The 55,446-nt window shown below is 71.5% G+C and carries 61 protein-coding genes (2 of these 61 only partly in view); 17 read left to right on the forward strand and 44 right to left on the reverse strand.

Annotated features, from left to right (window positions below):
- The 4 genes in view from ACIOD2_RS18455 to ACIOD2_RS18470 are tightly spaced (at most 51 nt apart) and all read left to right on the forward strand, a layout consistent with a single transcriptional unit that may run on beyond the window.
- Window positions 1-748 carry the 3' portion of a 1,4-dihydroxy-2-naphthoyl-CoA synthase gene (locus tag ACIOD2_RS18455; RefSeq protein WP_400539264.1) on the forward strand. Its footprint begins 176 nt before the window's first position, so the window shows 748 of its 924 coding nt (coding positions 177-924); its start codon lies beyond the left edge, outside the window; it ends in the stop codon at window positions 746-748.
- A 1-nt stretch (window position 749) separates the two neighbouring features.
- Entirely contained in the window at window positions 750-1,883 is a 1,134-nt protein-coding gene (gene menE, locus ACIOD2_RS18460) for an o-succinylbenzoate--CoA ligase (protein WP_400540397.1), read from the forward strand.
- Between the two features lie 51 nt (window positions 1,884-1,934).
- Window positions 1,935-2,078, forward strand: coding sequence for a hypothetical protein (locus ACIOD2_RS18465; RefSeq protein ID WP_400539266.1), 144 nt, complete (start codon window positions 1,935-1,937; stop codon window positions 2,076-2,078).
- A 50-nt stretch (window positions 2,079-2,128) separates the two neighbouring features.
- Entirely contained in the window at window positions 2,129-3,001 is an 873-nt protein-coding gene (locus tag ACIOD2_RS18470) for a 1,4-dihydroxy-2-naphthoate polyprenyltransferase (protein ID WP_400539268.1), read from the forward strand.
- On the opposite strand, the gene ACIOD2_RS18475 is transcribed toward ACIOD2_RS18470, so the two are convergent.
- The 3 genes from ACIOD2_RS18475 to ACIOD2_RS18485 are packed head-to-tail and all read right to left on the reverse strand — an operon-like array spanning window position 2,998 to window position 4,837.
- Window positions 2,998-4,080 carry a PLP-dependent cysteine synthase family protein gene (locus ACIOD2_RS18475; protein WP_400539269.1) on the reverse strand — a complete coding sequence of 361 codons (1,083 nt, stop codon included), beginning with the start codon at window positions 4,078-4,080 and terminating at the stop codon, window positions 2,998-3,000. The two genes, ACIOD2_RS18470 and ACIOD2_RS18475, sit on opposite strands and share 4 nt — an antisense overlap.
- Entirely contained in the window at window positions 4,077-4,352 is a 276-nt protein-coding gene (locus ACIOD2_RS18480; RefSeq protein ID WP_400539271.1) for a DUF4229 domain-containing protein, read from the reverse strand. The genes ACIOD2_RS18475 and ACIOD2_RS18480 overlap by 4 nt, the downstream gene beginning before the upstream one ends.
- 11 nt (window positions 4,353-4,363) lie before the next feature.
- A complete protein-coding gene (locus ACIOD2_RS18485) occupies window positions 4,364-4,837 on the reverse strand; it encodes an Lrp/AsnC family transcriptional regulator (RefSeq protein WP_400539273.1) in 474 nt (157 codons plus the stop codon).
- 281 nt (window positions 4,838-5,118) lie between these two features.
- Between ACIOD2_RS18485 and ACIOD2_RS18490 the strand changes: the two genes are divergently transcribed.
- Together ACIOD2_RS18490 and ACIOD2_RS18495 are read left to right on the forward strand one after the other, a co-directional pair.
- A complete protein-coding gene (locus ACIOD2_RS18490) occupies window positions 5,119-5,331 on the forward strand; it encodes a BldC family transcriptional regulator (protein WP_072474890.1) in 213 nt (70 codons plus the stop codon).
- 156 nt (window positions 5,332-5,487) lie between these two features.
- Window positions 5,488-5,673, forward strand: a complete 186-nt coding sequence (locus ACIOD2_RS18495; protein WP_323329386.1) for a hypothetical protein — start codon at window positions 5,488-5,490, stop codon at window positions 5,671-5,673.
- A 109-nt stretch (window positions 5,674-5,782) separates the two neighbouring features.
- On the opposite strand, the gene ACIOD2_RS18500 is transcribed toward ACIOD2_RS18495, so the two are convergent.
- The 4 genes from ACIOD2_RS18500 to ACIOD2_RS18515 form a co-directional block, all read right to left on the reverse strand.
- Window positions 5,783-7,171, reverse strand: a complete 1,389-nt coding sequence (locus ACIOD2_RS18500; protein ID WP_400539276.1) for an AAA family ATPase — start codon at window positions 7,169-7,171, stop codon at window positions 5,783-5,785.
- 76 nt (window positions 7,172-7,247) lie between these two features.
- Window positions 7,248-8,216: a c-type cytochrome biogenesis protein CcsB gene (ccsB, locus tag ACIOD2_RS18505; RefSeq protein WP_400539278.1), complete on the reverse strand. Its 969-nt coding sequence runs from the start codon at window positions 8,214-8,216 to the stop codon at window positions 7,248-7,250.
- 4 nt (window positions 8,217-8,220) lie between these two features.
- Window positions 8,221-9,816: a cytochrome c biogenesis protein ResB gene (locus tag ACIOD2_RS18510; RefSeq protein ID WP_400539280.1), complete on the reverse strand. Its 1,596-nt coding sequence runs from the start codon at window positions 9,814-9,816 to the stop codon at window positions 8,221-8,223.
- Entirely contained in the window at window positions 9,813-10,586 is a 774-nt protein-coding gene (locus ACIOD2_RS18515) for a cytochrome c biogenesis CcdA family protein (protein WP_400539282.1), read from the reverse strand. The genes ACIOD2_RS18510 and ACIOD2_RS18515 overlap by 4 nt, the downstream gene beginning before the upstream one ends.
- A 161-nt stretch (window positions 10,587-10,747) precedes the next feature.
- On the opposite strand from ACIOD2_RS18515, the gene ACIOD2_RS18520 reads away from it, so the two are divergent.
- Complete coding sequence (locus ACIOD2_RS18520) at window positions 10,748-11,302, forward strand: TetR/AcrR family transcriptional regulator C-terminal domain-containing protein (protein WP_400539284.1); 555 nt, start codon at window positions 10,748-10,750, stop codon at window positions 11,300-11,302.
- On the opposite strand, the gene ACIOD2_RS18525 is transcribed toward ACIOD2_RS18520, so the two are convergent.
- The 3 genes from ACIOD2_RS18525 to hemL are packed head-to-tail and all read right to left on the reverse strand — an operon-like array spanning window position 11,271 to window position 13,764.
- The gene (locus ACIOD2_RS18525; RefSeq protein ID WP_400539285.1) at window positions 11,271-11,843 is read right to left on the reverse strand and encodes a TlpA family protein disulfide reductase; all 573 of its coding nucleotides are present in this window, start codon (window positions 11,841-11,843) and stop codon (window positions 11,271-11,273) included. The two genes, ACIOD2_RS18520 and ACIOD2_RS18525, sit on opposite strands and share 32 nt — an antisense overlap.
- Window positions 11,840-12,466 (reverse strand): histidine phosphatase family protein, encoded by a 627-nt coding sequence (locus tag ACIOD2_RS18530; protein ID WP_400539286.1) that lies wholly within the window; start codon window positions 12,464-12,466, stop codon window positions 11,840-11,842. The genes ACIOD2_RS18525 and ACIOD2_RS18530 overlap by 4 nt, the downstream gene beginning before the upstream one ends.
- Window positions 12,463-13,764, reverse strand: a complete 1,302-nt coding sequence (hemL, locus tag ACIOD2_RS18535) for a glutamate-1-semialdehyde 2,1-aminomutase (protein WP_400539288.1) — start codon at window positions 13,762-13,764, stop codon at window positions 12,463-12,465. Before hemL ends, ACIOD2_RS18530 begins: the two co-directional genes overlap by 4 nt.
- Before the next feature lie 98 nt (window positions 13,765-13,862).
- Between hemL and ACIOD2_RS18540 the strand changes: the two genes are divergently transcribed.
- The gene (locus ACIOD2_RS18540; protein WP_400539290.1) at window positions 13,863-14,339 is read left to right on the forward strand and encodes a TspO/MBR family protein; all 477 of its coding nucleotides are present in this window, start codon (window positions 13,863-13,865) and stop codon (window positions 14,337-14,339) included.
- Here ACIOD2_RS18540 and ACIOD2_RS18545 read toward each other — a convergent pair.
- From ACIOD2_RS18545 to ACIOD2_RS18615, 15 genes are all read right to left on the reverse strand, one after another.
- Complete coding sequence (locus ACIOD2_RS18545) at window positions 14,336-14,968, reverse strand: hypothetical protein (RefSeq protein WP_400539292.1); 633 nt, start codon at window positions 14,966-14,968, stop codon at window positions 14,336-14,338. The genes ACIOD2_RS18540 and ACIOD2_RS18545 overlap by 4 nt on opposite strands.
- A 10-nt stretch (window positions 14,969-14,978) precedes the next feature.
- A complete protein-coding gene (locus ACIOD2_RS18550) occupies window positions 14,979-16,184 on the reverse strand; it encodes an ABC transporter permease (RefSeq protein ID WP_400539294.1) in 1,206 nt (401 codons plus the stop codon).
- Window positions 16,181-16,894 carry an ABC transporter ATP-binding protein gene (locus ACIOD2_RS18555; RefSeq protein ID WP_400539296.1) on the reverse strand — a complete coding sequence of 238 codons (714 nt, stop codon included), beginning with the start codon at window positions 16,892-16,894 and terminating at the stop codon, window positions 16,181-16,183. The genes ACIOD2_RS18550 and ACIOD2_RS18555 overlap by 4 nt, the downstream gene beginning before the upstream one ends.
- Window positions 16,891-18,201, reverse strand: a complete 1,311-nt coding sequence (locus tag ACIOD2_RS18560; RefSeq protein WP_400539298.1) for an efflux RND transporter periplasmic adaptor subunit — start codon at window positions 18,199-18,201, stop codon at window positions 16,891-16,893. The genes ACIOD2_RS18555 and ACIOD2_RS18560 overlap by 4 nt, the downstream gene beginning before the upstream one ends.
- 62 nt (window positions 18,202-18,263) lie before the next feature.
- Complete coding sequence (locus ACIOD2_RS18565) at window positions 18,264-18,602, reverse strand: hypothetical protein (protein ID WP_400539300.1); 339 nt, start codon at window positions 18,600-18,602, stop codon at window positions 18,264-18,266.
- A gap of 13 nt (window positions 18,603-18,615) precedes the next feature.
- On the reverse strand, window positions 18,616-19,062 hold the full coding sequence (locus tag ACIOD2_RS18570) for a hypothetical protein (RefSeq protein WP_400539302.1): 447 nt from the start codon (window positions 19,060-19,062) through the stop codon (window positions 18,616-18,618).
- Window positions 19,059-19,601: a hypothetical protein gene (locus tag ACIOD2_RS18575; RefSeq protein ID WP_400539304.1), complete on the reverse strand. Its 543-nt coding sequence runs from the start codon at window positions 19,599-19,601 to the stop codon at window positions 19,059-19,061. Before ACIOD2_RS18575 ends, ACIOD2_RS18570 begins: the two co-directional genes overlap by 4 nt.
- A 17-nt stretch (window positions 19,602-19,618) precedes the next feature.
- Window positions 19,619-20,590 (reverse strand): porphobilinogen synthase, encoded by a 972-nt coding sequence (gene hemB / locus ACIOD2_RS18580; RefSeq protein ID WP_392758244.1) that lies wholly within the window; start codon window positions 20,588-20,590, stop codon window positions 19,619-19,621.
- A gap of 131 nt (window positions 20,591-20,721) precedes the next feature.
- Window positions 20,722-22,254: a uroporphyrinogen-III synthase gene (locus tag ACIOD2_RS18585; protein ID WP_400539306.1), complete on the reverse strand. Its 1,533-nt coding sequence runs from the start codon at window positions 22,252-22,254 to the stop codon at window positions 20,722-20,724.
- Window positions 22,255-22,337: 83 nt separating this feature from the next.
- Window positions 22,338-23,267 (reverse strand): hydroxymethylbilane synthase, encoded by a 930-nt coding sequence (gene hemC, locus ACIOD2_RS18590; protein WP_400539308.1) that lies wholly within the window; start codon window positions 23,265-23,267, stop codon window positions 22,338-22,340.
- Window positions 23,268-23,287: 20 nt separating this feature from the next.
- Entirely contained in the window at window positions 23,288-24,595 is a 1,308-nt protein-coding gene (locus tag ACIOD2_RS18595; protein ID WP_400539310.1) for a glutamyl-tRNA reductase, read from the reverse strand.
- A 73-nt stretch (window positions 24,596-24,668) separates the two neighbouring features.
- The gene (locus tag ACIOD2_RS18600; protein WP_400539312.1) at window positions 24,669-25,586 is read right to left on the reverse strand and encodes a redox-sensing transcriptional repressor Rex; all 918 of its coding nucleotides are present in this window, start codon (window positions 25,584-25,586) and stop codon (window positions 24,669-24,671) included.
- 240 nt (window positions 25,587-25,826) lie between these two features.
- The gene (locus tag ACIOD2_RS18605; RefSeq protein WP_400539314.1) at window positions 25,827-27,392 is read right to left on the reverse strand and encodes a molybdopterin-dependent oxidoreductase; all 1,566 of its coding nucleotides are present in this window, start codon (window positions 27,390-27,392) and stop codon (window positions 25,827-25,829) included.
- An 82-nt stretch (window positions 27,393-27,474) separates the two neighbouring features.
- Window positions 27,475-27,714 carry a glutaredoxin family protein gene (locus ACIOD2_RS18610; protein WP_400539316.1) on the reverse strand — a complete coding sequence of 80 codons (240 nt, stop codon included), beginning with the start codon at window positions 27,712-27,714 and terminating at the stop codon, window positions 27,475-27,477.
- A gap of 10 nt (window positions 27,715-27,724) precedes the next feature.
- The gene (locus ACIOD2_RS18615; RefSeq protein WP_400539318.1) at window positions 27,725-29,236 is read right to left on the reverse strand and encodes an AMP-binding protein; all 1,512 of its coding nucleotides are present in this window, start codon (window positions 29,234-29,236) and stop codon (window positions 27,725-27,727) included.
- Between the two features lie 315 nt (window positions 29,237-29,551).
- Between ACIOD2_RS18615 and ACIOD2_RS18620 the strand changes: the two genes are divergently transcribed.
- The 3 genes from ACIOD2_RS18620 to ACIOD2_RS18630 all read left to right on the forward strand — a co-directional run bounded on the left by ACIOD2_RS18620 (window position 29,552) and on the right by ACIOD2_RS18630 (window position 32,437).
- On the forward strand, window positions 29,552-30,268 hold the full coding sequence (locus ACIOD2_RS18620; RefSeq protein ID WP_400539321.1) for a sigma-70 family RNA polymerase sigma factor: 717 nt from the start codon (window positions 29,552-29,554) through the stop codon (window positions 30,266-30,268).
- A 114-nt stretch (window positions 30,269-30,382) separates the two neighbouring features.
- Entirely contained in the window at window positions 30,383-31,459 is a 1,077-nt protein-coding gene (locus ACIOD2_RS18625) for a DUF5667 domain-containing protein (protein ID WP_400539324.1), read from the forward strand.
- A 75-nt stretch (window positions 31,460-31,534) separates the two neighbouring features.
- Window positions 31,535-32,437, forward strand: a complete 903-nt coding sequence (locus ACIOD2_RS18630; protein ID WP_323329360.1) for an HAD-IB family hydrolase — start codon at window positions 31,535-31,537, stop codon at window positions 32,435-32,437.
- Window positions 32,438-32,687: 250 nt separating this feature from the next.
- On the opposite strand, the gene ACIOD2_RS18635 is transcribed toward ACIOD2_RS18630, so the two are convergent.
- The 12 genes from ACIOD2_RS18635 to ACIOD2_RS18690 all read right to left on the reverse strand — a co-directional run bounded on the left by ACIOD2_RS18635 (window position 32,688) and on the right by ACIOD2_RS18690 (window position 44,377).
- Complete coding sequence (locus ACIOD2_RS18635; RefSeq protein WP_400540399.1) at window positions 32,688-33,725, reverse strand: lysophospholipid acyltransferase family protein; 1,038 nt, start codon at window positions 33,723-33,725, stop codon at window positions 32,688-32,690.
- Window positions 33,726-33,742: 17 nt separating this feature from the next.
- Window positions 33,743-34,786 (reverse strand): NAD-dependent epimerase/dehydratase family protein, encoded by a 1,044-nt coding sequence (locus ACIOD2_RS18640; RefSeq protein WP_400539328.1) that lies wholly within the window; start codon window positions 34,784-34,786, stop codon window positions 33,743-33,745.
- 262 nt (window positions 34,787-35,048) lie between these two features.
- Window positions 35,049-35,150 carry a 30S ribosomal protein bS22 gene (locus ACIOD2_RS18645; RefSeq protein WP_007030867.1) on the reverse strand — a complete coding sequence of 34 codons (102 nt, stop codon included), beginning with the start codon at window positions 35,148-35,150 and terminating at the stop codon, window positions 35,049-35,051.
- A gap of 166 nt (window positions 35,151-35,316) precedes the next feature.
- Complete coding sequence (locus ACIOD2_RS18650) at window positions 35,317-35,532, reverse strand: helix-turn-helix domain-containing protein (protein WP_013222402.1); 216 nt, start codon at window positions 35,530-35,532, stop codon at window positions 35,317-35,319.
- A gap of 240 nt (window positions 35,533-35,772) precedes the next feature.
- A complete protein-coding gene (gene proC / locus ACIOD2_RS18655; protein ID WP_400539333.1) occupies window positions 35,773-36,582 on the reverse strand; it encodes a pyrroline-5-carboxylate reductase in 810 nt (269 codons plus the stop codon).
- 56 nt (window positions 36,583-36,638) lie between these two features.
- A complete protein-coding gene (locus tag ACIOD2_RS18660) occupies window positions 36,639-37,409 on the reverse strand; it encodes a thioesterase family protein (protein ID WP_400540401.1) in 771 nt (256 codons plus the stop codon).
- A gap of 210 nt (window positions 37,410-37,619) precedes the next feature.
- The gene (locus tag ACIOD2_RS18665; RefSeq protein WP_400539336.1) at window positions 37,620-38,432 is read right to left on the reverse strand and encodes a sugar phosphate isomerase/epimerase family protein; all 813 of its coding nucleotides are present in this window, start codon (window positions 38,430-38,432) and stop codon (window positions 37,620-37,622) included.
- Between the two features lie 74 nt (window positions 38,433-38,506).
- Window positions 38,507-40,156 (reverse strand): hypothetical protein, encoded by a 1,650-nt coding sequence (locus ACIOD2_RS18670; protein ID WP_400539339.1) that lies wholly within the window; start codon window positions 40,154-40,156, stop codon window positions 38,507-38,509.
- 178 nt (window positions 40,157-40,334) lie between these two features.
- Window positions 40,335-41,318, reverse strand: coding sequence for a Ppx/GppA phosphatase family protein (locus ACIOD2_RS18675; protein ID WP_400539342.1), 984 nt, complete (start codon window positions 41,316-41,318; stop codon window positions 40,335-40,337).
- Between the two features lie 116 nt (window positions 41,319-41,434).
- Window positions 41,435-42,124, reverse strand: a complete 690-nt coding sequence (locus ACIOD2_RS18680; RefSeq protein ID WP_285482158.1) for a response regulator transcription factor — start codon at window positions 42,122-42,124, stop codon at window positions 41,435-41,437.
- Window positions 42,121-43,362, reverse strand: coding sequence for a sensor histidine kinase (locus ACIOD2_RS18685; protein WP_400539345.1), 1,242 nt, complete (start codon window positions 43,360-43,362; stop codon window positions 42,121-42,123). Before ACIOD2_RS18685 ends, ACIOD2_RS18680 begins: the two co-directional genes overlap by 4 nt.
- A gap of 145 nt (window positions 43,363-43,507) precedes the next feature.
- Entirely contained in the window at window positions 43,508-44,377 is an 870-nt protein-coding gene (locus ACIOD2_RS18690; protein WP_400539348.1) for an oxidoreductase, read from the reverse strand.
- A 66-nt stretch (window positions 44,378-44,443) separates the two neighbouring features.
- On the opposite strand from ACIOD2_RS18690, the gene ACIOD2_RS18695 reads away from it, so the two are divergent.
- Entirely contained in the window at window positions 44,444-45,082 is a 639-nt protein-coding gene (locus tag ACIOD2_RS18695) for a DNA-binding response regulator (protein ID WP_400539351.1), read from the forward strand.
- On the forward strand, window positions 45,079-45,966 hold the full coding sequence (locus ACIOD2_RS18700; protein WP_400539353.1) for a hypothetical protein: 888 nt from the start codon (window positions 45,079-45,081) through the stop codon (window positions 45,964-45,966). The genes ACIOD2_RS18695 and ACIOD2_RS18700 overlap by 4 nt, the downstream gene beginning before the upstream one ends.
- A 64-nt stretch (window positions 45,967-46,030) precedes the next feature.
- On the opposite strand, the gene ACIOD2_RS18705 is transcribed toward ACIOD2_RS18700, so the two are convergent.
- The 7 genes from ACIOD2_RS18705 to ACIOD2_RS18735 form a co-directional block, all read right to left on the reverse strand.
- Window positions 46,031-46,780, reverse strand: a complete 750-nt coding sequence (locus ACIOD2_RS18705) for a phosphoglyceromutase (protein WP_400539356.1) — start codon at window positions 46,778-46,780, stop codon at window positions 46,031-46,033.
- Window positions 46,781-47,202: 422 nt separating this feature from the next.
- Complete coding sequence (locus ACIOD2_RS18710; RefSeq protein ID WP_400539358.1) at window positions 47,203-48,111, reverse strand: DUF4349 domain-containing protein; 909 nt, start codon at window positions 48,109-48,111, stop codon at window positions 47,203-47,205.
- Between the two features lie 69 nt (window positions 48,112-48,180).
- Complete coding sequence (locus ACIOD2_RS18715) at window positions 48,181-48,693, reverse strand: YbjN domain-containing protein (RefSeq protein WP_400539360.1); 513 nt, start codon at window positions 48,691-48,693, stop codon at window positions 48,181-48,183.
- Complete coding sequence (gene mshA / locus ACIOD2_RS18720) at window positions 48,690-50,024, reverse strand: D-inositol-3-phosphate glycosyltransferase (RefSeq protein WP_400539362.1); 1,335 nt, start codon at window positions 50,022-50,024, stop codon at window positions 48,690-48,692. The genes ACIOD2_RS18715 and mshA overlap by 4 nt, the downstream gene beginning before the upstream one ends.
- The gene (locus tag ACIOD2_RS18725) at window positions 50,018-50,833 is read right to left on the reverse strand and encodes an alpha/beta fold hydrolase (protein ID WP_400539365.1); all 816 of its coding nucleotides are present in this window, start codon (window positions 50,831-50,833) and stop codon (window positions 50,018-50,020) included. The genes mshA and ACIOD2_RS18725 overlap by 7 nt, the downstream gene beginning before the upstream one ends.
- 3 nt (window positions 50,834-50,836) lie before the next feature.
- Entirely contained in the window at window positions 50,837-52,018 is a 1,182-nt protein-coding gene (locus tag ACIOD2_RS18730) for an Ig-like domain-containing protein (RefSeq protein ID WP_400539367.1), read from the reverse strand.
- A gap of 160 nt (window positions 52,019-52,178) precedes the next feature.
- Complete coding sequence (locus ACIOD2_RS18735) at window positions 52,179-53,234, reverse strand: UDP-N-acetylmuramate dehydrogenase (RefSeq protein ID WP_400539370.1); 1,056 nt, start codon at window positions 53,232-53,234, stop codon at window positions 52,179-52,181.
- Window positions 53,235-53,258: 24 nt separating this feature from the next.
- Between ACIOD2_RS18735 and ACIOD2_RS18740 the strand changes: the two genes are divergently transcribed.
- The 4 genes from ACIOD2_RS18740 to ACIOD2_RS18755 form a co-directional block, all read left to right on the forward strand.
- Complete coding sequence (locus ACIOD2_RS18740; RefSeq protein WP_400539373.1) at window positions 53,259-53,759, forward strand: DUF2505 domain-containing protein; 501 nt, start codon at window positions 53,259-53,261, stop codon at window positions 53,757-53,759.
- The gene (locus ACIOD2_RS18745; protein WP_400539375.1) at window positions 53,738-54,544 is read left to right on the forward strand and encodes a class I SAM-dependent methyltransferase; all 807 of its coding nucleotides are present in this window, start codon (window positions 53,738-53,740) and stop codon (window positions 54,542-54,544) included. Before ACIOD2_RS18740 ends, ACIOD2_RS18745 begins: the two co-directional genes overlap by 22 nt.
- 68 nt (window positions 54,545-54,612) lie before the next feature.
- Window positions 54,613-55,314 carry a DedA family protein gene (locus tag ACIOD2_RS18750; RefSeq protein ID WP_400539377.1) on the forward strand — a complete coding sequence of 234 codons (702 nt, stop codon included), beginning with the start codon at window positions 54,613-54,615 and terminating at the stop codon, window positions 55,312-55,314.
- Window positions 55,259-55,446, forward strand: the beginning of a protein-coding gene (locus ACIOD2_RS18755; RefSeq protein WP_400539380.1) for a maleylpyruvate isomerase family mycothiol-dependent enzyme. Its footprint extends 334 nt past the window's final position; 188 of the gene's 522 nt are visible here — the first part of the coding sequence; it begins with the start codon at window positions 55,259-55,261; the stop codon falls past the right edge of the window. Before ACIOD2_RS18750 ends, ACIOD2_RS18755 begins: the two co-directional genes overlap by 56 nt.

The following is a 55,446-nucleotide window of genomic DNA, read 5'->3' on the forward strand; positions in this document are numbered from 1 at the left end:
CGACGAGCTCTACCGGGCCCTCGACCACGCCCGGATGAGCTCCGACGTCGGCTGTGTCCTGCTCACCGGGAACGGCCCGTCGCCCAAGGACGGCGGGTGGGCGTTCTGCTCCGGTGGTGACCAGCGTATTCGCGGACGCTCCGGGTATCAGTACGCGAGCGGCGAGACCTCCGACACGGTGGACCCCGCGCGGGCCGGCCGGCTGCACATCCTCGAGGTCCAGCGGCTGATCCGGTTCCTGCCGAAACCGGTCATCGCGGTCGTGCCGGGCTGGGCCGCGGGCGGCGGGCACTCCCTGCACGTCGTGTGCGATCTCACGCTCGCCTCGGCCGAGCACGCGAAGTTCAAGCAGACCGACGCCGACGTCGGCTCGTTCGACGGCGGGTACGGCTCGGCCTACCTGGCGAAAATGGTCGGCCAGAAGTTCGCCCGCGAGATCTTCTTCCTCGGCCGCGAGTACTCCGCCGAGCAGATGCACCAGATGGGCGCCGTGAACGCCGTCGTGCCGCACGCCGACCTCGAAAAAGAGGCCCTGGACTGGGCGTGGACGATCGCCGGAAAGTCGCCGACGGCCCAGCGAATGCTGAAGTACGCGTTCAACCTCACCGACGACGGCATGGTCGGCCAGCAGCTGTTCGCCGGCGAGACCACCCGGCTGGCGTACATGCAGGACGAGGCCGTCGAAGGCCGTGACGCGTTCCTGCAGAAGCGCGACCCCGACTTCAAGGACGTCCCCTATTACTACTGAGCTGCGCCCCCTCGAGCTCGACGGCTCCCCCGAGGCGCTCGACGCGCTGAAGGCGGCCGTCGCGGACGCGCTGGGCGGTGGCCCGGCCGTGCTGCCGTTCACCGACCCCGCGCTGCGGGACGCGATGGCGCCCGGCGAGCCCGCCGAGCCGGACACCGCCGTCGTCATCGCCACGTCGGGGTCGACCGGCGCGCCCAAGGGCGTGCTGCTGTCGGCGCGCGCGCTGGTCGCGTCCGCCGAGGCCACCCACGTGCGCCTCGGCGGGCCGGGGCAGTGGCTGCTGGCGACGCCGGCGCACTACATCGGCGGGCTGCAGGTGCTGGTCCGGTCGCTGCTGGCGGGCACCGAGCCGGTCTACCTGACCGGCCACGGCTTCCGGCCGGACGACTTCGCCGCCGCGGCGGCGGCGCTGAAAGGCGGCCCGCGGTACACGGCGCTGGTGCCGACGCAGCTGGTCCGGCTGCTCGACGACGGCGGCGCGGGGCTGGCCGCGGCCAAGACGTTCGACGGGATCGTGGTCGGCGCGGCCGCGACGTCGGCCGCGCTGCGCGAGCGCGCCGCCGAAGCCGGGGTCCGGATCGTGCCCGCGTACGGCATGAGCGAGACGGCCAGCGGCTGCGTCTACGACGGCTTCCCGCTCGACGGCGTCCGCGTCGACGTCTCCGGCGACCGCGTCCGGATCGCGGGTGACGTCCTCGCGCACGGCTATCGGCTCCGGCCGGACCTGACCGCGGAGGCGTTCTCCGGCGGCTGGTTCACGACGTCCGACCGTGGGGTTCGTCACGACGACGGCCGCATCGAGGTGCTCGGCCGGGCCGACGACATGATCAACACCGGTGGCGTGAAGGTGTCCGCGAACGCGATCGAGCGTTTCCTGGCCGGCCGGCCGGGGGTGCGCGACGCGTGTGTCGTCGGGCTGCCGGACGCGGAGTGGGGCGAGGCCGTGGTGGCGCTCGTGGTCCCCGACGGCGAACCTCGTGAACCGGGCGAACTGCGGGCCGCGGTGCGGGCCGAGCTGGGCGCCGCGTCGACGCCGAAACGTCTGGAGTACGCCGCCGAGCTGCCCCTTCGCGGCCCGGGCAAGATCGACCGGGCCGCGGTGAAGGCCCGGTTCCTGCCGGGTTCGCGCGGCTGATCGGCGGCACTTCGTTGACATGCACGGGGTGCACCCACTTGGCTACTCACCATGACGCGCTGGATTCGCACCGCCCTGATCAGCACCGCCGTCGCACTGGGTGTCCTCCTCCCCGCGGGTGCGGCCCTGGCCGACGGTCCCAACTCGGACCCCAACAGCGGCCAGCTCACCTGGCAGCTGCCCACCACGAACTGACCTTCCGGGCTCCCGCTCGGCCGTGATCGTCATGGCGTTGAATGACGTCCATGGCGAGTGTGAGTGAGTGGATCGAGGGCGCGCGGCCGCGGACGCTGCCGAACGCGGTGGCCCCGGTGGTGGCGGGCGTCGGCGCGGCGATCGCGCTGGACGCGTTCTCCTGGTGGCGTTCGGTGCTGGCGCTGCTGGTTTCGCTCTCGCTGATCGTCGGTGTCAACTACGCCAACGACTACTCCGACGGCATCCGCGGCACCGACGAGCACCGCGTCGGCCCGCTGCGGCTGGTCGGTTCCGGCGTCGCCAACCCGAAGGCCGTCCTCACCGCGGCGCTGATCGCACTGGGCCTGGCCGGAGTGCTCGGCCTGCTGCTCGTCGCACTCAGCGGGCAGTGGTGGCTGCTGGCGATGGGCGCGCTCTGCATCCTCGGCGCGTGGTTCTACACCGGCGGCAAGAAGCCTTACGGCTACTACGGTTTCGGCGAGATCGCGGTGTTCGTCTTCTTCGGCCTGGCCGGGGTGCTCGGCACGGTGTACGTCCAGGCGGGCCGGATCAGCTGGGCCGCGCTGGCGTGTGCGGTCGCGGTCGGCTGCTTCTCGACGGCGGTCCTGACGGCCAACAACCTGCGTGACATCCCGACCGACGTCGACGCCGGCAAGCGCACCCTGGCCACCCGCCTCGGCGACCGCGGCACCCGGCGGCTCTACCTGGTGCTGATCGCGGTGCCGTACGTGCTCGCGCTGGTCCTGGCGTTCACCCTCCACTCGTACGCCGGGCTCCCCGTGCTCAGCGTGGCGCTGCTGTTCCAGTCCGTCAGCGCGATCCGGCTCAACGCGACCGGCCGCGACCTCATCCCGGCCCTGCGCGACACCGGTCTCGCGATGCTCGCGTGGGCCGTGCTGGCCGCGGTCGGCCTGAACCTCTAGGCGTCCGGGGCGAACTTCCCGGTCGCCAGGAACTCCTCGAACAACGCCGTGTGCGGCGCGAGGTCCAGACCTTGCTGGGCGATCCACTCGTCGTCGTAGTAGGTGTGCGCGTACCGCTCGCCGCCGTCGCACAGGAGCGTGACGACGCTGCCCGCCTGGCCGTCCTCCACCATGCGGGAGATCAGCCGGAACGCGCCGTAGAGGTTGGTTCCCGTGGAGCCGCCCGCCCAGTGCCCGGTGCGCTCGCGCAGCAGCCGGATCGCGGCCAGCGAACCGGCGTCGGGAATCCGGAACATCTCGTCGATCACGCCGGGCACGAACGACGGCTCGCACCGCGGCCGCCCGATGCCTTCGATCCGCGACGGCATGCCGGTCGCGTAGTCCAGCGCGCCGGTTTCCCAGGCACCGAAGAACGACGAGTTCTCCGGGTCGACCACGCAGACCTTGGTCGTGTGCCGCTTGTAGCGCACGTACCGGCCGAACGTCGCGCTCGTGCCGCCGGTGCCCGCGCCGACGACGATCCAGGACGGCACCGGGTGCCGCTCGGAGCGCATCTGCGCGAACACGGACTCGGCGATGTTGTTGTTGCCCCGCCAGTCCGTCGCGCGCTCGGCGTAGGTGAACTGGTCGAGGTAGTGGCCGCCGCACTCGGCCGCGAGCCGCTCCGCCTCGGGGTACATCGCCGGCGCCTGGTCGACGTAGTGGCACTCACCGCCGTAGAACTCGATGAGGGCGATCTTCTCCTTGCTCGTGCGCCGCGGCACCACGGTGATGAAGCGCAGGCCGAGCATGCGGGCGAAGTACGCCTCGGAGACCGCGGTGGAGCCGCTGGAGGCCTCGACGAGCACGGTGTCCGGCCCGATCTGGCCGTTGACGAGCCCGTAGAGGAACAGCGACCGGGCGAGCCGGTGCTTCAGCGAGCCGGTCGGGTGGACGGACTCGTCCTTGAGGTACAGGTCGATGCCCCACTCCGGGGGCAGGGGGAAGACGTGCAGGTGGGTGTCGGCGCTGCGGTTGGCGTCGGCCTCGATGATCCGGACGGCCTCGCGCACCCAGCTGCGGCTGTGCAGGCGGCTCATTCCGGCTGACCGGCGTTGTCGCCACGCAGCTGCGCGCGCAGCCGGGCCCGGGCCCGCGCGCGCTTCTCGTTGCGCTGGGCCAGGCCGGCCGTGACGCGGGCGTTGAGCGGGCGGAACAGCAGCAGGCCCAGCGGCAGGCCGACGACCAGGCCGATGAGCAGCGCGACCAGCAGGGGCACACCGGTCAGCGACAGCGCCCAGGCGATCGCGCCGACCAGCACGAACCGGGCCAGCAGGTACAGCGTCAGGTCACGGGGCAGGTTGGTGCTCACATCGACGCAGGTTACGCCCCGCCCGGCCGGTCTTTGTGCACGCCCGCGTTGTTCGGGCGCCCCTCGAAGCGGGTCGAGAGCACGACGGTGGTGTTCGTCCGCCCGACGCCGGGGATGCGCCGGAGCCGGCCGAGGGTCCGCTCCAGCTCGTCGACGGTCGGCACGCGCACCTTGACGACGAAGGCTTCGTCACCCGCGACGGCGTAGCAGCTCTCGACCTCGTCGAGCTCGCCGAGCGCGTCGGCGACGTCTTCGTCCGTCGCCGTGTCCGTCGGATGGATGCCGACGAGGGCGGTGACGCCGAGGCCGACCGAGCTCGGGTCCACGACCGCGTGGTACCCGGTGATCACGCCGGCCGCCTCCAGCTTGCCGACGCGTTCGTGTACCGACGACGCGGAGAGCCCGACGGCCCGCCCCAGATCGGCATAGGTGGCTCGTCCGTTGATACGCAACGCCGCGATGATCTTCCAGTCCAACTGATCCACGGCATCACTCTATGCGGTTGGACAATCCCCCATTGGCACCACGCCCGGCACCCACTGGACAAGGGAAGTGTCGTCTGCGCACTTCAGGTGACCGGATCCGATAGTTGCACAGCGTAAGCAACCTGTCCGTTTTGACCTTTAAGGGCTCTTTACTCTTGGACAACCGTTCGAGTACCTGACGGGTGAAGTGCAACGATTGCCGTGTTGGCTACCCCGGCGGAACGGGCCAAAAGGGCCCGGACGCCTCCGGTATAGCAGTGAGGTCGTTAAGGAGGCGGAAAATGACCGCGACGATGGGCGGACGACTGCTCACCCCAGGCGAGGTCGCAGCGCTGTTCCGGGTGGACCCGAAAACGGTCACCCGGTGGGCGACGGCAGGTCGCATCGGCTCGATCCGGACCCCGGGCGGGCACCGGCGGTTCCGTGAGTCCGAGGTGAACGAGCTCCTGGCCGAGCTGACCACGGACGCGAGCGAACCGGCTCGCAAGGCCTGAACCATCCGAACGTCGGGGCCGTGTCGGTAGGGGAAACCACCCCGCCCACGCGGCCCCTCGTTGTTCCCGGCGTCACGCCGCGGCACCGGTTCGGGCCCAAACCCCGCCGAAGCGGCTAACCTCGTGGGACTGGCAAGCCACACGGAAGGATCCGGCATGCTCGCTCTGCTCGCGGCCGTCGGCGCGCTGGTCGTCGCCCTGCTCCTGTGGCGGTCGTTCGCCGGTCAGCGGATCGGAGTGCCGTCGACCCCACGGCGCGCCCCGATCGCGCCCGACGACGACCCCGACTTCCTGCGCCAGCTGGCCGAACAGCAGCGCAAACGCCGGGACGAAGACCTTTAGGCCGCCCTTTACGTTCGGCCTCAGGCAACGCCGAATGCCGTGAAGGGCACCCTCAGGGCTTATCAGTCCGTGAGGGTGCCCTTCAGGGCATTGCTCGCGAGTCGCGCGGCTAGCGGTACTGCTGGGAGAGCGGGGTCGCGAAGCCGTCGGCGACCGTGGCCGCCAGGTCCAGCAGGGCCAGGCGGGTGTCGCCGCTCAGCCGGTCCAGCTCGATCTCGGCACCTTCTTCGAGGTGCGGGTCGAACGGGACCTGGCAGACCGCGCGGACCTTGGCGCCGAAGTGCGCCGAGAGCTTGTCGAGGTCGACCGAGCCGCCCTTGGGACGGACCGAGTTGATCACCGCGACCGAGCGTTTCACCAGCTCGCCGTAGCCGTGGGCCTCGAGCCAGTCGAGCGTCGCCGAGGCGCTGCGTGCGCCGTCGACCGAGCCGGACGAGACGACCACCAGCGCGTCCGCGACGTCCAGGACGCCCTTCATCGCCGAGTGCATCAGGCCGGTCCCGCAGTCGGTGAGCACGATGTTGTAGAAGTGCTCGAGCAGGTTGACCGTGCGGCGGTAGTCGTCCTCGGAGAAGGCCTCGGAAACGGCCGGATCCTGCTCGCTGGCGAGGATTTCGAGGCGGCTGGCCCCCTGGGACGTGTAGGACCGCACGTCGCTGTAGCGCGTGATGCGGGCCGCGTCGCGCAGCAGGTGGCGAACGGTCGCCGTGGTCTCCAGCGGGATCTTCTGCGAGAGCGTGCCGCGGTCCGGGTTGGCGTCCACGGCCACCACGCGGTCACCGCGCAGCGAGGCGAACGTCGCACCCAGCGTCGTGGTCACCGTGGTCTTGCCGACGCCGCCCTTCAGCGACAGCATCGCGATCTTGTAGCACCCGCGCAGCGGCTGGTTGACCCGCGCGATGAGGTCGCGGCGCCGGGTGTCGGCCGGGCTCTCCCCCGGGTTGACGAGCTTCCCGGTGCCGACGTAGACGGCCTTGCGCCAGCCCGACTGCGGCGGCCGCTTGACCTGCTTGACCAGGTGCGCCGTCGACAGGTCGTGACCGTGGCCGCCCGGCTGCTGCGGCGCGGCGTGCCGGCCGCCCTGCGGCTGCGGCAGGCCGGAGGGCTGCTGGGGCTGCTGCGGGTACTGGGCCTGGGCCTGGTACTGCTGCTGTTGCGGGTGCAGCGGCGGGAGGTTCTGGTCGTAGCCGTAGCTCGGCGGCACCTGGTGCGGCCCCGAGACCGCCGGGTTCGGCACCTGGTGCGGGCCCGACACGCTCGGGTTGGGCACCTGGTGCGGGCCCGACACGCTCGGGTTGGGCACCTGGTGCGGGCCCGACACCGCCGGGTTGGGCGGCGGCGCGACGGCCTGGGTCGGCTGCGCGTCCAAGGCGCCCGAAGTCTCCGGGTGCGGATGCGAGTCCGTCCGGTCGTCGGCGAACAGGCTGGTTTTCGGCTCCGCCTGCTGTTCGCCCTGTTCGGAGTGGCCTGGAGCCGATTCTTCGCTGGGTCCGGTCACCGGTGTAAACCTCCGCGCACTCCGCCCGACATCGTTCCCCCTGATGACGACGGTAGTCGGCGGGCCGGCGGGATGCTCAGCCCACCCCGGCGTAGGAGTGCAAGCCCGCCGTGACGAGGTTCACGAAGAACAGGTTGAAGATGATCGCGGCGAACCCGACGATGTTGATCGCCGCCGCCCGGGCACCGCGCCAGCCGGCCGTCGCGCGTGAGTGCAGGTAGGCCGCGTAGACGACCCAGGCGATGAACGCGACGGTCTCCTTGGGGTCCCAGCCCCAGAACCGGCCCCAGGCCGACTCGGCCCAGACGGCGCCGCAGAGCACGCCGAAGGTGAAGACCGGGAAGGCGAAGATCGTCGTCCGGTAGGCGATCCGGTCGAGGACGTCGGCCGCGGGCAGCTTCGAGGCGAACCGCGCGAACTTCGTCTGGTCCTTGTCGTAGGCCGCGCGGAACAGGTACAGCACGCTCGCGACACCGGGGACGAGGAAGACGCCGGAGCCGATGATGGCCGCCGAGACGTGGATGACCAGCCAGTACGACTGCAGCGCGGGCTGCACCGGCGCCGCGATCGTGTACAGCAGGGTGCCGTTGATGAACATCAGGATCACGACGGGCAGCAGCAGGAAGCCGGTGAGGTGCCGGACCGGGAACTTCCACATCACGATCAGCCAGGTGACCACCGTGATGAAGGTGACCGCCATGCCGTACTCGTACATGTTGCCCCACGGCGCGCGGTGCACGGCGAGCCCGCGCAGCACGATCGCCGACAGCTGCAGCAGGGCGCCGAGCACCAGCAGCGACGCGCCCATCTTGCCGATCCGCTCGGGACGCCCGGCCTCGCGCTGCCCGGCCTGGACCTGCTCGATCGGCGGCCCGCCGGCGCCGACGAGCTCACGCGCCCGCAGCTTGGCCCGCTCGGTGGCGAGCCGGCCCTTGGCGCCGAAGCCCTGCTCGATCAGCGTCATCATCAGCGCGACGACGTAGATCGCCGCGGCGGTGGTGTACAGCCAGTCGCTGTACCGCGACAGCGTCTCGTTGATCGGCATGACTTCAGCCCTTCTGGCCACTTATCAGGCGTTCGCTGATCCGGTGGAACTCTTCGCCGTACCCGGCCTGGTCGGTGCGGGCCAGCCCGGCGACCTCGATCACCGTACTCGGCTCGTCCTCGGTGCCCGGCTTCACCCGGACCCACAGCCGACGGCGCTTGACCAGCAAGGACGCGCCGAGGCCGAGGAACATCGAGATGGCGAAGCCGAGCACGAAACCCTGCGTCGGGTCGTGGGAGACCTGCAGCGAGACCCAGTGGCCGACACCGTCGAAGCGGACCTTCGTGCCGTCGTCGAGCTTGATCTCCTGGCCGACCTTCATGTTCTCGCGGGCGATCTTCTTCAGCCGCCCGTCGTCGACCAGCGACTGGTCGATCTCGAAGACCGACTGGCCGCGCCCGGAGTCCAGGCCGAGGTCGCCGCGCATGATGTCGACGGCGACGGCGGGGTCGCTCAGCTGCGGCGCCGACGACGTCAGGACGCCGCCGTGCACGAACGACGTCGGCGCGAAGAGGCCGGTGATGGCCAGCTGGCGCGTCCGCCGCTGCACCTCGTCGGTGACACCCGGCTGGTCGAACTTCGTCGCGCCCTCGGCGAGCATCGTGGTCGGGTCGACCGTGCGCCACTGCGTGTTCTGGGTGCGCTGGGTGCCGTCCGGGAAGGTCACCGTGAACTTCGGCGAGTAGCCCTGGCCGAGCAGGTAGACGCGGTCGCCGACGGTCCGCAGCGGCGAGTTGACCTCGAGGCCGTACGGGCGCCAGGTGTTCGTGTCGAGGTCCGGGCCGGACTGGTACTGGATGTTCGAGTGGTAGTACTCCGGCTCGCCGGCGTCGGTGTAGCGCACGGTGAAGTCGTTGATCTTCACGCAGAACGGGTCGAGGTCGGTGCCGTCGACGCGCAGGCCCGCGTTGAAGGAGTCGTAGTTGTAGATGCCGGAGTTGCAGAACGTGCTGCCGTCGGCCTGGACGATGACCTGGCCTTCGTAGCCGTACAGCTTGCCCAGCGCGAAGAACACGATCAGGCCCAGCATGCTGAAGTGGAAGATCAGGTTGCCGGTCTCGCGCAGGAACCCGCGTTCGGCGGAGATCGTGCGGACGCCGTCGGCCTCTTCCCTCTCGACGCGCCGCCAGCCGGACAGCTGCTTGTGGACGGCGGCCACCTCGGCGGAGACGTCCTGCTTGCCGCGCCCGAGCCGGTAGTGCGGCATCCGCGCCAGGTTGCGCGGGGTCAGCACCGGCTTGGCCCGCATCGCCTTGACGTACTCGAAGCTGCGCGGCGTGAGGCAGCCGACCAGCGAGATCATCAGCAGCAGGTAGATGGCCGAGAACCAGATGCTGGAGTAGACGTCGTAGAACTCGAGCTTGTCGAGCAGGGTGCCCCACCAGCCGTGCGCGCTGATGTACTCGTCGACCTTCGGCGCGTTCAGCTTCCGCTGCGGCAGGAGCGCGCCGGGCAGCGCGGCCAGCGCCAGCAGGAACAGCAGGACGAGCGCGGTACGCATCGACGTCAGGCCGCGCCAGGTGTTGCGCACGAAGGCGAAGGTGCGCTTGGCGGGGGTAGGACCCTTCGGTGCCACGGGAGGCGCTTCGGTGGTTGTCACAGCGGCAGCTCCAGGGAGCCCGTGAGCTCGTTGCGGAGGAAGCCCATCAGGTCTCCCCAGACGCCGGTGACCAGCAGGATCCCGACGACCATCAGCAGCGCGCCGCCGAAGATCTGCACGTGGCGGCCGTGCCGGCGCACCCAGTCGGTGGCCCGGACCGCCCAGCGGGCGCCGAGCGCGATGAGCAGGAACGGCACCCCGAGGCCGAGGCAGTAGACGGCGATCAGCAGGTAGCCGCGGGCCGCGGCGCCGCCGGTCGCGCTGGCCAGCGACATGACGGCCGAAAGCGTCGGGCCGATGCAGGGGGTCCAGCCGAGGCCGAAGACCGCACCGAGCAGCGGGGCGCCCCAGACGCCGCCGCCGGGCACGCGGTGCGAGCGGACCTCGCGCTGCAGGCCGGGGATCCAGCCGAGGAACACCAGCGCCATCGCGATGGTCAGGACACCGCCGATGCGCTGCAGCAGGTCCTGGTTGAGGGTGAGTGTGTCGGCCAGCCAGACCAGGGTGCCCAGGGTGGCGACGAACACGACGGTGAACCCGAGCACGAACAGCAGCGCGGCGCCCAGGACGGCCCAGCGGCCCTGCTTGCGCTCCTCGTCGGCCTTGACCGCGGGGGCGTCCGCGCCGACGAGCGCGGCGAGGTACGCGAGGTACCCCGGCACCAGCGGCACCACGCACGGCGAGGCGAAGGAGATCGTTCCGGCCAGCAGCGCGACGCCCGCGGCGAGCAGCAGCGGTCCGGAGATCGCCAGCTCGGTAACGGAGTTCACGGGATTGAGGGTAGGCAGTGAGGTCCCGGTGAGAACTCCGGGGCCGGTTCACAGGACCTACCTCACAGCAGTTCAGGACCTTGGTCCCGCTCGTGGCCCGTTGGTGCTTTCGCGTACTTGAACACCGCTCGGGCCCGACAGGCGTGGTGCACTGGTCTCTGATGGCACTCAACCAGGCGGTGGTGCTGGACGCCGCGATCGAGCTGCTCGACGAGACCGGGCTGGACGAGCTGACCACGCGCAGGCTCGCCGGCCGCCTCGGCGTGCGCGTCGGCGCGCTCTATTGGCACTACGCGAACAAGCAGGCGCTGCTGGACGCGATCGCCGAGCACATGCTGGCGGTGGCCACGCGCGGGCTGCGCACGTCCGGGACCTGGCGGGACCGCGTGACGGCCTTCGCGAACGCCCACCGCGACACGATGCTCGCCCACCCGGACGGCGCCCGGCTGATCGCGACGACGAGCAAGCCCGGACCGGCGGCGACGGAGTTCCTGGGCCACCTGCTCAGGACGCTCGGCGACGCGGGCATCCCGGAGCACGAGGCCTGCGCGGACGTCGTCACGAGCTACGTGAACGGCTTCACGGTCGAAGAACAGGCCCGCCGCACGACCGTGCCCCGCGCGGAGCGGGACGCGGCCTTCGCGACGGGCCTGGACGTTGTCCTCGACGGCCTAGCCGCCCGGGTCAGGCCTGCTCCGCCGCCAGGCGCTGGGTGACCGGCAGCAGGTCCTGGGCCAGCACCTGGCGCAGGAAGACCGCCGCCACGCGGTGCTGTTTGTCCAGCACGATCGTCGACGGGATGATGTTGCGCGGGTAGCCGCTCAGCTTGAGCAGGACCCGGCCGTCCGGGTCGTAGATCGACGGGTACGTCAGCTTGCGGTCGCGGACGAAGTCCTGCGCCACGTCGCGCGCCGGGTCGCGGACGTCGATGCCGACGACCTGCACCCCCGGGTCCTGCTCGGCCAGGCTCTCCAGCTCGGGCACCTCCGTGCGGCACGGCCCGCACCACTGGCCCCACAGGTTCAGCACGACGACCTTGCCGGGGAAGTCCGCCAGCGACAGCTGCTTGCCCTCGTTCATCAGGTCGTCGCCGGAGAGCACCGGCGCGGTCTGGCGCTCGGCGACGTCGTAGCTGATGTCGACCTTGCCGCCCGGGGAGACGAAGCTGAAGCTGCTGCCCTGGACCACCGCGTCCTTGCCCGCACTGCACCCCGCGATCAGGCCCAGTGCGGCCAGCGCGACGACGAGCCGTTTCATGCCCCGGTCACCTTCGGGTCGGTGGACCCCGCGGGCTCGCTGTAGACGATCTCGCGCAGCTCGTCGCCGTCGAAGACCAGGCTGGTCAGGGAGGCCAGCGAGCACTGGCGGCGGCGCGGGTCGTGCCAGAGCTTCCTGCCCTCGAGGAACCGCCGGAGCGTCCAGATCGGCAGCTGGTGCGACACGCAGAGCGCCTCGTGGCCCTCGGCCGCCTCCCGCGCCCGGTGGACCGCGCCGAGCATCCGGTGCGCGATCTCCAGGTACGGCTCGCCCCACGACGGCTTGAACGGGTTGACCAGCTTCGGCCAGTGCTTCGGCTCCCGCAGCGCGCCGTCGCCGACCGCGACGTGCAGGCCCTCGAACTGGTTGCCGGCCTCGATCAGCTCCGCGTCGGTCGCGATGTCGAGGCGGTGCGCGGCCGCGATCGGCGCCGCCGTCTCCTGCGCCCGCTGCAGCGGCGACGCGACGACGTGCACGAGGTCGTGGCCGGCGACGGCCTCGGCGACCGTCAGCGCCTGACGCTGCCCGCGCTCGGAGAGCCGGTAGCCGGGGAGCCGGCCGTAGAGGATCTTCTCGGGGTTGTGGACTTCGCCGTGGCGGAGCATGTGGACGACGGTGGTCACCGGACCGCTCCGGCCGCCGCCTGCGCCGCCGCGGGCAGCGCCGCTTCGATCACCGAGAACGCCTCGTCGTCCATGGCCGCGTTGACGAACCAGGCCTCGTACGCACTCGGGGGCGCGTACACCCCGCCGTCGAGCAGCGCGTGGAAGAACGGCGGGAAGCGCCAGGTCTCGGACGCCTGCGCGCCCGCGTAGTCGCGGACCGGCGCCTCGCCGAAGAACACGCTCACCAGGTTGCCCGCGTACTGGACGCTGTTGGCGACGCCGGCTTCGCTCAGCGCGAGGCGGAAGAGGTTGCCGAGGCGCTTCGCGTTGGCGTCGAGCGCCGCGTACACGCTCTGGTCGGCCGCGCGCAGCGTCGCGAGGCCCGTGGCCACCGCGACGGGGTTCCCGGACAGCGTCCCGGCCTGGTAGACCGGGCCGCCCGGGGCGAGCTTGGCCATGATGTCGGCGCGGCCGCCGAACGCCGCCGCCGGCAGGCCGCCGGACATCACCTTGCCGAACGTGTAGAGGTCGCCGGCCACGCCTTCGAGGCCGAACCAGCCCGCGCGCGAGACGCGGAAGCCGGTCATCACCTCGTCCATGACCAGCAGCGCGCCGTGCTCGTGGGCGATCTCCAGCAGGGCCGCGTTGAAGCCCTCGTCCGGCGCGACCGCGCCCATGTTGCCCGCTGCGGCCTCGGTGATCACCGCGGCGACCGTGTCCGGGTTGTCCACAAAGGACTGCCGGACGGCGTCGAGGTCGTTGTAGGGCAGCACGATCGTGTCGGCGGCCTGGGCGCCGGTGACACCCGGCGACGTCGGCAGCCCGAGCGTCGCGACGCCGGAGCCCGCCTGGGCGAGCAGCGCGTCGACGTGGCCGTGGTAACACCCGGCGAACTTGATGATCTTGGCGCGGCCGGTGAACCCGCGGGCCAGCCGGATCGCACTCATCGTGGCCTCGGTGCCCGAGTTGACCAGCCGCACCCGCTCGACGGGCTCGACCCGGCCGATGATCTCCTCGGCCAGCTCGACCTCGCCGATCGTCGGCGTGCCGAACGACAGCCCGGACGTCGCCGCCTCGCGCGCCGCCTCGACGACCGCCGGGTGCGCGTGCCCCAGGATCATCGGCCCCCAGGACGACACCAGGTCGACGTAGCGGTTCCCGTCGGCGTCCCACAGGTGCGGGCCCTCGCCGCGGACCATGAACCGCGGGGTGCCGCCGACCGAGTTGAACGCCCGGACCGGCGAGTTCACCCCGCCCGGGATGGCCGCCTTCGCGCGGTCGAACCATGCCTTGGACTGCTCGGTTCCAGTGCTCACCTCCCCAGTCTCGCAAACCCGGGCGGCGCGCCGCCGACCCCCGTCACCTGCGCTGAGCCCCTAAGATGGCCGGACGCCGCCCGGGAGGGGAACAACCGGTGACCGAACGTGTGTCACAGCGCAACCCGTGGCTGGTGCTGGCCGGCTTCCTCGGCGTCGTCGCCGTGGTCGCGGCGGTCGGTGCACTGGCCGCGACGTCGTCGAAGGAGATCTACGAGCGCTTCGACCTGCCGTCGTGGGCGCCACCGGTGTCCCTGTTCGGTCCGGTGTGGACGGTGCTGTACGTCACGATCGCGGTGTCCGGCTGGTGCTACTGGCGCACCGACGGCGAGAACCGCGGGTTCGCCGCGTACGGCATCGGCCTGCTGGCCAACCTGCTCTGGCCCCCGCTGTTCTTCGAGGGCGCCGCGGCCGTGCTCGCCCTGTTCGACATCGTGCTGCTGGACGTCGTCGTGGTCGTGACGATCGTCCTGTTCGCCCGCCGGTCGAAGCTCGCGGCCGCGCTGCAGGTGCCCTACCTGGCGTGGATCCTGTTCGCGACCGCGCTCAACACCGCCATCATCGTGCTGAACTAGCGCCCGGCCTGCTGGGTGATCGCCTGCGCGGCGACCGTCCCGTCGTCGCCCGCCTGGCCCTGGACGGTCACCGTCGAGCCCGGCTTGAGGTCGGCGACCTTGCCTGGCTGGGTCACCCCGACCGTCGTCGAGTCCGATGTGGACACCTTGACGTCCTGGCCCTGTGCGGTCTTCACGTAGACCGTGGTGCCGTCGACCCGGTCGACCGTGCCGGTGGTGCCACGCCCGCCGGCGCCGCGGAAGCCGCCGCCCTGCTGCCCGGTGCCCGTGCCGCCGGTCTGGCCGGTGCCGCCCTGCGTGCCGCCGGCCTGCGTTCCGCCGAAACCGCCGCCGCCCTGGCGCCCGGCCGGCGCGCCCGACGAACCCGACGACGAGCCGAACGCGGCGTGCGTCCAGGCACCGCCGGCGAACACGGCCGCGAGCACGACCAGCCCGGCCAGCACCATCGTGGCGCGGGAGAACGGCTTGGCCGCGCGGCGCATCTCGACGTTCAGGTCGCCCTCGACCGCCGGGCTGGCGACGATCTGCTCCGCCGTCGGCTCGGCGGCGGCCGCCGGCTCGACGGCCGGGAGCACCGCCGTCGGCTCGTCCCCGGGGACGGGCGGCGGGGTCGTCGTGGACGAAGACATCGGTGACTCCTTATTCGTGACGCAGGGCGTCGATCGGCCGCAGCTTGGCGGCCCGGTTCGCCGGGAAACTGCCGAAGAACAGCCCGATCAGGGCCGACACCGCGAAGGCGAGCAGGATCGACGAGGGCACCACGACCGGCTTGATCCCGGAGATGGTGAACCGGCTGCCGATCAGCCCGATCGCGACGCCGAGCAGCCCGCCGAACAGGCTGAGCATGGTCGCTTCGGCGAGGAACTGGCCGAGGATGGCCGAGCGCGGAGCGCCGATGGCCTTGCGGATGCCGATCTCGCGGATCCGCTCGGTGACCGTGACGAGCATGATGTTCGTGACGCCGATGCCGCCGACCAGCAGCGAGATCGCCGCGACCGCCGCCAGCAGCACGGTGAACGTCTCGGTCGCCGACGTCCGGGTCGCGAGCAGCTGCTCGGAGTTCTGGATCTGGTAGTCGGCGGTGCCGCCGAGCCGGATGCCGTGGCGCGCGTTGAGGATCGCGGTGATCTCGGACTGCGCCAGCGTGACGGCGTCCGCGCTGGTGGCCTGGACGGCGATCTGGCTGAGGCTGCCGTACCCGGCCAGCGAGTTCTGCACGGCCGAGATCGGCGCGATCGCGACGTCGTCGGCGTTCTGCAGCCCGGTGCTGCCCTTGGCCTGCAGCACCCCGACCACAGTGAACTGGATGCTGTTGAGCAGCACGTTCTTCCCGACGGCGGCGGTGCTGCTGCCGAAGATCGACTCCGCCGTCGTCGGGCCGAGCACGACGACCTTCCGCGCCGTCGTGACGTCTTCGGTGGTGAACAGCGCGCCCTCGGCAAGGTCGCGGTTCGTGGTGGTGAAGTACGCCGGCTCGGTGCCCGCGACGGTCGAGATGTCGTACGACGTCTGCCCGTAGGTCGCGGTCGCCGTCGTGTTGACCACCGGCGACGCGGCCTTGACGTCGGGCGCGCCGATCGGGTCGACCAGCGCGTGCGCGTCCTGCACGGTCAGCGGCCGCGCCGACGCGCCCTGGCCGCCGCCGCGCGCCGGGGAGACGTTGACGACGTTGGTGCCGAGGCCCTGGATGCTGGCCGCGATGGCCGCCGACGCGCCGTTGCCGACCGCGACGAGCAGGATCACCGCGGCGACGCCGATGGTGATGCCGAGCGTGGTCAGCGACGAGCGCAGCTTGTTCGCGGTGAGCCCGCGCACAGCGAAGCGCAGGATCTCGAAGAGGTTCACGACACGGCCCCCACGACCCCGGAGGCGCGGGTGACGTCGTCCTGGACGATCAGCCCGTCGTCGACCCGGACGACCCGGCGCGCGTGCGCGGCGACCTCGTCCTCGTGGGTGATCACGACGATGGTGCGGCCGAGCTGGTTGAGCCGGTCGAACACGCCGAGGACGTCCTCGGTGCTGCGGCGGTCCAGGTTGCCGGTCGGCTCGTCGGCGAGCAGCATCGCCGGCCCGGTGACCAGCGCCCGCGCCACGGCGACGCGCTGGATCTGGCCGCCGGACAGTTCGCTGGGCAGGTGCTTGGCCCGGTCGGACAACCCGACCATGTCCAGGGCCGCCAGCGCGCGGCGCCGGCGTTCCGACCGCTTGAGTCCACTGTAGACCAGTGGAAGCTCCACATTGGACAACGCCGACGTCCGGGGCACGAGGTTGAACGACTGGAAGATGAAACCGATCTTGCGGTTGCGCAGCAGGGCCAGCTGGCGCTCGTTGAGCTTGCCGACGCCGAAGCCGTCCAGCAGGTACTGGCCGGAGGTCGGGACGTCGAGGCAGCCCAGCATGTTCAGCAGCGTCGACTTGCCCGAGCCGGACGCGCCCATGATCGCGACGTACTCGCCGGGCCACACGGTGAGGTTGACCCCGCGCAGCGCGTGCACCGCCGTCTCCCCCGCGCCGTAGGTCTTGCGCAGTCCGGAGACCGCGATCACCGGGTTCACCCGCGGCCGCCGAAACCGCCGCCGGCGCCCGTACCGGTGCCGCGCTGGCCGCCGCCGGGGAAGCCGCCGGTCCCGCCACCCGGGAACCCGCCGGTGCCACCCGTGCCGCCGGTCCCGGTGCGGCCGGTGCCCCCGGCGCCGGTGGCGGCCGTCGCGGTGAGCACGACGTTCTCACCCTCGGTCAGGCCGGAGGTGATCTGCACCGTCGACTCGCCGCGGATGCCGACCTGCACCTGGCGCGGGACGTTCTGGCCGTTCTCCTGCACGGTGACGATGTTCGTGTTGCCTGCGGTCGTCACGGCCGCGGCCGGCACGCTCAGCGCGTTCTCCGCCTCGGCGACGGTGATCACGACGCTCGCCGACTGGCCGGGCCGCAGCCCGTCCGGCGGGCTGGTCAGCGCCAGCTGGGCGCCGTAGGACACGACGCTGCCGCTGGTCGTCGGGGTCAGGTTGATGCTGGCGACGGACGCCTGGATCGGCTTGTCCGGCAGCGCGTTGAGCGTCACCGTGGCCTTCTGGCCCGCCTTGACCTTGCTGACGTCGATCTCGGCGACCGAGGTGTTCACGACCAGGCCGGTCATGTTCGTGATGGTGATGAACCCGGTGCTGCTGCTGGAGCTGCTGGACGACGCCGCCGAGCTGGAGTTCGACGAGCCCTGGCCGCCCTGGCCGCTGCCGCTGGTCGAGGTCTGCGAGCTGCTCGCCGAGCCGCCGCTCGAGGACTGCTGCCCGACCGTGCCGTTGACCGCGGTGACGGTGCCGGCGCCGGGCGCGTAGAGCGAGGTGTTGTCCAGCGCGGTCTGCGCAGTCTGGACGTCCAGCTCGGCCTGGTCCAGCTTCGCCTGCGCCGAGGTGACGCTGTTGGCGGCGGACTGGGAGCTGCTCTGGCTGTTCTGACTGTTCTGGCCGGTGGCCGGGGTGTCCTCGGCGGTCTCGGCGGCGTCGAGACTGTCCTGCGCCACCGAGAGGTTCGCCTTCGCGACCTGAAGCTGCTTGGACGCCTGCGTGCTGTCGACGGTCGCGAGCTTCTGGCCGGCGCTCACGACGTCGCCGACCTTGACGTCGATCGACGTCACCTTGCCGGCCGTCGTGAAGTTCGCCGCGCCCGTGTAGCTGCTGGCGAGCGTCCCGGCGGCGGAAATCGTCTCGGAGACCGTCGCCCGGCGCACCTGCGTGCTGCGGGTCTGGGCCTGAGCCGTGTTCGAAGCCGGGGTAAAGGCTTGGTATATCCCGAATCCCGCCCCGGCCAGTAGCACGATCAGAGCACCGTTGATCACCCATGCCCTGGAGGCACGCACCCGCGTCATGCGGCAACAGTGCTGCCGCCGCTTAGCAATTGACTGTTGGTTCCCTGTGGAGGAGCTGTGTATCAGTCCTTCGGCTTTCGCGGGCGCGTACGCAGCGCGAGAGACAGCTGACGGACCGCGTCCACCAGCAGGATCGCGGCCACGACACCGAGCCCGATGGCCGCGGCGAGGTGCCCCCCGAAGTACCGGTGGGACTCGAGGACGGCGCCGTCGTCGGTGCGCGTCACGACGGTGGCCATGCCGGTGTGCCAGAAGGCGTAGACGCCCCAGCCGGCCGCGACGGCGAGCACGACCTCCAGGACGGCGACCAGAATCCGCCACGGCTTGTGCAGCCGCGCGGCGGACCCGGATTCATCCGGCGGCCAGAGCTCGGCCCCGGTGGGCTGCGGAAGGTCGATCACAGAGGCGATTTTCTCACGTCTCCCGCGGCGTCGCCCGGACGAGGCGGTCCAGCGCGTCCTGCAGGGCCTCGACGTCCTTGGCCCACGCCAGCACCACCGAGCCGTCGGCGAGCTTCACCGGCAGCGAGTCGTACTTGCGCGGCACCGACCAGCCGCCGCCCAGGACGCGGGCGCCGACCGGGGTGCCGACGTCCGTGACGTCGGCGAGCTGGTCCGCCGGCACCTTCTCGCGGCCCTGACGCAGCTGCTTCGTCGTGACTTCCAGCGAGAGGAACCGGCGCCGCGCGTACACCCACGGGACCGTGATGACGCACAGGCCGAACCCGACCATCAGCCAGCCCACGACGTGCACCGGGCCGCCCGTCACCAGCTCCGCCAGGGCCCCGGCCAGCGCGAACACCGGGCCCCACACGATGGCGACCCAGCTCACGCCGGACTCGGCGTAGAGCCGCTCGCTCACGAGCGCTTGCCGACCTTCGGGAAGTACAACGGCGCCGTGTACAGCAGGAAGATCGCGACGATGAAGACGAACAGCGCGATGATCGTCAGGAGGTTGATGATCGGCGCGATCACGAAGATCAGCAGCACCATCACGACCGGCAGGACGGTCAGCACCGTCCGCGCCGAGCGGGTGCCTTCGCGGGCCTTGTACGCGAAGAGCATGAACAGCAGCGCGAAGATGATCGACCCGAAGAGCATGTACCACAGGCGCGAGGTGACGCCGTCCGCGATCTGCTGCGGCGAGTACTGCGGGTCCTTGGTGGCCTCGACGATCTGCGCGATGACCGCCGACTTGCTGCTGAGCAGCTGGATGTAACCGCCGATCAGCAGCACACTGCCGGCGAGCCACAGCCAGAACGACCACTTCACCGCCTTGGGCGGGTCGGCCTTCGGCGCCTGCTCGCCCGGCAGGACCGGATCCGGCGCTCCGCCCAGCTTGCGACGCTCGTCGTCGGTGAGACCGTTGAGGTCTTCGGTGTTCTTGTCGTTCTCCGGCACGCGAGGACTCTAACCGGTCAGTCCAGCCAGGCAGCGGCTTCGGCTGCCCAGTACGTCAGGATCATGTCGGCGCCCGCCCGGCGGATCGACGTCAGTACTTCGAGGACGGTCCGCTCGCGGTCCAGCCAGCCGTTCGCCGCGGCGGCCTCGACCATCGCGTACTCGCCCGAGATGTTGTACGCCGCCACCGGCACCGGGGAGATGTCCGCGGCCGCCTTGAGGACGTCCAAATAGGACAGCGCGGGCTTGACCATGATCATGTCCGCGCCCTCGGCGAGGTCCAGCTCGATCTCGCGCAGCGCCTCGCGGGCGTTGCCCGGGTCCTGCTGGTAGGTCTTGCGGTCGCCCTTGAGCTGCGAATCGACGGCCTCGCGGAACGGGCCGTAGAACGCGCTGGCGTACTTCGCGGCGTACGCGAGGATGGCCTTGTCGCTGTGGCCGACCTCGTCGAGCGCGCGGCGGATGACGCCGATCTGGCCGTCCATCATCCCGGACGGCCCGAGCACGTGCGCCCCGGCTTCGGCCTGCGCGACGGCCATCTCGGCGTAGACGCGCAGCGTGGCGTCGTTGTCGACCCCGCCGTCGGCGTCCAGGACGCCGCAGTGGCCGTGGTCGGTGAACTCGTCGAGGCAGGTGTCGGCCATCAGCACGGTGGCGTCGCCGAGCTCGGCCCGCAGGTCGCGCAGGGCGACGTTGAGGATGCCGCGCTCGTCGACGGCGCCGGAGCCCTCGGCGTCACGGGTCTCGGGGATGCCGAACAGCATCAGCCCGCCGACCCCGGCGTTGACCGCGTCGACGGCGGCCTTCCGCAGGGTGTCCCGGGTGTGCTGCACGACGCCCGGCATGCTCGAAATCGCCCGCGGCTGGTCAAGGCCTTCGGCGACGAACATCGGGAGGATCAGCTGGCGTGGCCGCAGCGTCGTTTCTCCGACCAGCCGGCGCATAGCGGGCGTGGTGCGGAGCCTGCGGGGACGATGCTCGGGAAACACCCCTCCAAGTTACTCCGCGCGCTTTCGCCGGGGTCTCGCAAGGGTGCCCAGCGCATTTGCCCCGGAAAGCCGTGAAGGCCACCTTGAGGGACTCTGAGTCCCTCAAGGTGGCCTTCACGGACCAACGAACCTCAGGAGCGGCGGGCCCGCTTGGCCTTGCGGGGCGGCGGCAGAGCACCTTCCGCGCGCAGCCGCGCGGCGTGCTCGGCCAGGGCGTCCACCAGGTGCGGGACGTCGGCCTTCTCCGGCTGGACGTCGACGCGGAGGCCGAACTCCACTGCCGTCTCGGCCGTCTTCGGGCCGATGCACGCGACCAGCGTGCGGGTGTGCGGCTTGCCGGCGATGCCGACCAGGTTCCGCACGGTCGAGGACGAGGTGAAGCAGACCGCGTCGAACCCGCCGGTCTTGATCATCTCGCGGGTCTCGGCTGGCGGCGGCGCCGCCCGGACGGTCCGGTAGGCCGTCACGTCGTCGATCTCCCAGCCGCGTTCGCGCAGGCCAGCCGACAGGGTCTCGGTGGCGATGTCCGCCCGCGGCAGCAGGACGCGGTCGACCGGGTCGAGCACGTCGTCGTACGGCGGGAACTCGGCCAGCAGGCCTTCCGAGGACTGCTCACCCGTGGGAACCAGCTCGGGGATGATGCCGAACGAGCGCACCTTCTCCGCGGTGGCCGCGCCGACGCAGGCGATCTTCACGCCGGAGAACGCGCGGGCGTCCAGGCCGAACTCCTCGAACTTCTCCCACACCGCGCGCACCGCGTTGGTGGAGGTGAAGACGATCCACTGGTAACGGCCGTCGACCAGGCCCTTGACCGAACGCTCCATCTGCGCCGGGCTGCGGGGCGGCTCGACCGAAATCGTGGGCACCTCGTGGGACGTCGCGCCGTGGCCGCGCAGGCGCTCGGCCATCTCGCCGGCCTGCTCCTTGGTGCGCGGCACCAGGACCTTCCAGCCGTACAGCGCGCGGGACTCCCACCACGACAGCTTCGAGCGCTGCCCGGCGGCCTGGCCGATCGTGACGATCAGCGGCCCGACGAGCTCGCCGGCGTCGTTGGCGACCTTCTCGAGCGTGGTGTCGAGGGTGCGCTGGGTGTTGATGGTGCCGTTCGCCGTCACCGCGACCGGGGTCGACGCGGGCAGGCCGTGCCCGGTCAGCGCCGAAGCGGCCTCGGCGAGGTGCGCCGACGACGCGTGCAGCACCAGCGGGCCGGGGGCCGCGGCCAGTGCCGCCCAGTCGACGTCGCCGCGGACGTCGACCTCGGTGTGCGTGCCGCCGAGCGCGACGCCGGCGTAGGCCGGGACGGCCGCGCCCGGGGAGACACCCGGGATGACGTCGAACACGGCGCTCGTGCGGGCGACCGCCTGGACCTCGGCCACCACGGCCGGGGTGGTCAGCGGGTCGCCGGCGATCAGGCGCAGCACCAGCCGGCCGGCCTTGGCCTCGTTGGTCAGGTCCTTGGCGACCTCGGCCGCCTCACCGACGGCGGGCCGGACCTCGGCGCCTTCGGCGGTCATCGCCAGGACGGCCTGGGGCACGTCCGGGTCGGTCACCACGACCTCGGCCTTGGCCAGCAGTTCCTGGGCACGGACCGTGAGCAGGCCGGCGTCGCCGGGCCCGGAGCCCACGAACGCTACGCGCCCGGTGGTCTTTCGCGCGGGGGTCATCTGTGCGTTTCTCCTCTTGCGGCGGCCGTGCTCGATCGCACGGACGCAGGTCTCCTACGTCTTGAGAAGCGCTCGTGAAAGCGCTACTGCGCGGGTCCGGAGAGGGCTCCGGCTCCGAGGTCCAGCAGCTCTGCGGCCAGGTCCTTGCCCAGCTGGGCGGCCTGGTCCTTGTCGGCAAGCGCGATGGCCCGGACCATGTCCACCGCACCTTCCTCGCCCTCGATCGCGGCGGTGCCGCGCAGCGAGATCCGTTCCACGACCTTGCCCTCGGCGTCGAGATCTTCGACGATCTCGGCGAGCGCGCCCACGGGCGAGCTGCACCCCGCCTCGAGCGCGGCCAGCAGAGCACGCTCGGCCGTCACCGCGGCCCGCGTGCCCTCGTCGTCCAACGTGGCCGTGAGCAGGTGCTCGAGGTCCACGTCGTCGGCCCGGCACTCCACCGCCAGCGCGCCCTGTGCGGGCGCGGGCAGCATCTGGATCGGGTCGAGGGTCTCGGTGATCACCCCGACCAGTCCGACCCTGGCCAGTCCGGCACGCGCGAGCACCACGGCATCCAGCTCGCCGTCGGTGACTTTGCGCATGCGGGTGTCGATATTGCCGCGAATCGGCACGATTTCCAAACCGAGACCCAGCGCGTGCAGCTGCGCGGTGCGCCGCAGCGAGCCGGTGCCCACCGTGGAGCCCGGCGGCAGCTCGCCGAGAGTGAGCCCGTCACGCGCGATCAGCGCGTCCCGCGGGTCCTCGCGCGGCGGCACGGCGGCGAGCGCAATGCCCGGCTCCGGCGCGGTCGGGAGGTCCTTGTACGAGTGGACGATGACGTCGACCTCGTTGCGCTGCAACGCTTCCCGCAGCGCGGAGGTGAACACGCCGACGCCGATCGTCGGGATCGGCGCCATGGACTTGTCCCCGGGCGTGGTCACGGTGACGATCTCGACCTCGGCGCCGGTGGCGCGCAGGGCGTCGGCGACGTGCCCGGTCTGGGCGAGCGCGAGCTTCGATCCACGCGTACCCATGCGAATGACTCTGGTCACTACTACTTCTTCTCCGGTGGGGGCGTCGGGCTCGCCACCGCGGCGGGTGCCTGCGGGTCGAGGCAGAACAGTTCGCGCAACGCGTTCGCGTAGTCGGTGTCGGCCGTCTCGGCGGCCAGCTGCTTGACCCGCACCGTCGGCGCGTGCAGCAGCTTGTCGACCACCCGGCGCACCGTGCGGCCGACCTCTTCCCGGACGCCCGCCTCGAGGTCGGGCAGCCGGTGGTCCAGCCGCAGCAGCTCGGCGTCGACGACCTCGGCGGCGCGCTTCCGCAGCGCCGTCACGGTCGGGGTGACCTCGGCGCTGCGCTGGCCGGCGAGGTACTCGCGCACCTCGTCGAGCACGATGCCGGTGGCCTTCGCGGTCTGCCGGTCGGTGGTCGGGGTGCCGGCCTCGCGCATCCGGCGCTGGACGGTGGCCAGGTCGACGACGCGCACGCCCTCGAGGTCACCGACCGCCGGGTCGACGTCGCGGGGCAGGCCGAGGTCGCAGACGACCAGGGCACGGCCGCCGCGGGGCAGCACCTGCGAGGGGCCGAAGACGGCGTCCTGCGCGCCGGTGCAGCAGATCACGACGTCGGCGTCGCGGACGGCGTCCGCGACGAGGGACAGCGGGATCGCGCGGGCGGGGACACCCTGCTCGGTGACGTTCGCGGCGAGCCGGCGGGCGCGGGCGTCGGTGCGGTTGGCGACGGTGATCTCGCCGATGCCGGCCTTGCGCAGCTGGGACGCGCTCAGCGCGCCCATCGAGCCGGCGCCGACGATGACGGCGTGCTTGCCGGTGACGTCACCGGCCGCGGCGAGCGCCTCGGAGACGACCGACGCGCCCAGCTTGTCGAGGCCCGTTTCGGTGTGGACGCGCTTGCCGACGCGCAGCGTGGTCTGGATGAGCTCGTGCAGCGTGCGGCCGACCGTGCCGGCCTCGCGCGCGGTGGCGTAGGAGGAGCGGATCTGGCCGAGGATCTGCGTCTCGCCGACGACCATCGAGTCCAGGCCCGAGGTGACCGAGAAGAGGTGCTCGACGGCCGCACCGGCGTAGTGCACGTACAGGCTGTCGTAGAGGTCGGCGGGGGTCATCCCGGCCTGGCGGGCGAGGACGTCCGAGACGTCGTTCAGGCCGCCGTGGAAGGTCTCGACGACCGCGTAGACCTCGATGCGGTTGCACGTCGAGACGAGCATGACCTCACTGATGTGCTCGGCCTGCTGCAGCTCGTCGAGCACCTTGCCGATCTCGGGCGCCGGTACCGCGACGCGCTCCAGCGTGTTCAGCTCCGCACTCCGATGCGAAAGCCCGACCGCCAAGACGCTCATGCCGTCACCTCGCTGACGCTCGGTGAGCGCCTGAGCGGCTGCGCTGTGTTTATCGATTCACTCGCAAGCTCGCTCATGAGCGCACCACCATTTCCCGTCCGCCGTCCGGACCCGCGCCGTTCCGTCCGCTGCCCTTGCCATTGTCGGACGGCAGACCCGTGCCGGGTAATCCGGAACTGCCCTGATTACTCGCGGCATCGTCCGCCCGGCGGGCCACATGGAACGAGAGTATCTGCAGCTCGACGGCCAAATCCACTTTGCGGACCTCGATGTGAGCAGGAACCTGCAACACGACCGGAGCGAAGTTGAGGATGCACTGGACGCCACCGGCGACCAGGCGGTCGCAGACCGACTGCGCCGCGGTGGGCGGGGTGGCGATCACGCCGATGGAGATGCCGCGCTCGGCGCAGATCCGCGGGATGTCGTCCATGTGGGACACGGGCAGGCCGCCGACCGGCACGCCGATCAGGTCCGCGTCCAGGTCGAACAGGGCTTCGACCGGGAAACCGCGCCCCGGGAAGCCGCCGTAGTTGGCCAGCGCGTGGCCGAGGTTGCCGATCCCGACCACGGCCACCTTGTGCTGCCGGGTCAGGCCCAGGATCCGCTCGATCTGGCTGACGAGGACGCTCACCTCGTAGCCGACGCCACGGGTGCCGTACGAGCCGAGGTACGAGAGGTCCTTGCGGAGTTTCGCCGAATTGACACCCGCCGCCTGCGAAAGCTCTTCGCTCGAAACGGTCGTCGCGCCCTGTTCGGACATCCCGGACAGCACGCGGAGGTAAACGGCGAGGCGGGCGACCGCCGCTTCGGGGATCTGCTTCGCCCGGACGGCCTCAGGGGCATCCCCGCGGCCGTTCGCCGCGGCGGCGGGCACCGCGGGCATCTCGGCCGTCGGGGCGTTGTCGGCGTCCGGTGTTTCCGGGCGGCGGGGCCGTCGTGGCGGCCGGCCGGCGGAGTCCGCTCCGTCGCGTCTCCCCCGCTGTGTCACCACGCCGTTGTCTCCTGCCCGCTGCGCACCTGGCGGCCATCGCCACGACCGTTCGGAACTGTGTCTTGACCCAGGGCCCGGTGTCCGGTTCGATGCCGGACCACCCGGAGGCGATGGTCCTACGGTAGTCCACTTGTGAACGCGCGCACAAAGTCACTGGTCGGAGGCGGTTCCCGAGGGCCGGAGCGCCGCCGGAGATCATGACACCGCGTCAGAATCCTTGTCCGCCAGGCACTTCCGGCGTCAGTGCGCGTCGAGGGTGACGGAGTGCCAGCCGGTGGCGCCGTCGGGCACCGGGTCCGCGGTGTTCTCCGTCTGGGTGTACCCGTCCTGGTCGGTCGCCCGGACGTACGCCTGGTGCGTGCCCCCGGGCACGTCGAGTTCGATCCACCACAGGCGCCAGGTGTCCTTGCTGACCTCGGCCGAAAGAGTGGCTTCGTGCCAGGCGCCCTGGTCGAGCCGGACCTCGACCTTCGCGATGCCGGTGTGCTGCGCCCACGCCGTGCCGGCCAGCCGGACCTTGCCCGCGGTGACGTTGGCGAACCCGGTCGGCGTGTCGATCCGGGACTCGGTCTTGATCGGCGCCTGCTCGGCCCAGCCGCGGTTGAGCCAGTACGACTGCCGGGCGTCCCACTTGGTGAATTCGAGGTCCTTGACCCACTTGGTGGCGGACACGTAGCCGTACAGGCCGGGGATGACGATCCGCGCCGGGAAGCCGTGCTCGACCGGCAGCGGCTCGCCGTTCATCCCGATCGCGAGCATCGCGCCGCGCTGCGGGTCGAGCGCGACGTTCGCCGGGGTGCCGCAGGTCCAGCCGTCGACGCTGGTGGCGAACATCTGCTCGGCACCGGTCTGCACGCCGGCTTCGTCGAGCAGGTCGACGAGGTCGACGCCGATGAACGACGCGTTCGAGATCAGCGGCCCGCCGACCTCGTTGGACACGCAGGTCAGCGTCACCCGGCGCTCGACGAGCGGCCGGTTGCGGATGTCGGCGTAGGTGAAGTTCACCTCGCGGTCGACCATCCCGTGGATCTTCAGGCCCCAGTCCTCGGTGCGGATCTGCGGCACGACCAGCGCGGTGTCGATCCGGTAGAAGTCCGCGTTGGGCGTGATGAACGGCGGTGAGCCGAGCTTCGCGAAGTCGGCGTCGGCGGGCAGCGGCGGCGCGGTGCGCGCGGGCACGAGCGGCCCGACGGCGGCCCGTGAGTCCTCGGCGTTCGTGCTGGTCCCGGCCACCTCACCGACCACGGCGGCGACGCCGGCCCCGGCCGCGATGCCGACGCCGGCCCGCATGAACTTCCGCCGGTCGAAGCCCCGGTCGTACCGGACGAGCTCGGGCGGCAGGGCGAGGCGGTGCAGCATCGTGAACACGGTCAGCCCGGCGACCAGCGCGGCGACCGGGGCGAGCAGGGAGACCTGCCCGAGGTCGGTGCGCACGAACACGGCGGCGATCCCGGCGGCCCCGAGCAGCCCGACCAGCACCTGCCCGGCCAGTGGCTTGCGACGCGACAACTGCCCGGCGATCACCGCGAACAGGACCAGCACCACGGCCAGGCCGACCTTGAGGATCGGCTTGTCCCAGGTGCCCAGCGTCCGCTCGGCCCACTTCACGATGCCGGTCGGGCTGTGGTCGATGACGTAGTTCGCCACGGCGATGAACGGCGACGCCGTGTACCCGACGAAGCCCGCGACCAGGTGCCCGACCCCGAGGGCGGCGGCCAGCGCGAGAAGGCCGATCAGCGTCGCGACCGGCAGCGAAAGCCGCCTGGGCGCCTCGGGTGGGGCAGGCGCGTCCTGCAAGGTGCTCACCACTCCATCTTCGGAGCGATAGGCCGATCGGGTGGGTCCGCAGTGCTTACGGACGTGTTACGGCTTCACCAGGCCGGGAGGTTCAGGACGAAAGGGCCTTGCGCAGCCGGTCCTCTTCGACGCGCCAGTAACCGTGTTCGGCGCCGTCGACCAGGATCACCGGCACGCGGTCGCCGTACTCGGCGCGCCACTCCGGGTCCGTGTCGACGTCCTCGGACTTCCACGCCACGCCCAGTTCGCCGCAGATGCGCTGGACGTCCGCCTCCGCCACCTCGCAGAGGTGGCAGCCCACGCGGCCCATGACCGTCACTTCCTGTGCCATGACGTCCTTACTACCGCAGCCGCACGCGGCGCAGCTTGCCGGTGGCCGAGTGCGGCAGCGACTCGGCGAACTCCACCGCGTGCGGCACCTTGTAGCCGGCCAGGTGGGCCGCGCACTGGTCGACGACCTGCTGCTCGGACAGCGACGCGCCGGCGACCGGCACCACGAACGCCTTCACGGCCTCGCCGCTGCGCTCGTCGACGACGCCCACCACCGCGGCCTCGGCGACCTCCGGCAGCTGGGAGATGACCGACTCGACCTCGTTCGGGAAGACGTTGAAGCCGTTGACGATGATCAGGTCGTTGGCCCGGTCGACCAGGTGCAGGTCGCCGTCGACGTCGAGGTAGCCGACGTCGCCGGTGCGGAACCAGCCCTCGTCGTCGGGGCCGTGGTCGCCGTCGGGCCAGTAACCGGAGAAGAGGTTCGCGCCGCGGATCGAGACCAGCCCGGTCTCCCCCTCGGCCTCGAAGACGTCGTCGACATCGTCCGGGTCGAGCGGCACGGCCTGGTCGGTGCCGTCGCTGTCGACGAGCCGCAGCTCGATGCCGGGCAGCGGACTGCCGACCGAACCGGGTTTCGGATAGCCCGTGACCAGCGTCGACGTCACCACCGGCGCGCACTCGGTCAGGCCGTACCCCTCGAAGACGTCAAGGCCGGTGGCCTCGCGGATCGCGCCGAGCACCTTCGGGTGCAGCGGCGCCGCGCCCGAGGTCATCCGCCGGACGGTGGCCAGCCCGCGCCCGAGCTCCTCGGCGCCCAGCGCCGCGAACTCGGCGTACATCGTCGGGACGCCGGTGATCGTGGTGACGCCGAACTCGGCGCAGTCCGCCAGCGTGCGCTGCGCCTCGAAGCGCTCCGAGAGGATCGCGGTCGCGCCGACCGACGTCGCCTGCAGCAGGCCGGGCCCGAGGCCGTAGACGTGGAAGAGCGGGATGGTGATCAGGACGTTGTCGTCGTGCTCGAGGACGCCTTCGACGCCGCTGAGCTGTTCGAGGTTCGCCAGCAGCGCGCGGTGCGAGAGCATCACGCCGCGCGGCGGCCCGGTGGTGCCCGAGGTGTACGAAACGACCGCTATGTCCTCGCCGTCACCTCCGGCGTCGACGGGTTCGGCTGCTCCATCCGGGTCAGCTTCGGGAGTGAGACCGATCACCCCGGCCGGCAGCGCCGTATCCGTGTCGCGATGAACGACGACCTTGGCGCCACTGTGCTCGAGCAGCTTCTCGAGCTCGGGGCCCGGCGCCTGCGGCGACACCGGCACGGCGACCGCGCCGGCGCGCAGCGCGCCGTAGAACGCGACCGCGAAGTCGGCCGACGTCGGCAGCCGCAGCGCGACCCGGTCGCCGGGTGTGACACCTGCACCCACAAGTGTCTTGGCCTGGGCTTCCGCGGCCGCCGCGAGCTCACGGTAGGTCAGCGTCCGGCCGCCGCCGGTCTCCCGCACGGCCGGGTGCTCCGGCCACGTCGAGGCGGCCCGCGAGAGCAGGTCGCCGACCCCGGACAACGTCTCCGCACCGGCACTCACCCGAGGCCCGCCTTCCTCTCGCCCAGCAAAAGCGTTGCAAGTCTGTCATCTCGCGCGACGTCATGGGGGCACACCGCGAGCGTCGCCTCTTCGCAACACCCGAGCCACTACCTACTTCGCGGTAACTACACGTATGCTGCACTGCGTCGCGGGGGGTGGTGATGATCACTGCCGCGACCGGAGAGAGGGAGTCGCCGTGACGAACTTGCCTGCCCACGAGGCCGTGGGGCATGCGAGCCGGCAGGCCCCTGCTCGCCCGCTGATCGGGGGTACCGTGACCCACTGGGTCACAGCCGCCGCCGGAGGTGCCGCCCGATGACCGTGCCGACCGCCGTGAGCCGCGGACCCGTTTTCATGTTCGCCGAACGTGTCTTCGGGCGATCTTCCGCCGTGCCCGTCAGCCGGCAGGCTTCCACGTCCGCCTCCGCCTCGGCCTCCGACGAAGAGCGCGCCGAAGCCGCCAAGGCCGAGGCTTGGGACCTGGTGCGCGCGGCGCAGGACGGCGACACGTCCGCGTTCGGCCGCCTCTACGACCGCTACGTCGACGTCGTCTACCGCTACGTCCTGTTCCGCCTGGGCGACCGCGACCTCGCCGAGGACGTCACCAGCGAGACGTTCCTGCGCGCGCTGCGCCGGATCACGTCCGTGAGCTACCAGGGACGTGACGTCGGGGCCTGGTTCGTCACCATCGCCCGCAACCTCGTGCTCGACCACGTGAAGTCGAGCCGGTTCCGCCTCGAAGTCGTCACCGACGAGGTGACCGAACCCGGTTCGGCGCCGTTCAGCGTCGGCGCGACCGCGCAGGCCGGCCCCGAGCAGGAGGCCATCAGCCGCGCGACCCGCACCGAGTTGTTGCGCTGCGTCGCGGAACTGGGCGACGACCAGCGGGAATGCATCATCCTGCGGTTCCTGCAGGGACTCTCCGTGGCGGAGACGGCCGAGATCATGAACCGCAACGAAGGCGCGATCAAGGCGTTGCAGCACCGGGCGGTGCGCCGTTTGGCACAACTGCTGCCCACCGGGTTGCGCTGAACCCGCGAACTTTTCGGCTAGTCGACAGAAACCGGTAACCATCGCGGCTTCTGGATCGTTACTCCTGCCAGACCGGTGTCAGGACCGGCCAAGGCCCGAGATGGAGCTGGCGCAGTGAGGTTTGCGCGTGAGCGAGCCGACGCAGATCGGTTCGCGCGTGCTTTGGAGCCGTCCCCGGTACGCCGGGACGGCGAGTTCGCCGACGAGCTGGTCGTCGTCGGCGCACTGCGCGAGCTCGGCGCGGCCGGGGCCCCGGACCTGGAAACCCGGCAGCGGATCCGCGCGGAGATCGCGGGCCGCCTGGAGACGGCGGCGGCCACACCGGTACGGAGGTGGCGGCCGCGGACCGCCGACCTGGTGGCCGCCGCGCTCTTCCTGTTCCTCCTCCTCTCCGGCCTGACCCTGGTGCTGTCCCGGAACGCGTTGCCGGGTGACCCGCTGTACGCCGTGAAGCGCGCCGGCGAGACGACGTCACTGAGCCTGACCTTCGGCGACCAGGAGAAGGCCAAGAAGCACCTCGAGTTCGCCACCAACCGCGTCACCGAGCTCGGCGAGCTGGCCGCGGAAGGCGCGAGCGACGCCGACTACCGGACCGCGTACGACGACTTCGCCAACGACCTGCGGGCCGGCGTCACCCAGCTGACCGCCGTCGCGACCAGCGACGGCAGCGGCGCGCAGCAGCTGTCCGACGTCCGGCTGTGGGCGCGGAACCAGGCGGCGCGGCTGGCGGCGCAGCAGAGTGCGCTGCCGGCCGAGGCGGCCTCGGTGTTCGGCGACGCGCAGACCCTGCTCGGCAAGGTCCAGGAGCGCACGAGCGGCCTGGTGGCGCGGCTGAACTGCTACCAGATCACCACCGGCAAGGCCGACGACCTCGGCCTGCTCCCGGCGACCGGCGAGTGCACCCAGCGCCCGGCGCCGTCGTCGGGCGGGGACCCGTCCTCGGCGCCGACGTCACCGACGTCGGCCGAAGAGACCACCACGCCGACGCCGACCGGCACGCAGCTGCCGCCGTCGTCGGACGCGACGGCGACCGCGGGCACCCCGGCGCCGACCGGCGGGCTGACCCCGCCGCCGGTGTTCGGCCAGCCGCCGACCACGAGCCGGCCGCCGGCGACCTCGACGTCGAGGCCGCCGCCCCTGGTTTCGATCCCGCCGCTGCTGCCGGGCCTGCCGCCGATCATCATCGGCTGAGGTCCGGGCCACACCTGCGACACAGTGGTGGGGGGCTCGCTACCCTGTGCGAAGGACGTTCGGAGGCGGTGTTGCGTGTCAGCTTGGCGTGGCAGGGACAAGAGTCAGGAGCTCGAACGGCTCGCCACGCTCGCGGGCGAGGCGTCGGCCGAGGCCGCCCACGCTCGTGTGGTCTCCGAAGCCGCCGAGCCGCCCACCCCGCCGGCGCCACCGGACCTCACCGCGGCCGCCTTCTTCGACGTCGACAACACGATGATGATGGGCGCGTCGATCTTCTACTTCGCCCGCGGGCTCGCGGCGCGGAAGTTCTTCACCTCGTCCGACCTGGCCGGGTTCGTCTGGGGCCAGATCAAGTTCCGCCTCGGCGGCCGTGAGAACAAGGAAGACATCAAGTCCCACCGCGAGCGCGCTCTGTCCTTTGTGGCCGGTCGCACGGTGGACGAGCTTACGTCGATCAGCGAAGAGATCTACGACGAGCTGATGGCCGACAAGATCTGGTCCGGCACCCGGGCCCTGGCCCAGATGCACCTGGACGCCGGCCAGCGCGTCTGGCTGGTGACGGCGACCCCGATCGAGCTGGCGGCGATCATCTCGCGCCGCCTCGGCCTGACGGGCGCACTGGGCACAGTGGCCGAAACCCGCGACGGCGTCTACACCGGCCGCCTGGTCGGCGACCTCCTGCACGGCCGCGCGAAAGCCCACGCGGTCCGCGCGCTGGCGTCCCGCGAAGGCCTGAACCTCAAGCGCTGCACGGCCTATTCGGACTCGGCCAACGACATCCCGATGCTGTCCGCGGTGGGCACCGCGGTAGCGGTCAACCCGGACGGCGGCCTGCGCGACGTGGCCCGGGCCCGTGGCTGGGAGATCCGCGACTTCCGCACCGGCCGCAAAGCGGCCAAGATCGGCGTGCCTTCGGTACTGGGGGCCGGAGCTTTGGCGGGGGCGGTGGCCGCGGGGATGGCTTACCGCCGCCGCTGAGCCCGCCGCGATCGTGTCGTCCATCCAGGTACGCGTGTCGTCCGGCCGGGTACGCGTGTCGTCCGTTCAATCACGCGAGTCGACCCTTCAATCACGCGTGTCGGCGTTCTGATCACGTCGCCGACCGCGCTCTCGCGTACCTGGATGGACGACTCGCGTACCCGAAGGGACGACTCGCGTGCCTGGATGGACGACACGCGTGATTCCGGAGTCGACTCGCGTGATTGCGGCGACGACACGCGGCCGGAGATCAGCCGCGGAAGACCGACTTGCGCTGCGAAAGCCGCTGGTACAGCGTCTGCTGGATCGACTCGCGCACCTGGTCCGTCAGCTGGAAGACCAGCATCGGGTCGTCCGTGGCGTCGGGCTCGAAGGAGTCCGTGCGGATCGGCTCGCCGAACTCGATGCTCCACTTCGTCGGGAGCGGGACCGCGCCCAGCGGGCCGAGCAGCGGGAAGAACGGCGTCACCGGGAAGTACGGCAGGCCCAGCATGCGGGCCAGCACCTTGATGTCGCCCAGCTTCGGGTAGATCTCCTCGGCGCCGATCACCGACACCGGGATGATCGGGACGCCCGCGCGCAGCGCCGCCGACACGAAACCGCCGCGGCCGAAGCGCTGCAGCTTGTAGCGGGACGAGAACGGCTTGCCGACGCCCTTGAAGCCCTCCGGCCACACGCCGACCAGCTCACCCTTGCGCAGCAGGCGTTCCGCGTCCGCGTTGCAGGCCAGCGTCTGGCCGGACTTGCGGGCGAACGACCCCACCAGCGGCACCTGGAACACCAGGTCGGCGCCGAGGCCGCGCAGGTGCCGGCCGCCGGTCTCGTCGTGAACCGCGACCGCCGTCATCAGGGAGTCCAGCGGCAACGTGCCCGAGTGGTTGGACACCAGCAGCGCGCCGCCCTCGGCCGGGAGGTTCTCGACGCCGTGCGTGTCGACGCGGAACCAGTTCCGGTACAGGGCGCGCAGCGGCGGGAGGAACACGGCGTCGGTCAGCTCGGCGTCGAAACCGAACTCGTCGACCGTGTAGTCGCCGGTCAGCCGGTCGCGGATGAAGCCGAGCGCGGAGCGGGCCGCGGCGGAGAGCACGTCGGGCGGCGGGGCGGGCTGCTCGGCGCCGGGGAACGCGACGACCGGGGCGTCTTCCCGCGCGGCATCGGCCTCCCGCAGGTCTTCCGCGGCCGCCGCGGCGGGCTTCGCCGCCGGCTTCTCCCGGCCCGGTCCGTGCAGGGGGATGACCTGTGCCTCGGCACCGCCCACCGTCTCCGCCTCGCTTTCGAAGTCGTTCAAGTCGTGCGGTCTGCTGCTCACCGGCTCTGCCCGGTCGCCGCGGCGACGAGCACCTTGCCGGCCAGGCCCGCCAGCCGGCCGCCGTCGAGCACCGGGCGCAGGCCGCGTCCGACGATGTAGTCGTCGAACGCCTCACGCGTGGTCCACCGCGGGGTATAGCCGAAATCCTGCTTCAGCTTGGTGATGTCGACCACCCGGCCGAAGTTCAGCAACCGCACCTGGTCGGCGGAGAAGTCGACGACGCGAGCGCCGCGCAAAACCTTGCCGACCGACGGGACCACACTCCGCGGCATCGGCAGCTCGACCCGGCCCGCTCGCCGGATCGCCTGTGAAAGCGTGAGTACCCCGTCCGAGCCGACGTTGAACACGCCGGGCTTGTCCTCGATCGTCGCACGCTCCAAAACGGACAACGCGTCCGAAGAGTGCAGCAACTGGATCCGCGCGTCGTAACCGAAAACGGTCGGGACCACCGGCAGCGCGAAGTAGCGCGAAAGGACGGTGTCGGTCGCCGGGCCGATGATGTTGGCGAAGCGGAACAAAGTGGTCGTGATGTCCGGGCGGCGGCGCGTCAGGCCGCGCACGTAGCCCTCCATCTCGACGGCGTCCTTCGCGTATCCGCTGGTGGACGTCGGGATGAGCTCGGAGTCCTCGGTGAACACCGCCTGCGAGCGCGCGCCCGCGCCGTACACCGCGGCGGTCGACTTGACGACCAGCTTGCGCACCAGCGGCGAACGCTGGCAGGCCGCGAGCAGCCGCATGGTGCCGATGACGTTGACTTCCTTGATGGCCGTGCGACGGCCCGGCCCGGCGGGGTGCGCGGTGCACGACGCGTGCACCACAGTGTCCACTTCGGCCGTGCTGATCACCTTGGCGATCAACGGGTTCCGGATGTCCGCGCGCACGAACTCCGCGTGGCCCATGCGCTGCAGCACCGTCTTGTCCGGCGGAACCGTGTCGACGCCGATGACCCGCTCGAAGTCGGGGTTGTTGCCGAGCCGGGCGAGCAGTTTCCCGCCCAGTTCGCCGGCGACCCCGGTGACGAGCACGATGTTCGACGGCATACAGCTCCCTGCGGCGTAGGGCGAGTGTGGGTTGGCGATCACCCGAGGTGCGCGAACCTGCACTCACTGGAAGCATCGCGCGGGGGACATTGAGATGTTACCGCTCTTCAGTGGTAGTCCCAGGGTGTCTTACATGCTATTAACCGCTACGCCCCGAAAAGCGATGAACGCCTCACTCGAACAGGGGAGGCGTGTCCACCACATGGACGTGGCCCGCCCAGAGACTGGACGGGCCACGGCTACGCTCGGCTGAGCCGGGTTACTACTTGCCGGCCTTACGACGCTGCACTCGCGTGCGGCGAAGCAACTTGCGGTGCTTCTTCTTCGACATGCGCTTACGGCGCTTCTTGATCACAGAGCCCATGGGCGCTCCTTAGTTCGTCGTCGGTCACGCTGCCCGGCGCAGCGTCCAACGGGTGGAGCGCACAGGCACGAGCGGTTTTCCAGGTTACCCGCCACGTTGCGCGGGCCGGTCGGCGGGCACGTCCAAGCCCCGCGCGCCGCTGGCGGCGGCGTGCCCGCTGGCCGGATCAGCCCACGTCGTAATACGCACCCTGGAGGTACTCGTGCACTGCTTTCTCCGGCACCCGGAAGGACTTCCCGACCCTTACGGCGGGTAGCTCACCCGAGTGCACGAGACGGTAGACGGTCATCTTGGAGACCCGCATCAGCGTGGCCACCTCGGCGACCGTCAGGAACTGGACCTGCCCGACTGCCGGCAGATCCTCCTTCTTGTTCGGCGACATTTTTACCGCGTCCTTCGACACGTGTCGCGCCACGAGGCTTCCCCACCTGTGGTATCGACACGCACGTGCTCTATCGAGAGTAGCGGGACTGGTGGGACTAATGCGACGCCTGTCACCGAGATGGGCTCCTACCAGCGCTAACGCACAAGCACTCGCGCGTGCAACTCCAGCCCCACGGAGAACGAAACCCCCCAGACGGGCGAATCCGGGCACACCCAGGGGGCCAGGCCGGCGCCGGGACTAACCCTCGTGGGCCTTGCCCAGCGCTTCCGAGCGGTCTTTGGCCGCTTCGATGGCGTCCAGCAGGGCCGCGCGGACGCCGTGCTTCTCCAGCTCGCGGATCGCGTTGATGGTCGTGCCGGCCGGGGACGTCACGGCCTCGCGCAGCAGCACCGGGTGCTCCTCCGACTCGGCGAGCATCTTCGCCGCGCCGACCGCCGACTGGATGATCAGCTGCCCGGCCAGCGCACGCGGAAGGCCCAGCAGGATGCCGGCGTCGATCATGGCCTCGACCAGGTAGAAGAAGTACGCCGGACCGGACCCGGACAGCGCCGTGACGGCGTCCTGCTGCCCCTCCGGCACCTCGACGACCTGGCCGACGTGCGAGAGCAGGTCCCGGACCACGGCCAGGTGCTCGGCGGTCGCGTGGCGGCCCGCGGACATGGCGCTCATGGCCTCGCCCACCAGCATCGGCGTGTTCGGCATCACCCGCACCACCGGCACGCCCTCGGCCAGCCGGCGCTCGTACAGCGACGTCGGCAACCCCGCGCAGAGGGACACGACCAGCGAAGACGGCCCGAGCAGCGGCGCCAGCTCGTCGAGCACCGGGTCGATGTCCTGCGGCTTGACGGCCACCACGAGCACGTCCGCCCGCTTCGCCGCGTCCTCGACCTCGACACCCTGGATGCCGTAGCGCGCCGTCAGCTCCTCGACGCGCGCCGGGTACCGCTCGGTGAAGAGGAGGTCGCCCGGCGCGTGACCGCCGTGCAGCAGCCCCGAGAGCAACGCCTCGCCGATCTTTCCCGCACCCAGCACCGCGATGACCGTCATGGCGTCAAGCGTGCCAAACGCCCCTCAGCGGCCCGGTGCCGGGCCTGGGCCATCGCTCAGCCGCCCGGGGCCGGGGCCAGCCCCAGCTGCCGCGCCTGGCACACCAGCCGCCCCTGCGAGTCGATCACCGTCGCGTCCGAGTCGAACCACGACTCGTGCACCGACCTCGACTCGACGATGACCCGCAGCCAGCCCGGGGCCGGGCGGGTGCGCAGCAGGGCCGTCAGCTGGACCGTCGGCGCCCAGCCGATCCGGCCGAGGTTCATCACCACCGGCGGGTTGACGTCCGAGGCGAGCAGCGTGAAGTACGGGTCGACCAGGCCGTGGCGCGGCCGGACCCACAGGCGCATCCGCGGCGGCTCGCCGGTGCGCCCGGACAGGTAGCCCGCGGTCGCCGGGTCGAGCCGGACGTCGCAGCCCTTGGCCAGGTTGAACGGGCCCTCGGGGCTCTCCGGCATCGTCAGGGCCCCCGGAGACGGCTCGGCGGGCATCGACGGCACGTCGGTCCACTCCGGGCGCCGCATCGGCAGCCGCCCGGTGGTCACGCGCGCCTCGACGCAGCTGCGGCCACGCTGCTCCAGCCGGACCTCGACGACCGTGGCGCGCCGCCCGACCTTCCGGACGTCCGTGCGCAGCAGCACCGGGCCGAGTGCGGGCGCGTGCAGGAACTCCGCGCTGACGACCAGCGGCTCGGCGTGCGGCTCGCCGCGCTCCTGGAGCGCGGCGATCGCCGCCTTGGCCAGCAGGGCCAGGAGGAACCCACCGTGCGGATGGGTCCCGATGGCCCACTCCGCGCGCAGCACCGCGGTGAAGGTGCCGTCCCCCATCGACCGCGTCGCAGTCGCCGTGTCGAAGGACACGGCGATGCCGTCCGTTGCGCTCACGAACGCGCGGCCCCGTCCGTGGCCACCGTCCCGAGCGGGGAAAACGGGTCCTGACCGGGGAGGGCGGAGATCAACGACAGCAACGGGTTCACAGTCGGAACTTTACGTGTTCGCCTGCCCGTTTTGGAGGCGGGCGTCGTGGTGCGTGCTCAGTTACTGCCCGAGGTGGAAGCGGGCGAACAGCAGCGCCTCGGCGAGGTCGCGGACGCGCTGGGCCTGGGTCAGGGCGTGCCGGGTGTTGATCTCCAGCACGATCTGGCCGGCGAAACCGTTGCTGACCAGCTTCTCCAGCAGCGCGGCGCACGGCTGGCCGCCGCGGCCCGGCACCATGTGCTCGTCCTTGGGGATCCCGGTGCCGTCGGCGAGGTGGACGTGCGTGAGGCCCTCCCCCATCCGCTGCGCCAGCGCCAGCGCGTCCATCCGCGCCGCCGCGGTGTGGGACAGGTCGAGCGTGTAGTGCCGGAACCCGACGTCGGTGGGGTCGATCGACGGCCGGAACGCCGAGACGCGGGCGTTCTTCGACCCGCCCGGCGGCCGGACCTTGAACATGTTCTCGACGGCGATCTCGACACCGCTGGATTCCTCCAGCTCGTCGACGAGGTCACCGAACGCGTCGCCGTAGCGGCGCTGCCAGCGGAACGGCGGGTGCACCACCACGGTCCGCGCGCCGAGCTCCACGGCGGCGTCGACCGACATCCGCAGCCGCTCCACCGGGTCCGGGGACCAGATCCGCTGGGTGATCAGCAGCGACGGCGAGTGGATCGACAGCACGGGCACGCCGGTGCGGCGCGACCAGCGGCGCAGCGCCGTGACGTCCTGGCTGACGGCGTCGGCCCAGACCATCACCTCGACGCCGTCGTAACCGAGCTCGGCGGCCAGCTCGAACGCCGAGCCGGCCTTGAGCGGCCACACCGACGCCGTGCTGAGGCCGACGGGCACCGGCTTCTCGTCTGTCACGCCGGACATCCTGCCTCGTCACCGAGGGTGGGCCGCACCGCCGGGCCGGGAAGGGGACGCAGGTCTCGTCCCCGACCCGGCGCTCAGCGTCCGACCAGCAACAACGCTGCCGGTGAGACGGTCACGACCAAGCCGACCAACACGGCGAGCACCGTCGTCTGCAGGTCTTCGGCGCGACGGATCTTCCGCACGATCCAGACCAGCGCGACGACCACCAGCAGCGCCGCGACCAGCGCGGCGGCCGGGAGGTTCACCCACAGCCAGTTGAAGCCGAGCCAGACGGCCGCGCCGCCGACGACACCCAGCGCGAGCTGGCCGGCCAGGCCCAGCCACTGCTTGCCCGGTGAGCCCGCCGGCTCCGGCTCGGCGACCGGCTCCGGGACGTCGTCGTCGTACTCGTCGTCCTCGTAGCCGTCGCCCTGCTCGTAGCCGTAGTCGTCCTGCTCGAAGTCCGGGCCGCCGGGCGGGTAGCCGGGCTCGGCGAACTCGCGCTCGTACGGCTCGAGGTCGTCCGGGATCGGCGCCCGCGAGGCGCGGTCGCCGCCGGGCGCGAACGGCATCGGCGGCGGGTACGTGCCGGTCGGCGGGCCCGCGTCGTAGGCGGCCTGGTAGCCGCTGCCTTCCGGGGCGAAGCCGTCGTCGGGCTCGAAGTCGTCGTCGGGGTAACCGTCGTCCGGGGTGTCGGTGGGCACCACCGGCATGACACCGATCTCGGTGTCCTCCATCTGCTCCTTCTGGCGGCGCTTGCGCCAGTTCGCGAGCCCCGCGGGCGTGGAGATGTCCGGGATCTCGGCCGGCTTGCCCTTCCGCGGCGGGGGCGGCGGCTCCTCGTCGGGGACGGCCGAGAACTGCTCGGTGTACGCCTCCTGCTTCGGCTGCGGACGGCGTGCCGGACCCCGGCGCGGCCGGCCGGGCGCGCCGGGCGGCGGCGCGAACGTGCCACTGGCCATCGGCGGTGGCGGCCCGTCGATGTCGGCGTCCGGGGTGCCGTTCAGCCCGTCGAGACGGGCCGACAGCGGGCCGCCGGGCGGCGGGGTCGGCAGCTGCTGCGAAGGCTGCGGTGGCGGCGGCGGGCGACGCCGGACCGGCGGCACGGCGGCGCGGGTCTCCTCGGCCGCCGGCGGCGGCGTCGGCAGCTGCTGGGACGGCTGGGGTGGCGGCGGCTGGCGACGCGGCGCGGCGCGAGGCGGCACCGGCAGCTGGGCCGACTCCTGCGGCCGCGGCGGGGCCGGCGGCGGTGGTTCCTGGGGCGCCGGGCGGCTGAACTGCCCGGACTCCTGCGGCGGCCGGGCGTACTGGCCCGAGTCCGGCGGGACCGGGCGCGCGTACTGGCCGGACTCGGCACCGCCGGGGGCGGGCCGGGCCGGGGGCTGCGGCGGACGCGGCATCTGCTGCGAGTCCTGCGGGACCGGGCGCGGCGCGGGCGGCGGCGGGGCCGGCGGCTCGGAGCGGCGCCGTCCGGTGGGCCGGGCGGGCGGTGCGGGGGGCGGCGGACCGCCGCCCTCGTTGGCGACCCGGTCGATGATGGCCTGCGGGCCGGTGTCGCTCACACCGGGACGCCGGTGCGACCCGGTCGTCGGGGCGGCGGGCGGCGCCTCGGGGGTGCCGGGCTCGTCGTCGTCATCGGCCGCGCGCCGGCGGCGACGGCGTCCGCCGTCGACCTGCGCACCGTGCTGGGCGAGCAGCTCAGCCACGGTCTTCTGCGGCTGGTCGCCTCCGGTCTGGTCCGTCATACCTGGTAATCCCCCGCGCGCCCCGAGTTGTCACGGCCGGCACCTCGGGAAGAGGCTCCCGACGGCACGCCGGCGGCGCAGCGCGCGCTGTACGTCGTCCTCTGCATGTCCGTCACCTCTCCATCGTGCCCGTGCTTCCAGCAAAACACCGTCTTGGGTGAAGTCCAGTCGTCTGCTTTCACCGGTCCTCCTGTGCGCCGAAACGCGCCGCGAGGGCGGCTCCAGTTTCATCCGCGCCGGTGGAATGGTCCAGCCGCCGCAGGATGACACCTTCTCGCAGAGCCCACGGGCAGATCTCGAGTTCCGGCAATCCGAGCGCCCGCATCGTGGCCTGCGCGACGAGCGCGCCGGCCACCAGCTGGTGCGATCGACTCGAACTGACCCCCTCGAGCTGGGCCAGATCGGCCGAGGGCATCCGCGAGATGAAGGCCAGGAGCTGGCGCAATGCGGTGTCGGAGAGCGTACGTCGCACTCGCGGGCCCGCCGCCGAGGGGGCGGCGCCGGTCAGCCGGGCGAGTGACCGGAACGTCTTCGACGTCGCGACGACGCGGTCGGGTTCACCCCATTTGGTGACCTTCCGCGCGAGCTCGGTCAGCTGGTCGTCGAGCCACGCCGAGGTGGCGACGAGCTCCGAGCGCGTCGGCGGGTCGTGCCGGAAGCGGGTGCGCGTGGTGCGCCCGGCGCCCAGCGGCAGGGATTCGGCCAGCACGGGCTCTTCGTCACGGCCCATCGCGATCTCCAGCGAGCCGCCGCCGATGTCGAGCACCAGCAGCTGACCGGCCGACCAGCCGTACCAGCGGCGGACGGCGAGGAAGGTCAGCCGGGCTTCGTCGGTGCCGGAGAGGACCTGCAGCTCGACGCCGGTTTCGTCGGCCACGCGGGCCAGCACCTTCGCCGAGTTCTTCGCCTCGCGGACCGCGGACGTGGCGAACGCCATGACCTCTTCGCAGCCGAGCCGGACGGCGGCCGCCTTGGCCGACTCGACGGCGGTGACGAGCTCGTCCGCGCCGGTCTTGCTGAGGTCTCCGGTGCGGGTGATCCGCTCGGCCAGCCGGAGCACGGACTTCTCGGAATGCATCGGGGTCGGGTGGGCGCCACGGTGGGCGTCGACCACGAGCAGGTGGACGGTGTTGGAACCGACGTCGAGTACCCCTAGGCGCACGGGGATCCAGCGTACCGGCCCGAGCGTCAGGTCTCGAACATGTAACCAACAACACTCGGTGCGGTACCGCCCCGGCGCGCCTCCACACCGGGGCGATACCGCCCGAAGTGGACTTTTTACGTCTCGAACTTGTAGCCCAGGCCGCGAACCGTCACCAGGTGGCGCGGCGAACCCGGGTCCGGCTCGATCTTGGAGCGCAGGCGCTTCACGTGGACGTCGAGGGTCTTGGTGTCGCCGACGTAGTCCGCGCCCCACACCCGGTCGATGAGCTGGCCGCGGGTCAGCACCCGGCCGACGTTGCGGAGCAGGTACTCGAGCAGGTCGAACTCCTTGAGCGGGAGCGACACCTCCCCGCCGTCGACGGTCACGACGTGCCGTTCGACGTCCATCCGCACCGGGCCGGCCGAGAGCACCAGCGGGGCCAGCTCGCCTTCGGAGCCGGGCTCGCCGCCGCGCCGCAGCACCGCGCGGACCCGCGCGATCAGCTCACGCGCCGAGTACGGCTTGGTGACGTAGTCGTCCGCACCCAGTTCCAGGCCGACGACCTTGTCGATCTCGCTGTCCCGCGCGGTCACCATGATCACCGGCACGGCGGAGCGCTGGCGCAGCTGCTTGCAGACGTCGGTGCCGCTCATGCCCGGCAGCATCAGGTCGAGCAGGACGATGTCGGCGCCGTTGCGGTCGAACTCCTCCAGCGCCGCCTGGCCGGTGCCCGCCACCGCCGCGGTGAAGCCTTCCTTCCGCAGCAGGAAGGCGAGCGGGTCGGCGAACGACTCCTCGTCTTCGACGATGAGAACCCTGGTCACAGGTTTCCTCCATGATCTGGGCTTTCCTGCCCGGTAACCACGAGCCTCTGGGTGCGCTCGGGGGTCTTCTCCTGCCGTGGTGCCGGCGAGGTCTTGGCCGCCCGCGCCGGCTCGGTGGCCGGTTCGGGGCGGACGTGCGCGGGGATCCGGAGGGTGAACGTCGAGCCGGTGCCCGGACGGCTCCACAGCCCGACCGAGCCACCGTGGTTGGCCGCGACGTGCTTGACGATCGCCAGGCCGAGCCCGGTGCCGCCGGTGGCCCGCGACCGGGCCTTGTCGGCGCGGTAGAACCGCTCGAACACGCGGGTCTGCTCGTCCTCCGGGATGCCGATGCCGCGGTCGGTGACGGCGATCTCGACCATGCCGTCGGCCAGCCGCCTGCTGATCGACACCGGGCTGCCGGCCGGCGAGTACGCGACGGCGTTCTCCAGCAGGTTCGACAGCGCGGTGACCAGCAGCGTCCGGTCGCCCTCGATGAGCAGGCCGCTGGCCGGGTCGGTGGTGATGCTGATGTCGGCGGACTCCGCCGAGAGCGTCGTGCGGCCGAGCGATTCGCGCACGACCGCGTCGACCTCGACGACGTTGAGGTCGGGCAGCCGTTCGGCCCCCTGCAGCCGGGACAGCGCGATCAGCTCGGTGACGAGCTGGCCGAGCCGGGTGGACTCGCGCAGGATCTTGCCGCCGAAGCGGCGGACCTCCTCGACGTCCTCGGCGGCGTCGAGCACGGCCTCGGTGAGCAGCGCGATCGCGCCGACCGGGGTCTTGAGCTCGTGGCTGACGTTGGCGACGAAGTCGCGGCGCACGGCCTCCAGCCGGATGGCCTCGGAGTGGTCGACCGCCTCGACGACGGTGAAGCCGTCGCCGAGGGGCCGGACCTGGCCGAGCACCGCCTCCGGCTGGCGGCCGCGCGCTTCCAGCGGCGAGAGGTCGATCTCCATCGGCTCGTCGGTCTCGACGACCTGTTCGGCGGCCTTGCGGGCCCGCGGGTCGGCCTGGTTCACCCGGACGAGGCCGAGCTCGTAGGCGCGCGGGTTGTGCAGCACCATGTCGCCGAACTTGTTGAGCACGACGACGCCGTTGTGAGAGGACCGGACCAATCGCTCCAGCAGCTCCGCGACGGTCGGGCCCGGCGGCCGGGCTTCCTCGCGGCGAAGGCGCGCCCGCGCGACGAAGTAGCCGACCACCACACCGGCCACCAGGGTTCCGATGGCCAGTGCTAGTGAAACAGGCGTGGTCACAGGCCGATCGTAAGCTGTGATGTGGCCCTTCGGCCTAGCGTTGTCCGCCTTGTCGTGAGCACCGCGACACCTGGCGACGACTTGTTCGCCGCGGTGTCAGCCCACGTTCACCCGGCCGATTCCCGAGCGAGACATTCCGGGTGAATCAGTGCTCTCGTTCGAGTGTCGCCAGATCGTCTTCCGTGAGCACCAGCGCCGCCGCGGCGACGTTCTGCTCGAGGTGCGCGAGATCACCCGTGCCCGGGATGGCGAGCACGTGCGGGCCCTGGTGCAACGTCCACGCGAGCCGGATCTGCGCCGGGGTGGCGTCGTGGCGCTTCGCGACCTCCGCGACGCGCGCGTCCTCACCCGTTCCGCTGGCGACGGCGAAGAACGGCACGAAGGCGATGCCGCGCTCGCCGCACATCCGGACGATCTCGTCGTCCTCCCGGCGCGCGGTGAGGCCGTACTGGTTCTGCACGCAGACGACCGGCGCGATCGCCAGGGCTTCGGTGAGGTGTTCCGGGCCGACGTTGGAGATGCCGAGCTCGCGGATCAGCCCCTCCTCGCGCAGTTCGGCGAGCGCGCCGAAACCGTCGGCGAGGGAGCCGTCGCCGCGGTCGAGGCCTTCGCCGATCCGGTAGTTCGCGATGTCGAGGTGGTCCAGACCCAGTTCGCGGAGGTTCTCCTCGACCTGGGCCCGCAGCTGCTCCGGCCGGGCGGTGTAGAACGCGCCGGTGAAGTCGCGGCCCGGGCCGACCTTGGTGGTGATCGTCAGGTCGTCGTACGGCGACAGGGCGCTGTTGATGAGCTCGTTCGCCGAGCGCGGGCCGGCGAAGTAGAACACCGCGGTGTCGATGTGGTTGACGCCGAGCTCGACGGCGCGGCGCAGGACCGCGATGGACGTCTCGCGGTCGCGGATGCCGCCGTCCGAAGTGGACATCAGGCGCATCGCGCCGTAACCGAGCCGGTTGACTTCGAAGGAGCCGAGCTTCCAGGTGCCCGCCGCGGCGGCGGGAAGGGTGTTCGTGGTCATGCCTCCAGCTTCGCGGGGCGGACTCGCCACCACCGGTTTTGGCAATTTGCTGCCAGACTGGAATGCGTGGAGAGAGTCAGTGATGTCGTCGTGGTGCGCGGTGAGGCCGAGCTGTTCGAGCGGACGGCCCACCTGTTCGCGGCCGCGACGGAGGTTTCGTGCGCGGCCCGCGACCTGCACACGTGGTCGGTGGCGCACCCGACGGCGCCCGAGCGGGAGCAGGCGGTGCGCGCCGCGAACGTCCGCAAGATGTACCTGCCCGGCGTGCTGTTCGACCCGAAGCTGGCCGAGCACCTGCGGTTCATGGCCACGCACGGTGCCCGCATCCGGATCACCGAGCGCGAGGTCAACGAGACGATCCTGCTGGACCGCCGGATCGCGATCGTGGCCGGCGACAACGTCGGCGGTGTCCGCAGCTACACGGTCGTCAGCAGCCCGGAGCTGGTCCAGGGCATCCAGTCGTTGTTCGAGGCGGCCTGGGCCGGCGGCACCGACCTCGAGTCCTACCAGGCCCGGTTCGCCGAGCTGGGCGCGCGCGAGATCCTCGTGCAGCTGGCGTCCGGCTGCAAGGACGAGACGGCGGCACGGGCCCTCGGCGTGGGCGTGCGGACCTACCGGCGGCGGGTGGCGGAGCTGATGGAACTGCTCGGCGCGTCGTCGCGGTTCCAGGCCGGAGCGCGGGCCCGCGAGGCCGGGCTTCTGTGAGGCGAGCGCTGCTGGCGCTGGTCCTCACGACCTCGGCGTGCTCGGCGTGCTCTTCGGCGGTCTCCGGCACGGCCAAGCCGCTCGACGGCAACCTCGCGATCGTCAACGGACCCGGGACCGCCGCCGCACTCGACGCGGTGAAGACGGCGGCCGAGGCGGTCTTCAGCTACGACTCGGCGAACCCGGCCGCGTTCGACCAGGCCGTCGCGGCGAACGTGGCCGGAACCGCGAAGCAGCAGCTCGCGACCTTGTTCGACGCGGTCAGGAAGAGCCCGCAGCCGGTCCACCTGACCACGCGCGTCGTGCGGAGCGCGGCGATCGAGCTGACCGGTGACCGGATCCGCGAGCTGGCCGTGCTGGAGCAGGTCAACGGGACCTCGAAGGGCCTGGCCACGGCCGCCTTCACCGCGGTGAAGACCGACCGCCGCTGGCTGCTCGCCGACTTGGCGGTGAACCCGGCGAAGCCGCCGCCGGCACCGCACCCGGACGACGGCAGCATCGCCGGTCTGCGGGATTCGGCGCTGGCCGGGGCGCACACGGTCGCGGGCGCGCTGTTCACGACCGACAGCGGCGACCCGGACGGCTCGTACGCCCGCGCCGAAGCGGCCTCGGCCGGCCCGCTGCTGGACGACTACCGCGCGAAGAAAGCGACCTACGTCGACGCGATCCGCACGAGCGGCAGCAAGGTCGCGCCCGGGCCGGACCCGATGGCCGGCGTCACCGCCCTGACCGGCGGCACGGCGAGCGTGTTGTTCTTCACGACGCTCAAGGTGACCGGCGCGGACGGCAAGCCGGCCGACCGGCCCTTCACGGCGGAACTCGACCTGGTCCGCGAAGGCACCACCTGGAAGGCGACCGCGGTCCGGGCCGTCACCGCATCCTGAACGCCGTGAGGGGCACCTTCAGGGACATAGAGTCCCTGAGGGTGCCCCTCACGGCGTTAAAGCGTCAGCGGCCCTGGTTGGCGACCGCGGCCGCGGCTTCCTTGGCGGCGTCGGGGTCGAGGTACTCGCCGCCCGCCTTCACCGGCTTCAGGTCGTCGGTGAGGTCGTAGCGCAGCGGGATGCCGGTCGGGATGTTCAGGCCGGCGATGTCCTCGTCCGAGATCCCGTCGAGGTGCTTGACGAGCGCGCGCAGCGAGTTGCCGTGCGCGGCGACCAGCACGGTCTTGCCCGCGCGCAGGTCCGGCACGATCTCGGACTCCCAGTACGGCAGCAGCCGCGCGACGACGTCCTTGAGGCACTCGGTCAGCGGCGCGTTGCCGCCGAGGTTCGCGTACCGCGCGTCGCCCGCCTGGCTCCACTCGTCCTTCGGGTCGATCTCCGGCGGCGGGGTGTCGTACGAGCGGCGCCAGAGCATGAACTGCTCCTCGCCGAACTCGTCCAGCGTCTGCTTCTTGTTCTTGCCCTGCAGCGCGCCGTAGTGGCGCTCGTTGAGCCGCCAGTCGCGCTTGACCGGGATCCAGTGCCGGTCCGCGGCGTCCAGCGCGATGTTCGCGGTCGAGATCGCGCGCCGCAGCAGCGAGGTGTGCACCACGTCCGGCAGCAGCGCCGCCTCGGACAGGAGCTGGCCACCCTTGCGGGCTTCACCCTCCCCTTGCTCCGAAAGCGGTACGTCGACCCAGCCGGTGAACAGGTTTTCCGCGTTCCACGTGCTCTGCCCGTGACGCAGCAGCACCAACGTCCCAAGTTCCGCCATGCCCTCAGCCTGCCAGAACGGACCAGCGGGCCGACTGGTGACCCGCCGTCCTACGGAGAGTGTGTTACCCGCAGGTAACACCTTCACCCCATGACAAGACAGCGTGCCAACAAGGGGCAAATTCAGTGCAACTTGCTGCACTGCGTTATCGGTCTGCGCAAAGTTCACTCGAACGGACTAGTGTGTAGTCTTGTGATTACAGGTCGAGTTCTGACAGGTTGACTAAGTCCCGAGCGGCCGGATTCCACGCACTCCCCGGCCGGTTTCGGGCTTTGACCGCGGCTCGTCTCCCCCCTGCCGAGCCGCGGCCCGCCGGCCCCGTTGGCACCCCCCTCGTCACCGGGTCCTGATCGGCGGGAACTTCAGCGGGGCGGCTCGAGATCGCGACTCCCCCCTCCCTCGAGCCGTCCCGCCTGCCCGCTTCACACCTCGGGCGACACCGGCGCCGGCTCCGGCCGCGCCGTGCGGCGACGCCGGTTCAGCCACCAGCCCAGCCAGGCGAGCGGCCCGACGACGATCAGGAACGGCGCGATCGCGCCCAGCACCGTCAGCAGGCCGCCGCCGAAGACGAGGAACGCGTCCCAGCCGCCGGCCAGCCCACCCAGGAATCCACTGTGGTCTTCTTCCGCGGGCGGCGGTGGCGCGGCCACGCTCCGGATGCTCATCGCGACGGTCGACATGGCGACACTGCCCGCGAGCGAATTCCGTTGCTGTTCGAGAGATTCGAGAGTCGCTTCGCGGCTCGTGAGCTCACTTTCCACCGAAGCGATCTCCGACACCGAAGTCGCCTTCGCAAGCAGGGCACGGATCCGCTCCACGGACGCCCGCTGGGTCGACAGCCGCGCTTCGACGTCGATGACCTGCTCGGTGACGTCCTGGGTGTTCATCTCGCGCTTCACCAGGCTGGTGCCCAGGTGTGAGAGCTGGTCGAGCACGCCGTCCAGCTTGTCGGCGGGCACGGCCAGGCTGAGCGTCGCGGAGTCCTCGCCGGTGCTCTCCTGCCCGGTGTAACCCCCGGCGCCCTGCGCGATCCCGCGAGCCTGCGCGACGACGTCGGTGACCTTCGTGGCGGTCAGGTCGAGCCGCGCGCTGCGGGACAGCTTGCGGTCGCTCGCCCCGGCCTGCGGCACGGGGACCTGGCCCTGGTTCGGTTCGACCTTGCTGGTGCCGCCGGTGCCCTGCTGCGACTTGCCCGGCTGCGGGATGGCCGGCGCGGGGCCGACCCCGGCACTGTCCGCCGAGGACGGCGACGACGAGTTCTCCGCCGAGCAGCCCACCAGAACGCACGCCACGCCCGCGACCGCGAGCAGGGTTCTCCATCGAGTCCGCATCCTGCGTCTCCCTCCAGTTCGACTGGCGGTGAGACGGATGTCCGGTTCAGCCCCGTTGCACGGGCCGGGTCACGACTCGGTCAAGCCCGGTTCGTGCGGCTTCGCGGGTTCGACGAGGTGCTTGAACGCCTGGAGGTTGGCCAGGGACTCGCCGCGGGAGACGCGCCAGTCCCACTCGCGCTTGATGGACGTCGCGAAGCCGATCTCCAGCAGCGTGTTGAAGTCGCCGTCGGCGGCCTCGAGGACCTGGCCGAGCACCTTGTCGAGCTCCTCGGCGCTCAGCGTCTCCTTGCCGAACCGGCCGACCAGGTAGATGTCGCCGAGACTGTCCACTGTGTAGTGCACGCCGTAGAGCTTCGCGTTGCGCCGCAACAGGAAACGGTAAACGTCCTCATGGGACTCGTCGGGGCGACGGCAGACGAAAGCCTCCACGGAGAACGCGTGGTCGCCGTCGACGAGCCACGCGTTGGTCTGCAGTTTCTTGGTGCCCGGCAAGGTGACGAAGTACTTTCCCGGGCCACGCCGGTCATAACTCAGCTCGGCGTCGTCCAAAGTGGACTTGATCAGCTCGTCGAGACTCACACCGCCACCTCTTCACGCAGGTCCAGGGCGTGTCGGAACGCGCTGGTGGCCTGAGCATAGATGTCGAGCAGCGCGTCCGTTGTGCGACGCCAGGAGAAGTGCCGCGCGTGCAGGACGGCGTTGGCCCCGAGCTCCGCGAGCCGGTCCGGGCGCAGCGCGACCGCGGCGAGCGCGTCGGCCCACTCCTCGGCGCCGTGCCCGGGCACCAGGAGGCCGGAGACGCCGTGCGGCACCGCGACCGGCAGCCCGCCGACCTCGGCGGCCACCACCGGCGTGCCGCAGGCCTGCGCCTCCAGCGCGACCAGCCCGAACGACTCGTTGTAACTGGGCACCGCGACGACGTCGGCCGCGCGGAACACCCGGGCCAGTGCCGGTCCCGGCTGCGGCGGCAGGAACCGCACCTGCGCCTCGATGCCGAGCGACACGGCCAGCTCGCGCAGCGCCTGCGGCTGCTCCAGCCCACTGCCGGACGGCCCGCCGACGATCAGCACGACCAGCTTCGACGCCAGTTCGGGACGCCGTCGCAGCAGCGCCTCGGCCGCGTACAGCAGCACGTCCGGCGCCTTGAGCGGCTGGATCCGGCCGGCGAAGGCCAGCACGACGGCGTCGCCGGGCAGGCCCAGCTCGGCGCGCGCGACGTCCTTCGAGCCCGGGGTGAAGCGTTCGAGGTCGACCCCCGGCGGCACGGCGTGCACCGCGTGCGGCTCGGCGCCGTAGAGGTCGATGAGCTGGCGCGCCTCGACCTGGGTGTTGGCGACCAGCCGGTCCGCCTCCGCGACCACCTGCTCCTCGCCGATCACGCGGACGCGCGGCTCGGGCTTGTCGCCCTCGGCGAGCGCGGCGTTCTTCACCTTGGCCAGGGTGTGCGCGGTGTGCACCAGCGGCACGGACCAGCGGTCGCGGGCGAGCCAGCCGACCTGGCCCGAGAGCCAGTAGTGCGAGTGGATGAGGTCGTAGTAGCCGGGCTCGTGGAAGGCCTCGGTGCGCAGCACGCCGGAGGTGAACGCGCACAGCTGCGCGGGCAGTTCGTCGCGGCTCAGCGGCTCGAAGGGACCCGCCTGCACGTGCCGGACGGTCACGCCCGGCGCCAGCTCGGCCTTCGGCGGCTGGTCCGACGCCGTCGCGCGGGTGAACACCTCGACCTCGACGCCGCGGCGGGCCATCTCGATGGCCGTCTGGCTGACGTAGACGTTCATCCCGCCCGCGTCGCCGGTCCCCGGCTGTTCGAGCGGCGAAGTGTGCACGGACAGCACTGCTACCCGGCGCGGCTCAGCACGGAACCCCCGGATGGAGCTGGTCACCTGGTCTCGTCTCCCGCGTTGCGTCAGCATTCCTCGGCGAACTGCCGGAGCACCGCGTCGAACTCGTCCGCGGACTCGGCGAAGGGCGCATGCCCCCCGTCAAGGAACCAACGCTGGGTGGCACCCGGAATCTTCCCGATCGTGTGCTCCGCCGTGGAAGGGTCGATCACGCGGTCGTGCGAGCCGTGCACGACGAGGGCGGGCTTGTCGATCGCGGCCAGGACGTCCTCACTGCCGACGTCGCGGCGGAACAGCGCCGCGCGCACCGCGGGCGGGACGCTCAAACTGGCTCCGAGCAGGGCTTGTGCCTGCGTACCGGCGATCGGGCGGGTGACCATGCCGCGGCTGAACGCCGTGAGGGCCGGGACCGCGATGTCCGGATCGTCCGAAAGCATCGCGCGCATGTGCTCGCGCATCAGCGAGCCCACTCGCCCGCCCGATCGGTCCCGGCCGATTTCGGTGATCGCGCCGACGAGCACGACGCCGCGCAGCCGTGCGGTGCCGTGCACCCGGACGTGGTCGGCCAGCACCAGGCCGCCGTACGACCAGGCGACGACGATCGCGTCGGGGCCGGCGAAGTCGAGCACCGCGGCGAGGTCGTCGGCCCAGACCACCGGGTCGTCGTAACCGGCGGCGGGGACGTCGGACGCGCCGTGCCCGCGCAGGTCCATCGCGACCAGGCGGAACCGCTCGGTCAGCGCCGGGTCGGCCAGCTGCGCCGCCCAGGCCCCGGACGACTGCGCCCAGCCGTGCACGAACACGATCGGCCTGCTGTTCTCGGCACCCTCGACCCGCAGGCCGAGCCGCGTCCCGCCGTGCCCGACGACCTCGGTGCGCACGGGTTACTTCGCGCCCAGTGCCTGCCAGGCGGACCAGGAGTAGTTCCAGTCCTTGACGTCGGAGGCCATCGGCGCGCCCAGCTTGGAGCCGGTGATCTCGACCGGGTCGCCGACCAGCGCCGAGTCGAAGTAGTCCTTGGCGTCGGCCTCGAGCAGGTTGACGCAGCCGTGGGAGTTGTTGGTCTTCCCGATGTTGGCCGCGTTGTCCTGGTTCTCGTGGATGTACTCGCCGTGGTTGGAGAACCGGCAGGCCCACTTCTTGTTGACGTTCGTGTAGCCGTAGCGGGCGTTGTCGAAGACCGCCGTCGGCTCCTTGCTCATCACGATGTAGGTGCCGTTCGGGGTGTTGCGGTCGACCTCGGCGTCCAGCCCGTTCGCGCACGGGTAGCTCTTGACCTGCGAGCCGCCGCGGTAGACGTGCATCTGGTGCTCGGGGGTGTTGACCTTGACCACCTGGTTGCGGCCGATCTTGAACTTCGTGGTGACGTCGGCCTTGCCGTACGCGCCGCCACCCAGCTCGACGCCGTACAGCTTCGCCTCGACGCTCACCGTGATGTTCTGCGGCCAGTACTCCTTCGGCCGGTAGTCGACCTGGCTGTCGGACAGCCAGCCCCAGGCACCCTCGACGTTCTTGTCCGTCTTCACGGACAGGGCCTTCTCGACGGCCGCGCGGTCCTTGACCGGCGAAGCGAACTTGACGCTGATCGGCATGGCCACGCCGACCTGCTGGTTGTCGGCCGGGTTGAGCGTGGCGCGGACCTGCTTGGCCGGGCTGACCGTGCTGAAGGTGCCGGTGAACTCGACCGGCTTGCCGTCGCTGCCGGTGGCCTTGGCCGCGTAGGTGTACTTCTTGCCGTAACCGAGCGGCTCGGAGCTGGTCCAGCTGAGGCCGTCGGGCGCGGTGTCGCCCTTGACGTCCTTGCCGCCGTCGGCGGTGACCTTGCACTCGGTGAGCTTGCCGTCGGCGACCTTGAGCACGACCGGCTTGAGCACGGGGGCGTCCTTGGCGTTGACGGCCGGCTCGGCCGTGATCTTCGCCACGGGCTGCGCGCCGCCACCCTCGCCGTCGGCGTTCGCGGCCCCGGTGGGCAGCGCGGTGCCGTCGTTCGTGCCCGAACACGCCGCGACGACCACCGCGGCCCCGGCCGCGAGAGCCGCCTTGAACACCAAGCGCCGTTCGATCACGAAATCCTCCCGAGTTCCCCCACTGACCAGCAGGTTCCACGCCCTTAGCGCTGGTGACGGGCTCGACGTTACCTGCCGAAAGGTAAAGACCATCCGATCAGGTGGACGTCACCGTTGTCGACAAAGACGTCTGTGACACGTCCAGGTTGCCCGTTTCGGCTCAAATGACGCAGTTGATCAAGAGCGGTTCGGGGTGCAGCCGGACGCCGAACCGCTCGTGCACGCCGTCGCGGACCTCGCGGGCCAGTGCGAGCAGGTCCTCGGTCGTCGCGTCACCGCGGTTGGTCAGCGCGAGCGTGTGCTTCGTCGACAGCGAGACGCGGCTCCCCGGCCCGGGGTACCCCTTGGCGAAGCCGGCGCGCTCGATCAGCCAGGCCGCGGACAGCTTGACGCCGCCGTCGGCCGGGTACTGCGGGAAAGTCCCCTCGACGGTGTCGGTGATCCGCTTCAGGACCGCCTCGGCGTCGGCGGCCGGGACGATCGGGTTGGTGAAGAACGAGCCCGCGCTCCACGTGTCGTGGTCGTCCGGGTCGAGCACCATGCCCTTGCCGCGGCGCAGCCCGAGCACGGCGTCCCGCGCGTCGGCCGCCGGGACGCGCTCGCCGATCTCGACGCCGAGCGTGCGCGCGAGCTCGGCGTAGCGGATCGGCGCGGAGAGGCCGTCTTCGCGGATCTCGAAGCGGACCGAGAGCACCACGCCGGTGTCGGTGCCCTTGAGGATGCTGGTGCGGTAGGCGAAGCCGAGGTCGTCGGCCTTGAGCGTGCGCACTTCGCGCGTCACGCGGTCGTACAGCTCCAGGGAGACGATCGACTCGGCGACCTCGCAGCCGTACGCGCCGACGTTCTGGATCGGTGTCGCGCCGACGCTGCCCGGGATGCCGGAGAGGCATTCGAGCCCGCCCAGGCCGGCGTCGACCAAGCCGGCGACGAAGACGTCCCAGTTCTGGCCGGCCTCGACCTCCACGACGTTCCCGTCGCGCCGCCAGCCGGTGTTCGCCACCTCGACCAGCGTGCCGTCGAACCCCGCGTCGCCGACCACCAGGTTGGAACCGCCGCCGAGCAGCAGCACCGGCTCGCCCGTCGCGTCGGCCTCGCGGACCGCCGCGACGAGGTCTTCGCTGGTCACGGCGCTGACGAACCGGCGAGCCGGGCCGCCGAGGCGCAGCGTGGTGTACGCCGAGAGCTTCGGGAGGGCGGGAGTACGGGCGGAGTTCACGCGTCTGACGGTACTGTCCGGCTCATGGGATCCCGGATCGAGCACCGTGCTGACTTCGCCGCCGATGTCGCCGCCGTGTACCCCGCGGTGGCCGGTGAAGAAGCACTGCGGGCGCGCCTGGACGAGCTGGGCGGCCACGGCGCGGCGCTGCTCGCGTACGAGCTCTCCGAGAAGGGCCTGCGCTACCAGCTGCGGCAGGGCATCAGCGCCGACAAGCTGCCGCAGGCCGTCCGGACGCTCCACAAGGGCGACCTGATGGTGACCCGCACGCAGATCTGGCAGCCCTCCGGCGCGGAGTACCAGGGCAAGGCGTCGGTCGAGGTCGGCGGCGTCCCGGGTGAGATCACCGCGCGGACGGCGCTGCTGGCCGACGGCGCCAAGACGGTGCTGCGGACGAGCGGCGAGGTGGTCGTGCGGATCCCGCTGTTCGGCGCGAAGCTGGAGAGCGTGATCGCCGAACAGGTTACGAAGCTGCTGGACCGCGAAGCCGAATTCTCCGCGAAGTGGCTGGCCGACGCCGCCTGAGCCCGGTCGGCGCGCCGACCAGAGGAACGACCAACCCGAACCGTCTGCGCCGGGTCGACCGGTGGATCGCCACCGCGCCCCCGACGACCCGCTTGCTGCGCGCGGCCGCGGATCCCCTGGTCGTCGACCTCGGGTACGGCGCGTCCCCGGTGACCACAGTGGAGCTGGCCCGCTGGCTGCGCCGCGTCCGCCCCGACGTCCGGGTGCTGGGCCTGGAGCTGGACGCCGACCGGGTCGCTTTTGCGCAGTCCGCCGCGGTACCACCCTGGCTTTCGTTCCAGCGCGGCGGCTTCGAGCTGGCCGGCACGCGCCCGGTGCTCGTCCGGGCGTTCAACGTGCTGCGCCAGTACGCGGAGCACGAGGTCGCGGGCGCGTGGCAGCTGATGCTGGAGTCGATGCCCCCTGAAGGGCTCTTGGTCGAGGGCACGTGCGACGAGATCGGCCGCCTGTCGACGTGGGTCCTGGTGTCCCGCGACGGCCCGGTCTCGCTGACGCTGTCGGTCCGGCTCGCGGGTCTGGACCGGCCGTCGACGGTGGCCGAGCGGCTGCCGAAGGCGCTGATCCACCGGAACGTCCCTGGTGAGCGCGTCCACGAGCTGCTGTCCACGCTGGACGCCTGCTGGGCGACCGCGGCCCCGCACCAGGCGTTCGGCGCCCGCTCCCGCTGGCTGGAGACGGTGCGGCTGCTGGGTTCCCGCGGCTGGCCGGTGCTGGGCCCGCCGGGGCGCATCCGGCTCGGCGAGCTGACCGTGCCGTGGGCCGCCGTCGCCCCGGTCGCCCCGTAAGGCCCTTGTTCACCGGCCGCACCCCGTTGCGTCACCCACAGGTGACCTGCGGTGATCACCATGGGGACGTGGAACTCCTGGGGCAGGTCACCGAGCTGCTGCGCGGCGCGCTGGGCTCGCCGTGGCTGTGGGTGCTCGTCTTCGCCGTGTCCGGGTTGGACGCGCTGCTGCCGTTCATGCCGAGCGAAACGACCGTCGTCACCGTCGCCGTGCTGCTCGGGCCGGACCCGGCGCAGCTGGGGCTGCTCGCCGCCGTCGCGGCCGGCGGGGCGTGGGCCGGCGACTGCCTCGGGTACGCCGTCGGGCGCACGGCCGGACCGGGGGCCCTCGAGCGGCTGCAGCGCGGGGAGAACGGGCGGCGCCGGTACGAGTGGGCGCGCGAGCAGGTGCGCCACCACGGCGGCCTGCTGATCATCGCCGCCCGCTACCTGCCCGGCGGGCGCGTCGCCAGCGCGCTCGCGAACGGCAGCCTCGGTTACCCGCCGCTGCGGTTCGTGCTGATGGACGCCGCGGGCGCGTCGATCTGGGCGGTCTACAGCGTCCTGATCGGCCTCGCCGGCGGCGTCGCGTTCGCCGACGACCCGGTGAAGGGCCTGCTGCTGTCGTTCACCCTCGGCCTCGGCTTGGTCGTCGCGATCGAGGCCGGGCGACGGCTACGGTCGGCCCATGCTGGAAGCGATCGACATCCACGCGGACGCGCTGAAACGGGCGGCAATGAAAGCCGGGCCGACGGCGCCGGTCCGGAACTGTCCGAAGTGGACTGTTCATGACCTGGTGGCGCACATCGCCTCCGTGTACGGCTTCGCCGTCGGCGTGACGCTCGACCGCCCGGTGAAACCGGAACCGCCCGCGGACTGGGACGACGTCCTGGGCTGGTGGGACGGCCAGCGCCTGGCCCTGCG

Origin of the sequence: Amycolatopsis sp. NPDC088138, assembly GCF_044741685.1 — a bacterium.
Classification (GTDB): domain Bacteria; phylum Actinomycetota; class Actinomycetes; order Mycobacteriales; family Pseudonocardiaceae; genus Amycolatopsis.

Bases quoted from the DNA above. Each gene is read 5' to 3' on its own strand.
- ACIOD2_RS18670 (WP_400539339.1), bottom strand. From the start codon at position 40,156: ATGACGGACCAGACCGGAGGCGACCAGCCGCAGAAGACCGTGGCTGAG.
- proC (WP_400539333.1), bottom strand. From the start codon at position 36,582: ATGACGGTCATCGCGGTGCTGGGTGCGGGAAAGATCGGCGAGGCGTTG.
- ACIOD2_RS18640 (WP_400539328.1), bottom strand. From the start codon at position 34,786: ATGCCGTCGAACATCGTGCTCGTCACCGGGGTCGCCGGCGAACTGGGC.
- ACIOD2_RS18560 (WP_400539298.1), bottom strand. From the start codon at position 18,201: ATGACGCGGGTGCGTGCCTCCAGGGCATGGGTGATCAACGGTGCTCTG.
- ACIOD2_RS18705 (WP_400539356.1), bottom strand. From the start codon at position 46,780: ATGGCGGAACTTGGGACGTTGGTGCTGCTGCGTCACGGGCAGAGCACG.
- ACIOD2_RS18475 (WP_400539269.1), bottom strand. From the start codon at position 4,080: ATGAGCCGCCTGCACAGCCGCAGCTGGGTGCGCGAGGCCGTCCGGATC.
- ACIOD2_RS18525 (WP_400539285.1), bottom strand. From the start codon at position 11,843: ATGAAACGGCTCGTCGTCGCGCTGGCCGCACTGGGCCTGATCGCGGGG.
- ACIOD2_RS18490 (WP_072474890.1), top strand. From the start codon at position 5,119: ATGACCGCGACGATGGGCGGACGACTGCTCACCCCAGGCGAGGTCGCA.
- ACIOD2_RS18665 (WP_400539336.1), bottom strand. From the start codon at position 38,432: ATGTCCGGCGTGACAGACGAGAAGCCGGTGCCCGTCGGCCTCAGCACG.
- ACIOD2_RS18660 (WP_400540401.1), bottom strand. From the start codon at position 37,409: ATGGGGGACGGCACCTTCACCGCGGTGCTGCGCGCGGAGTGGGCCATC.
- ACIOD2_RS18620 (WP_400539321.1), top strand. From the start codon at position 29,552: ATGACCGTGCCGACCGCCGTGAGCCGCGGACCCGTTTTCATGTTCGCC.
- ACIOD2_RS18520 (WP_400539284.1), top strand. From the start codon at position 10,748: ATGGCACTCAACCAGGCGGTGGTGCTGGACGCCGCGATCGAGCTGCTC.
- ACIOD2_RS18465 (WP_400539266.1), top strand. From the start codon at position 1,935: ATGACGCGCTGGATTCGCACCGCCCTGATCAGCACCGCCGTCGCACTG.
- ACIOD2_RS18610 (WP_400539316.1), bottom strand. From the start codon at position 27,714: ATGGCACAGGAAGTGACGGTCATGGGCCGCGTGGGCTGCCACCTCTGC.
- ACIOD2_RS18645 (WP_007030867.1), bottom strand. From the start codon at position 35,150: ATGGGCTCTGTGATCAAGAAGCGCCGTAAGCGCATGTCGAAGAAGAAG.
- ACIOD2_RS18710 (WP_400539358.1), bottom strand. From the start codon at position 48,111: ATGCGGACTCGATGGAGAACCCTGCTCGCGGTCGCGGGCGTGGCGTGC.
- ACIOD2_RS18595 (WP_400539310.1), bottom strand. From the start codon at position 24,595: ATGAGCGTCTTGGCGGTCGGGCTTTCGCATCGGAGTGCGGAGCTGAAC.
- ACIOD2_RS18545 (WP_400539292.1), bottom strand. From the start codon at position 14,968: ATGTCTTCGTCCACGACGACCCCGCCGCCCGTCCCCGGGGACGAGCCG.
- ACIOD2_RS18495 (WP_323329386.1), top strand. From the start codon at position 5,488: ATGCTCGCTCTGCTCGCGGCCGTCGGCGCGCTGGTCGTCGCCCTGCTC.
- ACIOD2_RS18690 (WP_400539348.1), bottom strand. From the start codon at position 44,377: ATGACCACGAACACCCTTCCCGCCGCCGCGGCGGGCACCTGGAAGCTC.
- hemC (WP_400539308.1), bottom strand. From the start codon at position 23,267: ATGGGTACGCGTGGATCGAAGCTCGCGCTCGCCCAGACCGGGCACGTC.
- ACIOD2_RS18740 (WP_400539373.1), top strand. From the start codon at position 53,259: ATGGGATCCCGGATCGAGCACCGTGCTGACTTCGCCGCCGATGTCGCC.
- ACIOD2_RS18650 (WP_013222402.1), bottom strand. From the start codon at position 35,532: ATGTCGCCGAACAAGAAGGAGGATCTGCCGGCAGTCGGGCAGGTCCAG.
- ccsB (WP_400539278.1), bottom strand. From the start codon at position 8,216: ATGCCGATCAACGAGACGCTGTCGCGGTACAGCGACTGGCTGTACACC.
- ACIOD2_RS18470 (WP_400539268.1), top strand. From the start codon at position 2,129: ATGGCGAGTGTGAGTGAGTGGATCGAGGGCGCGCGGCCGCGGACGCTG.
- mshA (WP_400539362.1), bottom strand. From the start codon at position 50,024: ATGCTGACGCAACGCGGGAGACGAGACCAGGTGACCAGCTCCATCCGG.
- ACIOD2_RS18585 (WP_400539306.1), bottom strand. From the start codon at position 22,254: ATGACCCCCGCGCGAAAGACCACCGGGCGCGTAGCGTTCGTGGGCTCC.